The organism is uncultured Sphingomonas sp., assembly GCF_937859915.1.
Lineage (GTDB): Bacteria > Pseudomonadota > Alphaproteobacteria > Sphingomonadales > Sphingomonadaceae > Solisphingomonas.
The window spans coordinates 15,064-70,060 of record NZ_CALMAW010000092.1; the positions used below are offsets into that span (position 1 = coordinate 15,064).

Sequence of the window (54,997 nt, forward strand, 5' to 3'; positions counted from 1 at the left end):
CGGATTGTAGGACAGCCACTCCCAGGCAACCGCATCGGGAATATCGATCCCCGCGCGCCGCCCCGCGGCCTGTGCCTTGGCGACTTCCTGGTTGAGCCGCTGGATGCCGTTGGCATCGTCCGAATGGATCATCGCGCACACGCCCGCCTTCTGCAGCAACGCAAGATTCTCGGGGATGCCGTCATAGCTTTCCATCTTGAAGCCGAACCAGTCCGCCCAGACGGCGGCACAGATGTCGTTCTGCTTGAGATAGTCGGCGATCTTATACGCCTCGACGCCGTGGTGGAAGGCGGCGACATGATAGCCGAACTCCTTCGACATATCGATCACATTGGCCATTTCGTCGGCCCGGTAGCAATGGTTCTGGACGAGGATCTCGCCGTCGAGCACGCCGCGAAGCGTGTCCATCTGGAGGTCGCGGGCGGGGGGATCGCCGCCGTCCTTCTCATATTTGTCCCACTTGCGCTTATACTCGACCGCCTTGGCCCAGGTTTCACGGTCGACAGCGATATTGCCCATTCGGGTCGAGGGTTCGCGCCCCTTCGCGCCGTAGACGCGCTTGGGGTTCTCGCCGCACGCCATTTTGAGCCCATAGGGCGCGCCCGGAAATTTCATGCCCTGCACGGTGCGCGCATAGACGTTCTTGAGCACCACCGAGCGCCCGCCGAACAGATCGGCGGAGCCCGGCAGGATCTGCAGGGTCGTCACGCCGCCATTGGCGAGCGCGCGGGAGAAGCCGGGATCCTGGGGCCAGACGCTATGCTCAGCCCAGACTTCGGCGGTGACCGGCGCGGTCGCCTCATTGCCGTCGGACAGCGCGCGGATGCTCGGCGACGCATAGTCGCCGAGATGACTGTGGATGTCGATGACACCCGGGGTCAACCATTTGCCCGTGCCGTCGATGACCGTGGCACCCGCGGGCGGCGCAATGTCGGCGGCGACCTGGACGATCTTGCCATCGGCGAACAGCACCGAACCATGTTCGATCCGCCCGCCTTCGCCGTCATAGACGGTGACGTTGCGGACCAATGTCGGCACGCCCGGATAGGCGTGATAGGTCGAGGGGAAGGGGTCGTGATTATAGCCCTTGCCCTTCCCCGGCGCAGGCGCCGTCTTTGGTGGCGGGGCCGCAGCGGTACATGCCATCAGCGACAGACAGATCGCGCTCGACATGGCGCTGCGAACGGCGAGCGATACCCCGGATAGCGTCACGTTAGCCCCCAAACACCTAGTTTGCCGCGAGCGTAGAGAGTTGGCGGGGCAGTTCAAGCGCTTCGGCTCGACTTCGCGGGCACGACCCGGCAAAGCGCCGGACCATGACCGAGCGTTTCGCCTTCACCATCGCCGCCACCGACGGCCTTGCGCGCACCGGCACGATCCGGATGCCGCGCGGCACGATCCGCACGCCCGCGTTCATGCCGGTCGGCACCGCGGCAACGGTCAAGGGGCTGAAACCGGCCGATGTCCGCGCGACCGGCGCCGACATCCTGCTCGGCAACACCTATCATCTCATGCTCCGCCCCGGCGCGGAGCGGATGGACCGGCTCGGCGGCCTGCACGCATTCATGCAGTGGGACCGGCCGATCCTCACCGATTCGGGCGGCTATCAGGTAATGTCCTTGTCGGCATTGACCAAGGCGACCGAGGAGGGTGTCGCCTTCGCCAGTCATCTCGACGGGTCACGCCACATGCTGTCGCCCGAGCGCTCGATCGAGATCCAGCGTTTGCTGGGATCGGACATCGTGATGGCGTTTGACGAACTGGTGCCGACCACCGCGACGCGCGAGGTCCAGGCGAAGGCCATGGAACGGTCGATGCGCTGGGCGAGGCGCTCGCGCAATGCCTTCGACGGCGGCGGCGCGCATGCCGAGCGGTCGGCACTGTTCGGCATCCAGCAGGGCGCGCTCGACGAGGGGTTGCGCCGTGCGTCCGCCGATGCGCTGCTCGACATCGGCTTCGACGGCTATGCCGTCGGTGGGCTCGCAGTGGGCGAGGGGCAGGCGGCGATGTTCGCCTGCCTCGACTATGCGCCGGCCCAGCTCGACCAGGGCAAACCGCGCTATCTGATGGGGGTCGGCAAGCCCGACGACATCGTCGGCGCGGTCGAACGCGGCATCGACATGTTCGACTGCGTGCTGCCGACGCGGAGCGGGCGCAACGGCCAAGCGTTCACCTGGGACGGCCCACTCAACATCCGCAACGCCAAGTTCGCTGAGGACGGGACGCCGCTCGATCCCGAGAGCCCGACCGGGGCGTGGTCGAAGGCCTATCTCCACCATCTCGTCCGCTCGGGCGAGATGCTCGGCGCGATGCTGATGACCGAGCATAACCTCTGGTTCTACCAGCAGCTGATGCAGAAGCTGCGCGACGCGATCGCCGAGGGGCGGCTGACCGCGTTCGCGAACGAGTTCCGCGCGCGCTATTTCAAGAAGGGCGTGGCCTGAAAAACCCTTTCCCGCACGCGGGAGCGGGCAAGAAGGCCGTTCATCCCCGCCACAGCCTCGTCCCCCTAGGAGCGGGCCCGGCCACGCGCTAGGAGACGGGCGACGGCGATCTGCGCGACATCTGCGCGACAAGGAGCGAAGCGTTCATGTGTGGCATCATCGGTATTCTCGGCACCGCAGCGGTCGCACCCCGGCTGCTCGACGGCCTGCGGCGACTCGAATATCGCGGCTATGATTCGGCCGGCATCGCCACCGTCCACGACGCCGCGATCGACCGCCGCCGCGCTGCCGGCAAGCTCGACAACCTCGCGCGCGTGCTCGAGGCCGAACCGCTGCCCGGGCACATCGGCATCGCGCACACGCGTTGGGCGACGCACGGCGCGCCGACCGAGGACAATGCCCATCCGCACGCCACCGATGAGGTCGCGGTCGTCCACAATGGCATCATCGAGAATTTCCGACCCTTGCGCGAGGAACTCCAGGCGCGCGGTCGGCAGTTCAAGTCGCAGACCGACACCGAGGTCGTCGCCCACCTGATATCCGAGCAGGTCGAGGCCGGCGTCGGTCCGGTCGAGGCGGTGCGGCTCACCTTGAAGCGGCTCCACGGCGCGTTCGCGTTGGCGATCTTGTTCCGCAGCCACCCCGATCTGCTGATCGGCGCACGGCTCGGTTCGCCGCTGGTGCTCGGCTATGAGGAGAACGAGACATTCCTCGGCTCCGACGCGCTCGCGCTCGCACCGTTGACCCAGAAGATCGCCTATCTCGAAGAGGGCGACTGGTGCGTGATCACGCGCGAGAAGACCCAGATCTACGATCGCGAAGACCAGCCCGTCGAGCGTGCGATCACGATTTCGGGCGCGACCGGCGCGATGATCTCGAAGGGCAATTATCGCCATTTCATGCTGAAGGAGATCTACGAGCAGCCGACCGTCGTCGCGCAGACGCTGCGCGCCTATCTGCGTCGCTTCGAGGGCGAATTGGCCCTGCCGACGGAGGATTTCGATCTCGCATCGGTGAAGCGCGTGACGATCGTTGCGTGCGGCACGAGCTTCTATGCGGGCATGGTGGCCAAATATTGGTTCGAGCAATTTGCGCGCGTGCCCGTCGATATCGATGTCGCCTCGGAATTCCGCTACCGCGAGCCGGTGATGGAGGAGGGCGGCCTCGCGCTCTTCATCAGTCAATCCGGCGAGACCGCCGATACGCTTGCTGCACTCCGCCATGCGCGCGCCGGCGGTCAGAAGATCGCGGTGGTGGTCAACGTGCCGACCTCGACGATGGCGCGCGAGGCCGACCTGCTGCTCTCGACCCATGCAGGCCCCGAAATCGGCGTCGCCTCCACCAAGGCCTTCACCTGCCAGCTTGCCGTGCTCGCCGCCTTCGCCGCTAATCTGGCGCGCGCCAAGGGCCGGATCGATCGCGACGAAGAAAAGCGTATCGTTCGCCACCTGTCCGAGGCGCCCGCCGCGATCAATGGGGCGCTCGCCTATGATGAAGCGATCGAGGCGATGGCCGGGTCGATCGCGAAAGCACGCGACGTGCTCTATCTCGGGCGTGGCCCCGATTTCCCGCTGGCGCTCGAGGGTGCGCTCAAGCTCAAGGAGATCAGCTATATCCATGCCGAGGGCTATGCCGCCGGCGAGATGAAACATGGTCCGATCGCGTTGATCGACGAGCATGTTCCCGTGATCGTGATCGCGCCGTCGGGCCCGCTGTTCGACAAGACGGTGAGCAATATGCAGGAGGTGCAGGCGCGCGGCGGACAGGTGATCCTGATCTCTGACTATGACGGCATCGCCGCCGCCGGGCAGGATTGCGTGGCGACGATCACCATGCCGAAGGTCCATCCGCTGATCGCACCGATGGTCTATGCGATCCCGGTCCAGCTGCTCGCCTATCATGTCGCGGTCGCCAAGGGCACCGACGTCGACCAGCCGCGCAACCTCGCCAAATCCGTGACCGTGGAGTGACGCGCGCATGATCGTCGAGGGCGGCTGCCATTGCGGGACGGTGCGTTTCCAGGCCTCGATCGAGGAGCCGGAGGTCGAGCTGCTGTCGTGCGACTGCTCGATCTGCCGGATGAGCGGCTATCTCCACCTGATCGTCCCCGAAACGCGCTTCAAGCTCACCGAGGGCAAGCGCGACACAACGACCTATCGCTTCGGTACGGGCAAGGCGCGCCACATTTTCTGTACGCAATGCGGGATCAAAAGCTTTTACAAGCCGCGGTCGCATCCCGAGGGGATCAGCATCAACTGGCATTGTCTCGACGAGGACCACGGTCTCACCGCACGGATCGTGCCGTTCGACGGGGTCTGGCCCGACTGAACGACGACGGTGCGGAACGTCCGTTCGCGCGGAATGTTGGCCCCGCAACGATCCGCTTCGAAGGAAATCTACCGTGTCCGACGCATCCGTGAGCAGCACCGATCCGACCAGCATGCTGTTCGCCTCGAACAAGATTGACGGTACCAAGGTCAAGAGCCGCGACGGCGACAATCTCGGCACCGTCTATTCGCTGATGATCAACAAGCGCTCGGGCATGGCGACCTATGCGGTGCTCAGCCTCGGTGGCTTTCTCGGTATCGGCAAAAGCTATTACCCCCTGCCGTTCGAGCTGATTTCCTACGATCATGTCGCCGACGGCTATGTCGTGACGATCGATCGTAGACTGCTCGAGGGCGGTCCCAGCTGGGCGAACAATGCGCCCGATTTCAACCAGGCGTATGCCGATCGCGTATCCAACTATTATGGCGTCGCGCCGGCCGATCTGACGCTCGGCTGAGGTCATCCCAGCGAAAGCCGGAACCGATGGATACCGGCCGCAGGAAGTGAACGATGCGCTGTTAGCTAAGGCACGGCCGCCTATCGATCCCGGCTTTTGCCGGGATCGCGGGGTAGAACGAACCACAAAGCCGCAATCACAGCACCGCCTGGATCAGGTCTAGCGCCAGCGCTTCATTCGCCTCCAGATACCAGTTCGATGGCGCCTTCTCGAGCACCTCCGCCATCGTCACCTTCGAGCCGCGGATGAGGTTTTCGAACCCTTCGTTCTGGATCGCGATCGACGTCTCGATCTCATGCAGCGTCGCCTTGAGCGCGGCGATGCAGGTCGTCAACGGCCCCTCGACATGCAGTGTCTTGTCCATCTTGCGCTCGTGGATCATCAGGCGCGTACCCCGCGTGAGAAACCGGTTCCCGGTCGCGAAGAAGCTCATGAAGGTGGTGCCGGCCGAGTAGATTGCGGCCTTGCCCAGGAACACGAAGCGGCGGTCGGGCGCCATCTCGGATTGGAAGCGGACGTCCTCGCCCATCATCCGCGCAACCTCCGGGTCGCCGCCGAGCGTCGACAGCTCGATGATCGTCAGCGTGTCGACGGCCGCGGTGGCGAATTGCCGCCGGAAGGATTCGTACATCGCATAGTCCACCGGTCCCGACAGCAGGATGGTCGGAGCCTTGAAGCGCTCGGCGGCGAGAGAGTCTTTGTCGTCGGTCATGGTGCGGCCTATCTGGTAAGTCCACGCCAAACCGCCATGATCCGTCCGCGTTCCCACACGGCCGGCGTCTCGGGCGACAACGACACGACGATCGACGATATCGCGTGAACGCATGGCGCATCGCCCTATGCTTATTCAGCAGAGAACGAACAGGGCTCGCCTCCCGTCTTGTCGTCGACGGGGCTATTGCGCCTCCGCGCTTTCGGCTTCTGCTTCGTCCTCGCCGATCAGCACGTCGGTGAAGCGCTTGCGCCACCAGAGCACGTCCTCCTTCTCGACCGAATCCATCAGGATGCGCCAGCGGCGAAGTCGTTCGGCTTTGGGCATGGCAAGCGCGGTCGCGATCGCGTCGGACAGTTCCTCGGCGCTGTAGGGGTTGACCAGCACGGCCTCCTCCATCTGCAGCGCGGCACCGGCGAAGCGCGACAGGATCAGGACGCCAGGGTCCTCGGGATCCTGCGCCGCGATATACTCCTTGGCGACGAGGTTCATGCCGTCACGCAGCGGGGTGACGAGCCCGACCCGCGCCGCGCGGTAGATGCCGGCGAGCACGGGCCTCGGAAACCCCTGGTTGACGTAGCGGATCGGCACCCAGTCGATGTCGGCATAGGCGCCGTTGATCCGGCCCGACAGGCTTTCGAGCTGCGCGCGGATATGCTGGTAGCTGCCGACCTCGCCGCGCGACGGCGGCGCGATCTGGAGGAGGAAGACCTCCTTGCGCTGCTCGGGATGGTCGATCAGGAAGCGTTCATAGCCGAGGAAGCGCTCCTCCAGCCCCTTGGAATAATCGAGCCGGTCGACGCCGACGATCAGGTCGCGACCATCGGCGCTGTCGCGGATGCGGCGATAGGTCAGCCGCGCGGTCGGGCTGGCGGCGGCAGCGACGAATTCCTTGGTGTCGATGCCGATCGGGCAGGCGATGGCGATCACGGTGCGGTCGCCAAGCCGGATCTCGCCATCGTCGCCGAGCACCGCACCCATTTCGTTGACGACATAGTCGCGGAAGGCGTCGAGCCATTCCTCGGTGTGGAAGCCGATCACGTCATAGGCGAACAGGGTGGCGACCAGTTCGGCCGCCTGCGGCAGCGACGACAGCAGCCGGCGCGGCGGCCAGGGAATGTGGAGGAAGAACCCCATCCTGTTCTCGCAGCCACGCTGGCGCAGTTCCTGGCCGAGCGGGATCATGTGATAATCCTGCACCCAGATCACGTCGTCGCCCTCGATCAGCGGACGCACCGTGTCGGCGAAGCGCTCGTTGACGCGCTGATAGCCGTCGGCGAAGCCGCGTTCGAACTCGGCGAGATCGATCCGGTAGTGGAACAGCGGCCACAGCGTGCGGTTGGCGTAGCCGTTATAATATTCGTCGATGTCCTGCTCTTCGAGATCGACCGTCGCGGTGGTGACGCCCTCGTTGCGCTGGAAGTTGATGTTGCCGGTGAACTCGTCGGTGCGTTCGCCCGACCAGCCGAACCAGATGCCCTTGAACTCGCGCAGCGCCGCCTGGAACGCGACCGCAAGGCCGCCCTGCGCGCCGCCCTGCGCGCTCGGCGCGGAGACCCGGTTGGAGATGACGATCAGGCGGCTCATCGGATCGTGGTCATCGGATCGAGGTCCAGGGCTTGGAGAGCATCACGGCGCAATTGATCATGCCGACCAGCGAATAGGTCTGCGGATAGTTGCCCCACAGCTCGTTGGTCGCCGGGTCGATGTCTTCCGACAGCAGGCCCGCCGTCGTACGACGCTTGAGCATCTCTTCGAACAAGGCGCGGGCATCCTCCGTGCGACCGGTCTGGTGCAACGCCTCGATCAGCCAGAAGGTGCAGACGTTGAACGCCGAGCTCGGTTTGCCGAAATCGTCCTCGCTGTCATACCGCAGCATGTCGGTGCCGCGGCGCAAGCCGGTCTCCAGCGCGTAGAGCGTCGCGCGGTAGCGGCGGTCCTGCGGCGACAGGAAGCGCAGGTCGAGCAACTGGATCAGGCTGGCGTCGAGGTCGTCGCCGGAGAAGGTCGCCGACAGGCGCTGGGTGTCGGTCCGCCAGGCCTTGTCGACGATCACCGCGTGCATCTGGTCGGCGCGATCCTGCCAAAAGGCGGCGCGGTCATCGAGCTTGAGCTTGTGCGCGGCGTTGGCGAGGCGGTCGCACGCCGCCCAGCACATCGCCGCCGAATAGGTATGCACCGACTGGCGTGTGCGCAGCTCCCACAGGCCGGCATCGGGCTTGTCGTAGACGTCCCAGGCGAGATCGCCGATCGTCTCGAGCGCGGTGAAATCCTCGACGCTCGCCATGCGGAACAGCCGCTGATCGAAGAAGGCCTGGACGTTGCACAGCACGATCTGGCCATAGGCATCGTGCTGGATCTGCTCATAGGCCGCATTGCCGACGCGCACCGGACCCATGCCGCGATAGCCGGGGAGGTCGGTCGCGACGCTCTCCTCGAGATGCGGTTCGCCAAGCACGCCGTAGAGCGGCTGGACGTGCCCACTCTTGGCGCTCTCGACGATGTTGCGCAGGTAGCCGAGATAGGATTCGAGGACGTCGAGCGCGCCCAGGCGATTGAGCGCCTGGACGGTATAATAGGCGTCGCGAATCCAGCAGTAGCGATAGTCCCAGTTGCGGCCCGAATCGGCATGTTCAGGGATCGACGTGGTGAGCGCGGCGACGATCGCGCCGGTTTCCTCATGCTGGCATAGCTTGAGCGTGATCGCGCAGCGGATCACCACATCTTGCCATTCGAGCGGCGTGGCGAGGCCCCGGACCCACGCCTGCCATTCGATCATCGTATCGTGCAGCATGCGGTTGAGCGCGGGCTCGAGGCTGGTCGAGAAGCTCTCGTCGGGCCCAAGGAAGAAGTGCAGCGGGCGTTCCAGACGGAATGAGCGCTCTTCCTGGATGTAGCCGACCGCCGCATCGGTCGACAGGCGCACCGTCTCGCCGTCGAGCGCATAGCGGATATGGTGCGACCCTGCAGTGGTCGCCACGTCCTTGCTGCCCCAGCCGCGCGTCGGGCGCAGCCGGACGCGGATTCGCGGGCTGCCGGCGACCGGTCGTACGATCCGTGCATAGGCCACGGGGCGATAGGTCCGCTCATTATTGGTGTAGCGCGGGCAGAAGTCGGTGATCTCTACCGCGTTTCCGGCCGCATCCTCGTGACGCGTGACGAGGATCGGGGTGTTGCGGACATAGTCCTGCTCGGTCTTGACGCAGCCTTCGAGGTCGATCGCCCAGAGGCCTGCAGCCGCCGTGTCATCGGACTCGACGCCAGACAGGAGCGACGAGAAGATCGGCTCGCCATCGACTCGCGGAAGGCAACCCCACACCATGTGACCGGCGCGATCGATCAGCGCGGAGACCTGGCAATTGCCGATCGGCCAGAGGTCGAGGTTGGTCGTCATGCCGATACTCCTGCGATGTGGCTCAGCCAGCGATGAACGGCGGCCACGTCGGGAAGCCGGTAGCGGGCAGTGGTTAGGGGTGTGTCACCGATCTGCACACCCCAGCCGTGCAGTGCCGCCGCGGCGACGAAGCCGGCTTCGTCCGTGATGTCGTCACCGAGAAAGATCGGCGTGGTGCCAGCCATGGCGGGGTCGGCCATGAAGCGGCGTACCGCATCGCCCTTGTCGCCGCCCGCGAGGCGCAGTTCTGCGACCATCTTCCCGCGCTGGAGTTCCAGGCCGTGCTCGGCGGCAAGCCGGCTCGCAAAGGCGTCGCAGGCGTCCGCGGCATCGGGGGCGCCCCGGTAATGGAGCGCGGCGCCGAAGGGCTTTTCCTCCGTCACGACGCCGGGGTGCGCGTCCGCGAAGGCCGCGAAGGCGGTCAGTATCAGATCGAGCGCGTCCGGATGGGCGGGCGCCTCGCGGCGGCCGTCGGTCCAGCGCAGTTCGAGGCCGTGGCTTCCCGCGATCGCGAAGGGCGGCGCAGTATCGGCGGCGTGAAGATAGGCTACGATCTCGGCGGCGGTACGGCCGCTGACAATTGCGAGGCGGCCGTCAAGGCCTTCGGCGAGCGCACGTACCAGCGCCCGCAGGCTGTCGTCGACGACCACGCCATCGTGGCGGGCGGCGATCTCGACCAGTGTGCCGTCGAAATCCAGGAACAGGCTGATCCCGGCCGCCGACGGATCGGGCGGCGGCAACAGCGGAGCGGGGGAGGCGTCGTGCATCGCGCCGCGATAGTGCGCCCCGGTGCGATCGGCAACGCGTGGCGGCACGTTCGTTTCGGCGGCTGGCCTTTTTATCCGCTTCGTGCGGCCAGCCGCTCCCGTGATCGGCTTCCCGTCGTTCGGCAAAGCGCCTAGGATCGCTTCAAATCGGGGGTGGGAACATATGGCGACACGGGTAGCCGCAAACGTGGACGGGTCGGCGATCGGGGCGGCGCGCGCACGGCTCGTGATCGCGGCGTCGTCGGTCGGCACCATCTTCGAATGGTATGATTTCTTCATCTACGGCACGCTCGCGCCGATCATCGGGCGCCTGTTCTTCCCTTCGGGCAACGAGACCGCGCAGTTCCTCGCGGCGCTTGCGTCGTTCGGTGTCGGCTTTGGCGTCCGGCCCTTTGGTGCGCTGCTGTTCGGCTATCTCGGCGATCGCCTGGGCCGGAAGTACACCTTCCTCGCCACCGTCGCACTCATGGGGGTCGCGACCGCCGGCGTCGGCCTGGTGCCGAGCTATGCGCAGCTCGGCATCGGCGCGCCGATCATCCTGATCGCGCTGCGCTGCCTGCAGGGGCTGGCGCTGGGCGGCGAATATGGCGGCGCGACCACGTATGTCGCCGAACATGCGCCGCGTGGCAAACGCGGCTTCTACACCAGCTTCATCCAGGCCAGCGTGATCGGCGGCTTCCTGCTCAGCCTGGTCGTCGTGCTGACCGCGCAGTCGATGGTGAGCAAGACGGCGTGGGATCAGTGGGGCTGGCGTATCCCCTTCCTGTTCTCGCTTGTGCTGCTCGCGGTGTCGCTGTGGATGCGGCTCAAGCTGCACGAAAGCCCGGTGTTCAAGGCGATGAAGCTGGCCGGTCGGATCTCGGCAAATCCGCTGACCGAGGCGTTCACGACCAAGGGCAATATCAAGCTGATCATCGTCGCGATGCTCGGCATCGCTGCCGGGCTCACGGTGATCTGGTACACCGCGCAATTCGGTGCGCTCTACTTCCTGCAGAATGCGGAGCGGCTCGACGACACCTGGACACGGGTGCTGATCGGCATTGGCGCTGTGATCAGCCTCGGCTGGTTCATCCTGTTCGGTTCGCTGAGCGATCGGATCGGTCGCAAGCCGTCGATCGTGGCGGGCTATGCGCTGACGCTGATCCTCGTATTCCCGCTGTTCCACCTGATGGCGGCGGGCGCCAATCCGGGCATGGCGGAGGCCGCGCGGCGTTCGCCCGTGATCGTCTACGGTCCGCGATGCGACTACAACCCCTTCGCGACCGCCGGGCAGAAGACCGAATGCGGCCAGATTCTGGATCATCTCGCCAGTAAGGGCGTGACCTACACCAAAGTCCGCACCCCGGGCGTGGCGCTGTCGGTCGGCGGTCGCGCGATCGCCGACCGGACGCCAGCCGGGATCGACAAGGCGCTGGCGGCGGGGGGGTGGTCGATCGAGAAGGTGAAGCCGACGATCCGCGGGTCGATCATGATCGTGATCTCGGTGGTGCTGCTCGGCATGCTGTCGGGAATGACCTACGGCCCGGTCGCAGCCCTCCTCGCCGAGCTGTTTCCCGCGCGTATCCGCTACTCGTCGATGTCGATCCCCTATCATATCGGAACCGGCTATTTCGGCGGGTTCCTGCCGTTTATTAGCCAGTATATCGTCGCGCGTACGGGCAATCCCTTCGCGGGGCTGTGGTACACCTTCGCGGTCGTGGCGATGGCGCTGGTGGTGACGATCTTCTGGGTGCCCGAAACGCTGGGACGCGATCTCGACTAGCGGCGCCCCGCAGTGGTCGTTCGAGATATCGTGACCGCATCGCAATATAAGTTGCTGACCGGCCATTGCCGCCGCTATCAGCGCCGCTGGACATGACCGACAGTTTCCCCGCCTCGATCCTCGCCGCCTTCGCCGCTCTTGGTCGCCCTGTGATCGGGGTGTTCGCGATGATCGGCCGGATCGCGACCTTTGCGGTCACCGCGCTGTTGCGCGCGGTGACGCCGCCCTTCTATCCGGCGCGGTTCGCCGCGCAGCTGATGGAGATCGGCTGGTATTCTCTCCCGGTGGTCGGGCTCACCGCGATCTTTACCGGGTCGGCGCTGGCCCAGCAGATCTACACCGGCGGCTCGCGCTTCGATGCATCCTCGACGGTGCCGGCGATCGTGGTGTTCGGCATGGTGCGCGAACTCGGACCCGTGCTGGTCGGGCTGATGGTGGCGGGGCGCGTCGCTTCGGCGATGGCGGCCGAGCTCGGCACGATGCGCGTCACCGAGCAGCTCGATGCGCTGGCCACGCTACGTACCGACGCCTTCCGCTACCTGATCGTCCCCCGCATGGCCGCCGCCGTGATCGCGCTGCCGGTGATGGTGCTGATCGCCAATTCGATCGGGATCATGGGCGGCTTCCTGCTCGCCATCTACAAGCTTGGCTTCAACGCCGCCTCCTATCTGGCGACGACGCGCAAATTTCTGCAGGCCGACGACATCTGGATGGCGGTGATCAAGGCCGCGGTGTTCGGCTTCATCATCGGACTCATGGGATGCTACAACGGCAGCCGCACGGCAGGCGGCGCCGCCGGAGTCGGCAAGGCGACGACGGACGCGGTCGTCTCGGCGTTCATCCTGATCCTGTTTTCGGACCTGATCATCACGCTCGTGGCGATCCGCTGATGGCCGAGATCGTGCGCGGCGCGCCCAAGATCAAGCTTACCGAAGTCGTCAAACGGTTCGGCGACAACAGCGTACTCGATGGCGTGAACCTGTCCGTCGAGCCCGGCGAGTCGGTGGCGATCATCGGCGGTTCGGGCACAGGCAAGTCGGTCACGCTCAAATGCATATTGGGGCTGCTGCGTCCCGATAGCGGCTCGATCACGGTCGACGGCACCGAGGTCGTGGGGGTCGGCAGCCGCGAGATGAGCCGGATCCGCACGAAATTCGGCATGTTGTTCCAGGGTGGCGCGCTGTTCGATTCGATGCCGGTGTGGCGCAACGTCACCTTCGGTCTGACGCAGGGCCGGATGACCGACGCGGCGCAGATGCGCCGCATTGCCGAGGAGAATCTCGAGCGCGTCGGGCTCAAGCGCGATATCCTCAACCTGCGTCCCAACGAGCTGTCCGGCGGCATGCAAAAGCGCGTCGCCTTGGCCCGCGCGATCGCGCCGCGTCCCGAGATCATCTTCTTCGACGAACCGACGACGGGGCTCGACCCGATTCGCGCCGACATGATCAACGACCTGATCACCAGCCTGGTCGAGGACCTTGGCGTCACCGCGCTGACGATCACCCACGACATGGTGTCGGCGCGCAAGATCGCGAACCGCGTCGCGATGCTCTACAATGGTCGGATCATCTGGCACGGTCCGCGCGATCGGCTCTACGACAGCGGCAACCCCTATGTGGACCAGTTCGTCCAGGGCCGCGCGGACGGACCGATCCGCTAGATATCTTCGTTTTTGCTGCTTTGGATCAACACCCTGGCCGGAACCCGATCCCGCCCAGCGCCGTTCTCTCGTCAACTTACGCACGACAGGCGAACATCATGGCATCGAAGGCACCCTTGGGGCAGCGCACAAGCGCGGGCTCGCAATTTCTGACAGACAGCTTCCAGCGAGGACTTTCGCATTGGAACCGCGAGCGCCTGGTCCCCGGGCTTGGCGAGACCGACTGGCGCCAGGCGCTCGATCGCGATCAGCGCATGCTCCGCCTCGAAGGCGGATTCATCGAGGAGTTGCGCGCCGATATCGCGGCCCGTGCCGCGCTGACGCCGACCGATGCCGATGGCTTCATCGCGTGGTTCGAAGATCTCAAGCAAAGCGGCGACGGCCAGGGCGATCCGTTGTTCGCCTGGCTGTCGGACCAGGCGTCACGCGACGAGATGCGTTGGTATCTCGAGCAGGAAGCCGCGGGCGAGGCGGGGTTCGACGATCTTGTGGCGATGACTCAGGTCAAGCTGCCGACCCGGCCCAAGCTTGAGCTGGCACGCAACTATTGGGACGAGATGGGTCGTGGCAATGTCCGCGGCATGCACGGTCCCATGCTCGACCAGTTGGTCGAGACGCTGGCCCTTCAGCCCGTGGTCGAAAATACTGTGTGGGAGAGCCTTTGCCTTGCCAACGCGATGACGGCGATGGCGACGACGCGTCGCTACGCCTGGCATTCGGTCGGCGCGCTGGGCGTGATCGAGCTCACCGCGCCCGGGCGCTCGGCCGATGTCGCGAAGGGGCTGCGCCGGATCGGACTGTCCGAGCGTGAGCGGCGCTATTTTGACCTCCATGCGGTACTCGACGTCAAGCACAGCGCCGACTGGAATGCCGAGGCGATTCGCCCGGCGGTTGAAGAGGATCCTCGCCGCGCGACCGCGATGGCAGAGGGTGCGCTGATCCGTTTGGCTGCCGGTGCGCGATGCTTCGATCGCTATCGCTCGGAACTGTGGGGCTGAGGCGCCGGCTTCGCTAACGGGCGGTCGGATCGGACAGCCAGCGGGCGAGGGGCTCCCAGAGCAGAGTCCGCGCCCGGCCGCCGACCATCATGCCGACATGACCTTGCGCCAGCGTCAGCCTGCGGCCGATATTCGCGGCGCTGGCGGCGGGTACGATGCGATCGGTCGTCGAGACGATATCGAGCGTCGGACAGGCGAGCGCTGAAGGATCGATGGCACGGCCGGCGACGCGCCAAGTGCCACGCCCGGGCCTGTCTTGTCCAAAAAAGTCGAGCACGAGCTCGCGCCCGGCGGCTGCGGTCAACGCCGCGCCGTCATTCGCCCAATCTTCGAGCGCGACGAAGCGCCGGATATCGGCGGCGGCTTGGTCGCGCGCACCAAAGGCAACGAACTTGCCGACGGTGCGCGCCGGATCGAGCCGCCAGAAGCCGGATTGCAGCACTTCGAGCGGCAGCATGCCCATCGCCTCCGCGGACGGTCTGGCTTGCGCCCATAGGGCCGCGAGACCGCGGCGTGCGTCCTCGGGAAAGCCCGAGAAATGCCAGGGGGCGGCAATCAGCGCGAGCCCGGCCGGCGGTCGTATCGCCGCGGCGGCAACGGCCATCGTGCCGCCCAGGCAATAGCCGACGAGCGCCGCGTCTGAGCCGATCGTCTCGATCAGGGGGACCAGCAGCCGTTCGATATGATCGGCGAGGTCGAGATCGCGCTCGTCGGGCGTGGGCGATCCCCAATCGATGAGCAGCGGGCGGAGCCCTCGCGTCGCCAGCCAACGCATCAGCGAATGATCGGGAAGAAGATCCAGGACGTCAGGCGAATTGATCAGCGATGGGATGACGATCACGGGCCGCCCGCTTCCGCCATAATCGGCCAAGGTCGCACGGCCCGCCGACGCAATTATGGGCATCGCCCGCGGCCGTTCGGGGCGTGCCGCCGTCTGATAGGCGCGCAACCCGGCGAGCGCTGCCGCCATGCGTGCGGGATCCCCCTCGGTTTCGCTGCGCAACATCTCAAGGAACAGCGGCAAGGGACGCGGTCTGTGTTGCGGTGCGGAAGGATTCGATGCTAGCCTATCGGGAACCGGCGGCGCGTCGGAGGGAGAAGGGGGCATCATGGCGAAGTCAGCATCGGGCACCGGCACCGTCATCGTCAAGAAATACGCCAATCGGCGGCTCTACAACACCGAGACGTCGAGCTACATTACGCTGGACCATCTCGCCGCGATGACGCGCGAGGGCCGCGACTTCAAGGTGCTCGACGCACGCACCGATGACGACATCACCCATTCGGTGCTCACCCAGATCATCATGGACGAGGAGAGCAACGGCCAGACGCTGCTGCCGGTCAATTTCCTCCGCCAACTGATCGCGCTTTACGGCGATTCGATGCAGTCGATGGTGCCGCAATATCTCGAGGCCTCGATGGAGGCGTTCCGGCGCAATCAGCTGCAGTTCCGCTCGGCAATGGAAGGTGCCTTCTCGGGCGGCCCGTTCGCAGAGATCGCCAAGCGCAACATGGCGATGTTCGAGGCCGCGGCAACGGCCTTCAAACCCGATCCCGCAGGCGGTGCGGCGGCGGCAACGCCCGCGGCGCCGGCGTCCGTCGACGGCAAGGACGAGATCGCCGCGCTCAAGGCGCAGCTCGCCGGTCTGCAGGACAAGATTGACAAGATGGCCAAATGAAGCGGGGCCGGAATGGTCGTATCGAGCCGCCGGCCTCTCGATTTGGAATTGTGTAGGTCATGACCATGTCGCGGCCCTGTCCTCGATAACCGTTGCTGTCACCGCATACGGCGAGGTCGACCACGCCAACCCCCTGTTGCCGCTTTCCGTCGCGATGGCTCTATGCGCGCCGACCTTCGCAGAACGCTTTGCGACAGGCCGCTCAGACTGCGCGCTGGTGGCAATGAAAGCGGAGAACGAGGTCTTCTTGTCGGGCGAGGCTGTGCCCATCACGGGAACGTCCGCCTCGTCCCCTTGCTGGATCACACACCAGGCAACGGACTATGGGCGAGGCTCGGAGCCCCGCCCATGATTACCTCTGTTCCTAGGGTTTTGGCGACGACGGCGATGGATCGGTCGGCACGCCTTGATCTGGCCGCGGCGCATCGGGGCGCGGCGCAGCGGGCTCGGTGCCCGGGGCAGCGCTTGCCGATGGCGCGGTCGGGTCGGGCTTGACGAATTTGAGCGTCATCCGATCGCTCTCGCCGATCGCGGCATATTTTGCTTTGTCCGTATCTCCGAGCTCATAGGTCGGCGGCAGCGTCCACACGCCTTTCAGATGATCATGGTCGTCTTTGGGATTGGCGTTGACGTCGCTCGCCGCGACGAGCTGGAAGCCTGCCGCCATCGCCAGCCGGATCACGGTCGAGCGCTTGACGTATCCCGTCGTCTTTTCGCGCGCGATGTCCATCTGCTCGGGCAGGCGATGCTCCTCGATGCCGAGAATGCCGCCGGGCTTGAGGGCGCGGTACCAGTCGGCGAAGGTCTGCGGCGCGGTGCCGTCGCCGGGCTGGTCGGGCTCGCCGAGGAGATTGTGGATGTTGCGGAAGGTCAGGATCATGTCGGCAGTGCCGGGCGGCGTGAAATCCGTCAGTTTTCCGGCAGTAAAGGCGACGACCTGCACCTTGCCGAAGCGCGCGGCGTCCCCGCCGAGCAAAGCCTGGAAATTGTCCGTGCTCTTGCCTGGCGGAACGGCACCGACATAATGGCCGTTTGCGGCGAGATAGGGCGCTAAGATTTCGGTGTACCAGCCGCCCGACGGCAGCATCTCGACGACGGTCATGTCGGGCTTGAGCCCGAAGAAGCTCAGCGTCTGGGCCGGGTGTCGATAGGGATCGCGCGCACGGTTCTCGGGCTTGCGCGCCGGATCGGCGACCGCGGCCGCGATGTCGGGCGAGACCTCGATACCGGCGCGCGGCACCGTTGCGGTCTTGAGAGCCGGCGGCTTAGCGACCGGCTTCGCCTCGAGCGGGGCGCAGAGCGTCAGACAGAGAAGCGGCAGGGCAAGCGGGGCACGACGCACGAGGCAGGTCTCCGGATCGGGGAAGCGCCAATGCTGGCCTTCCCGCGATCCGATGACAAGGGGCGTCGGCCTAAAGGCAGGCCTCGAGATAAGGCTGGTCGAAGCCGTATTGCTTGGCCTTCTCCAGCGTATAGGGGCGCAGACCCATCGAACGGTATTCACCCTGGATCTTGCCGTCGGCACTCTCGTCGAGATATTCGAACTTGAACAGCTCCTGCGTCACGATCACGGGACCTTCCATGCCGATCACCTCGGTGACGTTGGTGACGCGGCGCGAGCCGTCGCGTAGACGCTTGACCTGGATGATCATGTCGACCGAATCCGCGATCTGGCGCGAGATCGCCTCTTTCGGGATCTTGATGTCGCCCATCATCACCATGTTCTCCATACGCCCGAGCGCCTCGCGCGGCGAGTTGGAGTGGAGCGTGCACATCGAACCATCGTGACCGGTGTTCATCGCCGCCAGCAGGTCGAAACACTCCTGGCCGCGGATTTCGCCGAGGATGATGCGATCCGGGCGCATACGCAGCGCGTTCTTGACGAGGTCGCGGATGCTTATCTCGCCCTGGCCCTCGAGATTGGGCGGGCGCGTCTCGAGCGGCAGCCAGTGCGGCTGCTGCAGCCGAAGCTCGGCCGCGTCCTCGATCGTCAGCACGCGCTCGCCAGGGTCGATCATCTTGGAAAGCGCATTGAGCATCGTCGTCTTGCCCGAGCCGGTGCCGCCCGAGATGACGATGTTGAAGCGGCAGGCGCCGGCGATCTTAAGCGCGGTCGCCATCTTGGGGCTCATCGAGCCGAAGCCCGCCATCATGTCGAGCGTGATCGGCTTGTCGGAGAATTTACGGATCGAGATCGCGGTGCCGCGCAACGACAGCGGCGGCACGATCACGTTGACGCGGCTACCGTCCTGAAGGCGCGCGTCGGCGAGCGGCGTGGTCTGGTCGACGCGGCGGCCGACCTTGTTGACGATGCGCTGGGCGATCTGGAACAGATGCTGTTCGTCGCGGAACTGGATCGTCGAGAGTTCGAGCCGGCCCTTCTTTTCGATGAAGGTCTGGTCGGGACCGTTGACCATGATATCCGAAATGTCGGGGTCGCTGAGCAGCTCCTCGAGCGGGCCGTAGCCGAGCAGCTCGTCGACCAGCACTTTTTCCAGCGCGAACTGCTCGCGACGGTTGAGGTTGATCTTGAGCTCGGCGAGCACCTCGCCGATGATCGGGCGAAACTCTTCCGCGAGCTCGTCCTTGGTCAGCGTCGCGGCCGCTTCCGGGTCGACGCGCTCAAGCAGGCGGGGGAGGACCTGTTCCTTGATCTTGTGGACCGAGGCTTCGAAACCCTCGGCCTTATGGCTGGCGGCATCGCCAGATGCATCCTGTCGGCTGGTGAGGCGCTGCATCGCGTCGGACGGCATTGCGCCGCCTTCGGTGATCCCGCCGGCCAACGGTATCGTATCGATCGGGGGAAATTGCGCGCCGCCCGTCTCGGGTCCGTGCATGGGTCGCGCAACGCCGAACGCCGGCCGTTGTCCGCCAGCGCCGCCGCCCGTACCATTTCGCTTGCCGAACGCGCTCATCCACCATCTTCCCGCAATCGCACCCGATAGATCGGGCCTTCATGCGGGCGACGTTACGGCGTGGGGCCTACCAAATGCCTAACGCGATCGAAGCAATGTCCGTTAGCCGGTTCAGCGTATCTCTTCGACATGCTCCGCGAGGATCGTCAGTCCCTTGTCGTTGACCTCGGCGAAGCCGCCCTGGACCTTGATCCGCGACGTGACGGTGGTTGGGCTCGAATAGATCGCGATCTCGCCGTCGCGAACCACCGACATCAGCGGCGCGTGGCCCGCAAGCACGCTGAAATCGCCCTCGGTGCCGGGGACGACGACCATGAACGCGTCCTCCGAGCGGACCAGCTTTTCCGGGGTGACGAGTTCGAAATGCATGTCGGCCATCGATGATTCCTACAATTTGACCAGCGCCACGATCAGCGCACCGACCGTTACCTGAGTGCCGATAAACCAGACGAGCATGGACGATCGAAACGCCTCGATTCTCGTTCCCATTGCCTCGATCTTGGTCGAAAGCCGGTGTTCCAAACTTTCGAGATCGGCCTTGGTGGCGGCGCCTTCGGTAACGGCTCGGCCGATCGCCGCGGCGATTGCTTCCGCTTGAGGCCCGGCTAGATCTGCCGCGCGCAGTTCCCGTGCCAAGGAGAGTGTATCGACGCTCATGGCACGGGAATATCAGCGAGGCGGTGAAAAGTCGATTACGCGGCGTCCGCCATCTTCTGCGCCTTCTCGACGGCTTCCTCGATCGCGCCGACCATGTAGAAGGCGCTCTCGGGGAGGTGATCATATTCGCCGTTCACCACCGCCTTGAACGAGCGGACCGTGTCCTCGATCGGCACAAACTTGCCCGAGATGCCGGTGAACACCTCGGCGACGTGGAACGGCTGGGACAGGAAGCGCTGGATCTTGCGGGCACGCGAGACGGTCAGCTTATCCTCTTCGGAGAGCTCGTCCATGCCAAGGATCGCGATGATGTCCTGCAGCGATTTGTACTTCTGCAGCGTCTCCTGGACGGCGCGGGCGACCTCATAATGCTCCTGGCCGACGACCGCGGGCGACAGCGCGCGCGAAGTCGAGTCGAGCGGATCGACCGCCGGGTAGATGCCGAGCTCGGAAATCGCACGCGACAGATTGGTGGTCGCGTCCAAGTGCGCGAAGGACGTGGCCGGCGCCGGATCGGTGAGATCGTCGGCGGGCACGTAGATCGCCTGCACCGAGGTGATCGAGCCCTTGTTGGTCGAGGTGATGCGCTCCTGCAGCTGGCCCATGTCGGTCGACAGCGTCGGCTGATAGCCCACCGCCGACGGGATGCGGCCGAGCAGCGCGGACACTTCGGCACCCGCCTGGGTGAAGCGGAAGATGTTGTCGACGAAGAACAGCACGTCCTGGCCCTCGACGTCGCGGAAATACTCCGCGTTGGCGAGGCCCGAGAGCGCGACGCGCGCGCGGGCGCCCGGCGGCTCGTTCATCTGGCCGAACACCAGCGCGACCTTCGAGCCCTCGGCCTGCGGATTGCCGTCGGCATCCTTGGCGATGACGCCCGCGTCGAGGAACTCGTGATAGAGGTCGTTGCCCTCGCGGGTGCGCTCGCCGACGCCGGCGAACACCGAGGTGCCGCCATGGCCCTTGGCGATGTTGTTGATCAGCTCCTGGATGAGCACGGTCTTGCCGACGCCGGCGCCGCCGAACAGGCCGATCTTGCCGCCCTTGGTGTAGGGCGCGAGCAGGTCGATCACCTTGATGCCGGTGACGAGGATGCTGGTGTCGGTTGACTGGTCGACGAACGGCGGCGCCTCGGCGTGGATCGGCATGCGCAGGTCGGTGTCGACGGGGCCGCGCTCGTCGATCGGCTCGCCGATGACGTTGAGGATGCGGCCGAGCGTCTTGGGGCCGACGGGCACGGTGATCTGCGCGCCGGTGTCCTTGACTTCGTGGCCACGGGTGAGGCCGTCGGTCGAGTCCATCGCGATCGTGCGGACCGTGCTCTCGCCGAGATGCTGGGCGACCTCGAGGATCAGACGCTGGCCGTTGTTGAACGTCTCGAGCGCCGAGAGGATCGCGGGCAGCGGGCCTTCGAAGGTGACGTCGACGACGGCGCCGATGATCTGGCTGATGCGGCCGACATTGTTGGTGGGGTTCGGAGCGGTTGCCATTGTCTGTCCTGCCTTTTGCCTTCTTGTTCCCCGGCGAACGCCGAGGTCCAGTCGTAACCGTTGGAGCTGGGCCCCGGCTTTCGCCGGGGAACTGCCCTTTGTTAAAGCGCTTCCGCGCCGGCGATGATCTCGATGAGTTCGGTGGTGATCGCGGCCTGGCGGCTGCGGTTGTATTGGATGGTCAGCTTGTTGATCATCTCGCCCGCGTTGCGCGTCGCATTGTCCATCGCGGTCATGCGGCTGCCCTGCTCGGAGGCCGCATTCTCCTGGAACGCCCGGAACAGCAGCACCGCGATGTTGCGCGGCAGCAGCGCCTCGAGGATTGTCGCCTCGTCGGGCTCATACTCGACCGCGGCAACGGGACCCTTGTGATCGTCGTTGGAGACGGTGCGCGTGTGCTTGCCGTCCTCGGAGGTTTCGGTGTGCGTGCCGTGGCCGGCGGGCACCTCGACCGGGATCAGCTGCTTCTCGGTCGGGATCTGGACCAGCGCCGACTGGAATTTGGCGTAGAACAGGTGCGCGACGTCGAACTCGCCCGCCTCGAAACGCTGCATGATGTCGCGGGCGACCTCAAGCGCGTCGTCGAACGACACCGTCTTGATGTGCGTCTGGTCGACCTGGTGGATCGTCTGCCCAGGGAAGACGCGGTTGATCACCGCGCGGCCCTTCTTGCCGACCAGGTAGAATTTGAGCGTCTTGCCCTGCGCCTGCAGTTCACGCGCCCGACGCACCGCGGCGCGCACGATGTTCGAGTTGAACGCGCCGGCAAGACCGCGCTCTGAGGTCGCGACCACGATCAGCTGGACGTCGTCCTTGCCGGTGCCGGCGAGCAGCCTGGGGCTTTCCGGCCCGACCGTCACGCCCGAGGCGAGCCGCGACATCACGCCGGCGAGCTGCTCGGCATAGGGACGACCGGCTTCGGCCGCGTCCTGCGCGCGACGCAGCTTCGCCGCGGCGACCATCTTCATCGCCTTGGTGATCTTCTGCGTCGACTTGACCGAGCCGATGCGACCCTTGAGGGCTTTGAGGTTGGCCATCCGGGGTCAGCTCAGCCGAAGGTCTTGGCGAAGGCGTCGAGCGCGGCCTTGAGCTTGCCCTTGGCCTCGTCGCCCAGATCCTTGGTGGTGCGGATCAGCTCGAGCACCTCGGGATGGTTGGTCTTGAGGTCCGAGAGCAGCGCCTGCTCGAAACGCGTGACGTCGCTGACCGGGATCTTGTCGAGATAGCCTTGCGTGCCCGCGAAGATCGAGACGACCTGGTCCTCGAACGGCATCGGCTGGAACTGGCCCTGCTTGAGCAGCTCGGTCAGGCGCGCGCCGCGGTTGAGCAGCTTCTGCGTCGACGCGTCGAGATCCGAGCCGAACTGCGCGAACGCCGCCATCTCGCGATACTGGGCAAGCTCGAGCTTGATCGAGCCTGCGACCTTCTTCATCGCCTTGGTCTGCGCGGCCGAGCCGACGCGCGACACCGAAAGGCCGACGTTGATGGCGGGGCGGATGCCCTGGTAGAACAGGTCGGTCTCGAGGAAGATCTGGCCATCGGTGATCGAGATCACGTTAGTCGGGATGTAGGCGGAGACGTCGCCGGCCTGCGTCTCGATGATCGGCAGCGCGGTCAGCGAGCCGCCGCCATGCGCGTCGGACATCTTGGCGGCGCGCTCGAGCAGGCGGCTGTGCAGATAGAAGACGTCGCCCGGATAGGCTTCGCGGCCCGGCGGGCGGCGCAGCAGCAGCGACATCTGGCGATACGCGACCGCCTGCTTGGAGAGATCGTCATAGACGATCAGACCGTGCATGCCGTTGTCGCGGAAATACTCGCCCATCGCGCAGCCGGTGTAGGGCGCGAGGAACTGCAGCGGGGCCGGCTCGGAGGCGGTCGCGGCGACGACGATGGTATATTCCATCGCGCCATTCTCTTCGAGCTGGCGGACGATCTGCGCGACGGTCGAGCGCTTCTGGCCGATCGCGACGTAGATGCAGTAGAGCTTGGCCTTCTCGTCGGTGCCCGCGTTCGGGCCCTTCTGGTTGATGAAGGCGTCGATCGCGACCGCGGTCTTGCCGGTCTGGCGATCGCCGATGATCAGCTCGCGCTGGCCGCGGCCGACGGGGACGAGCGCGTCGAGCGCCTTGAGCCCGGTCTGCACCGGCTCGTGGACCGAGGTGCGCGGGATGATGCCGGGCGCCTTCACCTCGACGCGCGAGCGCTGGTCGGAGACGATCGGGCCCTTGCCGTCGATCGGGTTGCCGAGGCCGTCGACCACGCGGCCGAGCAGGCCGCGGCCGACCGGCACGTCGACGATCGTGCCGGTGCGCTTGACCGTGTCGCCTTCCTTGATCTGCGCGTCGGACCCGAAGATCACCGCGCCGACATTGTCGGCCTCAAGGTTGAGCGCCATGCCCTGCACGCCGTTGGCGAACTCGATCATCTCGCCGGCCTGGACGTTGTCGAGCCCGAAGATGCGCGCGATGCCGTCGCCGACCGACAGCACCTGGCCGACTTCGGACTCCTGGGCGTCGGTGCCGAAATTGGCGATCTGGTCGCGGATGACCTTCGAGATTTCTGCGGCGCGGATATCCATGTTCAGCCTTTCATCGCGTGCGCGAGCGTGTTCAATTTGGTGCGGATCGATCCGTCGATCTGGCGCGAGCCCATCTTCACGATCAATCCGCCGAGGATCGATTTGTCGACGGTCGCCTCGATGGCAACCTCGCGGCCGAAGCGATGGCGCAGCTTGTCCTTGAGCGCGCCGATCTGCTCGGCATCGAGCGGGTGCGCGGAGACGACCTGTGCGGTGGTCTCACCCCGGTGCGCGGCGTTGAGCGACTTGAAGCCGCGGATCACCGCGGGAAGCTGGACCAGGCGGCGGTTGCTGGCGAGCACGCCGAGCAGGTTGGTCGCGATCTTGCCGAGCCCCAGCGACTCGGCGACCGCGGCGATCGCCTTGCGCAAGTCGGTGCGACCGATCAGCGGGCTCTTGAGCAGCGCGCGCAGATCGGCGCTTTCTGCCAAGGCCGCCGTTATCGTGTCGAGATCGGTCGAGACCTGATCGAGCGCACGGTCGTCGCGCGCGAGTTCGAACAGCGCCAGCGCGTAACGCCCGCTGAGGCTAGCCTGAATACCGCCGGAAATGTCCACGCGCGCCCAATCCCCCGGATGCTATATCGCCCATGCAAAAAGGGGGGCGCCAAAGGGCGTCCCAGCACGGGTTGCGGGCCGGTTAGCAGGCGGGCGGGGTGGATGCAAGACCGGCCGCCGCCGCCCCGCCGCGCGTCGGATCGGCTGCCCGTACAGCGGATGCAGACAACGGCGGCGAGCCGATCCGAACCCCGTCCAACGCCGTCGGACGGACCGGCCTCAGTGTCCGGGCAGCGTGGGCGCGACGACGGGCGGACCGATCGGTCCACCCTGCGCGGCGGCCTGTGCATCGCGCGCCGCCTGCTTCTCGGCCAGCGTCAATATGCCGTCGTGATTGGCATCCATCGCGTCGAACGCCGCGAGCGGGCGAGCGCTTGCCTCGGTCAGGCTGAGCTTGCCGTCGTGGTTGGTATCGACTGCGTTGAAGGCGTTGTTGGCGGCATCGAGCATCTTTTGCGCCTGCTCCTTGGTGGGGGCCGCGGTCGAATCGGGTGGCAGACGGTTGATCACGACGCCCATGCGCGCGGCGAACTCGGCGCGGCTCATGAAGCCGTCATGATTGGTGTCGGCAAGGTTGAAGACCTGCTTCACCTGGGCAAGCATCTGCGCGCGGGTGACGTCGCCATTTGCGGCGGGCGCGATCGGCGCGGCCGTATGAGAGGTTGCAGGCGCCTTCTTGGCGGGGACCGCCGCGTTCAGCGGCGGGGTGATCGTGAGACCGGTCATCGCCATGGCGATAAGGACGGGGTAGCCGGGTCGGATCACACGCATTCTCCACTGTCGGATCAAGGTCGGTTGGCATCCCAACGCTTACAGGAAGCTGTATGGGTCCACGTCAACCGCGACGCGTACGCCGCGTTTCCATTCGAGACCACCCAACCAGCTGCGAATGACGTCCTGTACGTCGAGCGCGCGACGGGCGTGGACGAGCAGCCGCTGGCGGTGGCGGCCGCGCAGCATCGCGAGCGGGGCGGGGGCGGGGCCGAACACCATCATCCCCTCCACCTCGGGCGCGGCATGGCCGATCAGCCGCGCGGTATCGACCGCTTCGTCAAGTTTTTCGGAGCTGACGATGATCGCGGCATAGCGGCCGAACGGCGGCGCGCCGGCCTCGCGACGACTCTCGGTCTCGGCATGATAGAAGCTCTCGGCATCGCCGGTGAGCAGTGCCTGGATCACCGGAGCACCCGGCTCGCGGGTCTGGAGCAGCACGCGGCCCGGCTTGGCGCCTCGGCCGGCACGTCCGGCGACCTGTGCGATCTGCTGGAAGCTGCGCTCGGCGGCGCGCAGGTCGCCCCCGGCGAGGCCAAGATCGGCATCGACCACGCCCACCAGGGTGAGATTGGGAAAATGATAGCCCTTGGTGACCAGTTGCGTGCCGATGACGACGTCGATCTCGCCCGCCTCCATCCGGTTGACGAACTCGGCGGCCTTGGCGGGCGACCAGATCGTGTCCGAGGTGATGATCGCGGTGCGCGCGTCGGGCAGCAGGGCTGCGACCTCGTCGGCGATGCGTTCGACGCCGGGGCCGCAGGCAACGAGGCTGTCCTCCTCATGGCATTCGGGGCAAGCGGCGGGCGGCGGCATGACGTGGCCGCAATGGTGGCAGGCCAGCCGCGCGGTGAGTCGGTGCTCGACCATCCAGGCGGTGCAGTTCGGGCAACGGAAGCGGTGGCCGCAATGCCGGCACAGCGTCAGCGGCGCATAGCCGCGACGGTTGAGGAACAGGAGCGACTGCTCGCCGCGCTCAAGCGTCTCCTGCAGCGCTACGACCAGGGACGGCGCGAGCCAGCGCTGCTTCATCGGCGGATCGAGCGTCAGGTCGACGATCGAGATCGCGGGCATCTGTGCGACGCCGTAGCGGCCGGGCAGCTTGAGTTCGCGATATTTGCCGATCTCGACCATCTGCCGCGTCTCGATCGCGGGCGTGGCGGAGGCGAGCACCACCGGTACCTGCTCGAAATGCCCGCGCATCACCGCGACATCGCGGGCATGGTACATCACGCCCTCTTCCTGCTTGAAGCTGGTCTCATGCGCCTCGTCGACGACGATCAGCCCGAGATCGGCATAGGGCAGGAACAGCGCCGAGCGCGCGCCGACCACGACCTTGGCCTCGCCGCTCGCCACCGCGCGCCAGGCGCGCCGCCGCTGCGACTGGCGCAGGTCGGAATGCCAGGCGACGGGAAGATGACCAAAGCGCGCGGCGAAACGCTTGAGGAACGGCTCGGTGAGCGCGATCTCGGGCAGCAGGACGAGCGTCTGCCTACCAGCTTCGACCGCGGCGGCGATGCCCTCGAAATAGACCTCGGTCTTGCCCGATCCCGTGACGCCGTCGAGCAGCATCGGATCGAATTTCTTCGCCTGCACCGCGGCGACGATCGTCTCGGCGACCGCGCGCTGGACCGCCGACAATTCGGGGGGACCGAAGCGTGGATCGGGCAGGGGGAAGGGATCGTCGACCGCGATCTCGACCGCCTCAATCGCGCCGATCTTGACCAGGCCGCGGATCACCGCGTCGGAAACGTCAGCGATCGCCGCCAGTTCGCGCACCAACCCCTGGCGCTCGCCGATCCGCTCGAGGGCCTGCGCGCGCTGCGGCGTGAGGCGTTCCGGTGCGACGCCGGTCGCGCGATATTCGATCACGGTCCGTCCGCCGTCGAGCGCGCTCGCCGACGACAGCGCCATCCGCAGCACGGCGGCGGGCGGGCTGAGATAATAATTGGCGGTCCACTCGATCAGCCGGCGCAGGGGCGCCGCGATCGGCGGCAGGTCGTAGGCGGCGGCGAGATTGCGCAGCCGGTTGTCGCCGACCTCGGCGTCCGACGGCATGTGCTCCGCCTCCCACACCACGCCGGCGAGTTGGCGCGGGCCGAGCGGTGCGAGTACGATCGATCCCGGCGCCACCGTCATCTCGCGCGGGACGCGATAGTCGAGCGGGCCGAGGGCGCTGTTGAGCAGCAGGACGCGGGCACGGCTCATGCTATTGCCGTTCCCCGGCACACGCCGGCGCGCAGGCCCGCGGCTTGTGGTGGACGCCCCGTTGGATGAAAAGCGAACGGCCTGGGCCGAGGCCTGCGCCGCAGAGCGAAGAGGGTAGGGGACGCATCATGTTCGAGACGGAGCGGCTTCGGATCAGGCGGATCACGCAAGACGATGCCGGCTTCCTGCTGGCAATGCTCACCGATCCGGGGTTCATCGCCAACATAGGCGATCGCGGCGTCCGCACAATCGCCGATGCCGAAGCCTATGTCCGCGATCGGGTGCTCGCGTCATACGCGGCGCATGGATTCGGCATGTTTCGGGTCTCGCTCAAGCAGAATGACGAGGCGGTCGGGCTGTGCGGGCTGGTGCAGCGCGCGGGCCTCGACGGCCCCGATCTCGGCTTCGCCTATCTCGAGCAACACACCGGCCGCGGCTATGGCTATGAGGCGGGGCGCGGGATGATGGCGTGGAGCCGCGCGTCGCTGGAGATCGGGCCGTTGCTGGCGATCACCGCGCCGGAGAACGCGGTGTCGGCGCGGCTGCTCGTGAAGCTCGGATTTCGGGAAACGGGGATGATCGACATCCCCGGCCACGACGGCCCCAGCCGGTTGTTCGTCGAGGCATGATAGCGGCAGCGTTATATTTGGCGACCGTCCTCGCGCCGGCGATAGGTCCGGGCATTGTCGGCGCGGCGGCCGGTTTCGGCCCGGCGATCCGGGACAGTATGGATCGGTGCCAGTCGCCCGCTACCAGCGACGCGATCACCGTCTGCGGCCGCCGGCCGGGCGATGCCGATCGCTATCGCCTGCCGCTGCGCGACGAGGATAGGGGCTTCGACGTGCGCGGCAGCGTCGACAGCGTGTCGCGCGAACGCCAGCGGCTGATCGACGGTGACGGCGCCTCGCAGGATCTGACGCGGGGGTCGTGCAGCACCGTCGGCGCCAGCGGCTGGACCGGCTGTCAGATCAAGACGTGGCGCGAGCATGATCAGCAAAAAGGCTGGTGAGCACGACGCGTCGAAACCGCCATTTCCTTTTAACCATCTTGGGTTACTCTCCCCCGCATGGGCAGCGTGATCAACTTCGAGGACCGGGCGGTGGCGACGCTGCGCGCGCGCGTCGCCGAGGTTGAGGAGGCCAATCAGGACCTGATCGCCTTCGCTCGGGGTCATTCGGGTGCGGTCGCCGCGATCCATGTCGCGGTGCTCGCGGCGATCGAGGCCGAGGGGCTCGATCATCTCATCCATATCGTCACGCAGGACTGGCCCGACATGCTTGGCGTCGACGCGGTCGCGCTGGCGCTGCATGTCGGCGAGACCGGCCTGCGGGCGGACGCCAATGGTCTCCAGTTCGTCGATCGCCGTGTGATCGCGCGGGCGGTGCGCGGCATCGACAGCGTCGTGCTGCGCGGCGTCGAGCGCGGTCATCCGCTGTTCGGGCCGGCCGCCTCGCTGATCCGCGCCGAGGCGCTGATCCGGCTCGACAATCGTGCGCCGCTGCCGTGCGGTCTGATCGCGCTGGGGCAGCGTTCCGAACAGCGTTTCGAGACGCGCCACGGCTCCGAACTCCTCGCCTTCCTCGGCGCGACCCTCGCGCGTATGGTCGGACGGTGGCTGCTCCCCTGACCCTCGACGACCATCCGGCGCGGTTCATCGCCGCCGCCTTTGCCGATCATCTTCGCCGCGACCGGCTGCTGTCCGCGCACACGGTGCGGGCCTATGTCGCGACCGCGCACCGATTGATCGGCTTCGTCGGCGGGTATCGCGGCGGCCCGGTCGATGCGGCGATGCTGGCGACGCTGACCAGTGCGGATCTGCGCGCCTATCTCGCGCGGCGCCGCGCGGACGATGAATTGACCAATGCCTCGGCGGCGCGCGAGCTGTCGGCGGTGCGCAGCTTCCTGCTGTTCGCGGGTGGCGAGGGCACCTCCATACCCCGTATCCACGCGCCGCGCGTCAAACGCGGCGTTCCGCGGCCGATCGGGCCCGCCGACGCGCGGGCGCTCGCCGCCGATGCCGCCGATGCGCGCGACGTGCCGTGGATCGCCGCGCGCGATCTTGCGGTACTGCTGCTGCTCTACGGCGCGGGCTTGCGGGTCGGCGAGGCGATGGCGCTCGATGCCGGGCTGTTGCCGCTCGGCGAGGCGATCATCGTCACCGGCAAGGGCGGTAAGGCGCGCGTGGTGCCGCTGCTTGCCGTCGTGCGCGCGGCGATCGCGGGCTATGCCGCGATCTGCCCCTGGCCTCTGACAAAGGGCGTGGCGCTGTTCCGCGGCGCCAAGGGTGGGCGGCTTGATGCGGCGATCGTCCGGCGTGCGGTCGCCGGCGCGCGCGTGCGCCTGGGCCTGCCCGACCGCACGACGCCGCATGCGCTGCGCCACAGCTTCGCGACGCATCTGCTCGGCCGCGGTGCCGATCTGCGGCAATTGCAGGAGCTGCTGGGCCATGCCAGCCTTTCGTCGACGCAAATCTATACCGCGGTCGATACGGCGCATTTGTTGGACGTGTACCGCGCCGCGCACCCGCGTGCATGAGACTTAGGTCGAAATGTGCCGGGGCATGTTTAAGTTATCGCGGACCCCGCCGTAATCGGGTTCGAGATAGGATCAGGATCGGAGTTCGGGATGGACGGCATCAACAAGACAGGCGCAGCAAGCAGCCTCCCCAGCGTGCAATCGACGCCCGTCGCACCCGCGGCACCGGCGGTTGTGGCAACGCCCGCGAAGGCCGCGCCCGCAAACGACACGTCCGACCTGTTTGCGTTGCTCGCTGACGCCTCGGCGCCGATCGACACCAAGAAGGTCGATGCGATCAAGTCGCTGATCGCGAGCGGCGCCTATCCGATCGACGCGCATGCGGTGGCGGCGAAGATGGTGGCGCTCGACTTTCCCGCGGGCGGCGGTCACGCCGACGCCTGATCGGCGCCGCAAGAAGCCCTCAGCCCCGCGCCGCGGCGCGGGCCTCGATCGCCTCCCAGATGAGCGCAGCAGTATCGGTGCCGTTGAAACGGTCGATCGCGACGATGCCGGTGGGCGAGGTGACGTTGATTTCGGTGAGGTAACCGGCGATCACGTCGATCCCGACGAAGACCAATCCGCGCTTGGCGAGTTCTGGGCCTAGCGCGTCGCAAATCTCGATCTCTCGCGGCGTCAATTCGGTCTCGGCGCCCGATCCGCCGACCGCCAGATTGGACCGGATCTCGCCGGGCTTGGGCAGGCGGTTGACGGCCCCCGCCGCCTTGCCGTCGACCAGCACGATCCGCTTGTCCCCCTTCGAGACGTCGGGAATGAACGCCTGGACCATGAACGGCTCGCGCCACACCTCGCCGAACAATTCGGTCAGCGCCGCCAGATTGGCGTCGCGCCGCGCGACATGGAACACGGCCGAGCCGGCATTGCCGTAGAGCGGCTTGATCACGACCTCGCCATGCTCGTCGTGGAATTGGCGCGTTTCTGCGAGACTGCGCGTGATCAGCGTCGGGGGCATGAAGCGGGCATAATCGAGTACGAACAGCTTTTCGGGCGCGTTGCGAACCGATGCGGGATCGTTGACCACCAGCGTTTCGTGCTGGACGCGCTCAAGCAGGTGTGTCGCGGTGATGTAGGCGAGATCGAAGGGCGGATCCTGCCGCATCAGCACGACGTCGGTGTCCGCGCCGAGATCGAGCGTCTCGATCTCGCCCGCGGTGAAATGCGCGCCATCGACGCGCTGCACGGTCATCCGCCGCGCCGGCGCGAACACCCGGCCGTCGCGATAGGAAAGGTCGCTCGCGGCATAGTGGTAGAGCGTGTGGCCACGGGCTTGCGCCGAGAGCATCAAGGCGAAGGTCGAATCGCCGCCGATCTTGACCAATTCCATGGGGTCCATTTGGACGGCGACGCGCAGGCTCACAGGCTCAATCCCCTTCATTCGTCCCGCGCGACGTCGCGGGACGGCACCGCGACGTCGCTCGGCACGGATGCGGAGGTAGGCGTGGGCATTGAGGATGTCACCCCTGCCAGATATGCTCGAGATGCTGCGGCAACCGGCCCGGCGCGATCAGCACCGCGTCGATGCGGATGTCGTCGCCGGCGACCGCATAGCGCGACATCAGATATTCGGCGGCGGCCGCGACGCGCATCAGCCGTCGGCGATCGAGCGCGAGATCGAGCGCCGCCTGATCCTTGCGGCTTTTCACTTCCACGAAGGCGACGAGCCCAGGCTTGCGCATCACGATGTCGACCTCGCCCGCTGGCGTGCGCACGCGGCGGTCGAGGATCGTCCAGCCCTTGAGGCGGAGGAAGTTGGCGGCGATCGTTTCGGCGAACCGACCGCGCGCTTCCGCCGCCTGGCGCTTCACGCCCTGAGTTCCAAGGCGCGCGTGTAGAGGTCGTGGCGATCGAGGCCGGTGGCGGCGGCGACCTCCTTGGCGGCCTTGGCGATCGGCAGCCGGTCGAGCGCCTCGCGCAGCAACGCGTCGAGATCCTCGACCTGCGGTCTCGCCGCCTCGCCGGGCGGGCCGACCACGACGACGATCTCGCCCTTGGGGGTCTCGGTCGCGTAACGGTCGGCAAGCGCCGACAGCGTGCCCGTCACGCATTCCTCGAAGCGCTTGCTGATCTCGCGTGCCACCGCGCCCTCGCGATCACCCAAGCCGCTCGCCAGCGCCGCCAGCGCCGCGCCCAACCTCGGGCCGCTTTCGTAGAAGATCAGGCTTGCGCGGATCGCCGCGACCTCGGCGATCGCGTCTGCGCGCGCTTTCTCCTTGTTGGGGAGGAAGCCGAGGAACAGGAAGCGGTCGGTCGGCAAGCCCGCCAGCGTCAGCGCCGCTACCGCCGCACAGGGCCCCGGCAACGTCACGATGTTGGCGCCCGCGGCGCGCGCGTCCCGGACGAGCTTGAACCCCGGGTCGGAGATCATCGGCGTTCCCGCGTCCGAGACCAAGGCGATCGCCTCGCTGCCCAATCGCGCGACCAGCCTCGGGCGCACGCGGTCGGCGTTGTGATCATGATAGGGGATCATCGGCCGCTCGGTGCCGATATGGCGGAGCAGCTTGGCGGTGACCCGTGTGTCCTCGGCCGCGATCAGGTCGGCGCGTGCCAATATGTCGGCAGCGCGCGGCGACAGATCGCCGAGATTGCCGATCGGGGTCGCGACGATGTAGAGGCCTGGGGCAAGAATTTCGTGCATAGGGGATGTCATGGCAGAGGGCTTATACGCATCGCAACCGGCGATGCGGCCGAGGGGCATGCGGTGGGGCGGCCTGACCGTCGCGCTGCTGCTCGCGGGCTGCTCCGGCGTGGTGCCGCGCACCCAGGGGCCGGGACCGTTTGCCCCGCCGCCGCGCGGGCCGACCACGGCGCAGCCGGGGCGGCTACCCAATGAGGCGCGCGACCGCGTCGCGGTACTGGTGCCGCTGACCGGCGCGGAAGCCGGGATCGGCCAGTCGATCGCCAATGCCGCCAATATGGCGCTGATCGACTCGGGCGGCGGCGCACTGCGCATCACGACCTATGACACCGCGACGGGTGCCGCTGCCGCGGCGCAGCGGGCGATCGCGGAGGGCAATGGCTTGATCCTCGGACCGCTGCTTTCGCCCGACGTGCGCGCGGTCGCTCCGATCGCCGCGGCCGCGCACGTGCCCGTGCTGTCCTTTTCGAATGACGTCGATATCGCGGGGCGTGGCGTCTATCTGCTCGGCTTCACGCCGACCGAGTCGATCGATCGGGTGATCGATTATGCGCACGGCCGGGGACTGACGCGGATCGCAGCGCTGGTGCCCAATGGCCTTTATGGCCGCCGCGCGTCGAATGCGGTGATCAAGGCGGCGGAGGATGCGCAGTCCACCGTGGTGTCGATGCAGGGCTATGACCGCAGTCCCGCCAGCCTCGCGGTCGCGATCAAGAAGCTCGGCGATCCCAAGGGCTATGATGCGTTGTTGGTCGCCGACAATGGCAAGATCGCGCTGGTGGCAGCGCCGCTGGTGCGCAAGGCGGGATCGAGCGCGCGGCTGCTCGGCACCGAGCTCTGGAATACCGAGCCGGCGCTGGCCGCGGCCCGCCCGATGGCCGGCGCCTGGTTCGCGGCGGTGTCGGACAGTCTCTATGGGCAATTTTCCGCCAAATATCGCGCGCGCTTCGGCAAGGGGCCGTTCCGCCTGGCCAGCCTCGGCTATGATTCGGTGCTGCTCGCGGTGCGGATCTCGGCCGACTGGCGGCCGGGCACGCCGTTCCCGGAAGGGCGGCTGGTCGACAAGGGCGGCTTCTCGGGCGTCGACGGCGCATTTCGCTTCGGCCGAGACGGTATCGCCGAGCGCATGCTCGAGGTGAAGCAGATCGGGGCGGGCGGAATGACGGTGGTGTCGCCGGCGGCGCAGGGGTTCGGAGGCTGATAGCGGGAGAGGTGCGATGGGCTATGTGCAGGGGTTCGTGATTCCGGTGCCGGTGGCCAACCGGGAAGCCTATCGCGATATGGCCGCCAGGACCGCACCTGTGTTTCAAGACTATGGGGCCGAACGGATCGTCGAATGCTGGGGCGACGCGCTGCCCGACGGGCAGGTCACCGATTTCCACAAGGCCGTAAAGGCGGAGGCGACCGAGAATGTCGTCTTTTCGTGGATCGTCTGGCCGGACAAGGCCACCTGCGACGCGGCGCACGACAAGATCTGGTCCGATCCGCGCATGATGACGCCCGACCGCGCTATCCCGTTCGACGGCAAGCGCATGATCTACGGCGGGTTCGTGCCGATCTTCGATACGCAGGTCGTGTAGATTGCTCTCTGGCGTAGCCCCGGGATCTTCGCTCGCCATTTGCGGCCATGCCGCTGTCGGATGCGGGCGAGGGGGCCCGGCTTTCGCGGGGAACGGTTAGCGGACGATCTCGCCCAGGATGCCGTCGAGCAGCAGCATGCCCGGTTCCTCGACGATGAGCCGGTCGCGATCGCGCGCAATGAGTCCATGTTCCGCCAGACGGTCGATCGCGCGCGCATCGACCATTGCGTCGATCGGCAGCCCGAGCCGCGCCGAAAGTGCCGTAAGATCGACGCCTTCGCCGAGCCGCAGCCCCATCAGGAGCGCCTCCATCGCGCGCGTTGCGGGCGCGAGCACTTCCTCGCTTTCGAGACCATGGCCATTGCGCGCGACCGCGGCGAGCCAATTCTCGGGCTTCTTCCGCCGCACGGTGGCGAGGCCGTTACGGCGGCCATGCGCCCCGGGTCCGACGCCGAGATAGTCGCGGTAGCGCCAATAGGTGAGATTGTGTCGGCTTTCCGCACCTGGCCGCGCGTGGTTGGAGATCTCATAGGCGGGGAGGCCTGCAGATGCGGTCGCCGCGCGGGTGAGTTCGAACAGCTGCGCGGCCGTCTCCGTGTCGAGCGTCGGCAATGCCCCCTTGGCCGCCAGCGCGGCGAAGTGCGTGCCGGGCTCGATGGTCAGTTGGTAGAGCGACAGATGCTCGGTACCGAAGGCCAGTGCGCGATCGAGTTCGGTGCGCCACATGGCTTCGCTCTGGTCGGGACGGGCATAGATCAGGTCGATGCTGACCCGCGCGAACGCCGCCTGTGCGGTATCGAGCGCCGCAAGGCTCTCGGCGACGCCATGCGCGCGGCCGAGGAAGCGCAGCGCGTTGTCGTCGAGGGCCTGAAGGCCGAGCGAGACGCGATTGATGCCGACATGTGCAAGCGCCGCGAAATTGGCCGCCTCCACCGAGGAGGGATTGGCCTCGAGCGTGATCTCGATGCCGGGCGCGAAGCCCCAATGGCGTTCAGCCGCGTCGAGCACCGCGGCGACCGTCGCGGGTGCCATCAGCGAGGGTGTGCCGCCACCGAAGAAGATCGAGCCGAGGGGTCGGCCCGGAGTCAGCGGCGCCTCATGGGCGAGGTCGGCGAGCAGGGCGTCCCGCCACGCGGCTTCGTCGATCGCGGCGCGGACATGGCTGTTGAAGTCGCAATACGGACATTTCGAGACGCAGAACGGCCAGTGGACGTAGAGGGCGAGGTTGCCCTCTCCCCCGCGGGCGAGAGATGGGGGCTCAGCCGAACGCTGGGCGGGTGAGGGCATGAACGGCAAGGGATGGCGTGCCCTCACCCGCCCACCGGCTTCGCCGGCGGGCCCCACCCTCTCCCCCGGGGGGGAGAGGGGATTCAAAACACCGCCGCGACGAGCTTGCGGAAGGCGTCCGCCCGGTGGCTCATCGCATGTTTCCTGTCCGGATCCATCTCGCCGAAGCTGAGCTCGTGGTGCCACGGCACGAACATCGCGTCATAGCCGAAGCCGTTGCCGCCGCGGGGCGGCCAGCACAGATGGCCATCGACGCGGCCTTCGACCGTGATGATCTCCCCGTCCGGCCAGCAGAGTGACAGAGCGCAGACGAAATGCGCATCGCGCCCTGAGTCGCGCGGCTTGCTCGCGAGCTTGGCCTCGACCAGGTCCATCGCCTTGGCGAAGTCCTTGGTCTCGCCGGCCCAGCGTGCGGAGAAAATACCGGGATCGCCGTCGAGCGCATCGACGCATAGCCCGCTGTCGTCGGCGAGCGCGGGCCGGCCGGTAAGATCCGCCGAAAAGCGCGCCTTGAGTTCGGCATTGGCGGCGAAGCTGGTGCCGGTCTCTTCGGGCTCGGGCACGTCGAGCGACGCCGCCGACACCGGCTCGATCCCGTAAGGACCAAGCAAAGCCGCAATCTCGACGAGCTTGCCCTTGTTGTGGCTGGCGATCACCAGCTTGCCGGGCGCCAGCTTGCGCGTCACCGACCGGTGGCCGTCAACTGCGCCGCGAAAATCTCGGTGCAGCCGATGCGGGCGAGCCGGAGCAGGCGGAGCAGCGCTTCCTCGTCATAGGTGGCACCCTCCGCGGTCGCCTGGACCTCGGCGATGTTGCCGGTCGAAAGCAGCACGAAATTGCCGTCGGCATGCGCGTTCGAATCCTCGATATAGTCGAGGTCGAGCACCGGCGTGCCCTCGTAGATGCCGCAGGAGATGCCCGCGACCTGTGCGGTGATCGGATCGACCGCGAGCTTGCCGTCGGCGAGCAGCTTGTCGATCGCGATGCGCAGCGCGACCCACGCGCCCGAGATCGACGCGGTGCGCGTGCCGCCGTCGGCCTGGATGACGTCGCAATCGAGCGTGATCTGGCGCTCGCCGAGCAGGCTCATGTCCATCACCGCGCGCAGCGAGCGACCGATGAGGCGCTGGATTTCCTGGGTGCGGCCGGACTGCTTGCCCTTGGCGGCCTCGCGATTGCCGCGGGTGTGCGTCGCGCGCGGCAGCATGCCATATTCGGCGGTGACCCAGCCCTGGCCCTTGCCGCGCAGGAAGGGGGGTACGCGCTCCTCGACCGAGGCGGTGACGAGCACCTTGGTGTCGCCGAAGCTGATGAAACAACTGCCCTCGGCGTGGCGCGTGGCGTTCGGCTCGATGAGGATGGGGCGCATCTGGTCGGGTGCGCGGCCTGAGGGACGCATGGTGGCTCCTGTGATGAGATGCGCCGGGCTGTAGCGGGTGCGACGGGTGAGAGCCAGTGTGCATCCGCCATCGTCGTCATCGATTCGGCGCGTCACGCATCCGTCATTGAGCCGGAGGCGCGTAACCCCTACATCTAGCTGATAATGCCCGTCCCGCCCGTCCTCGAAATGTCCGATCGCGCGCGCAGCGTGTTCCGCGTCGTCGTGGAAAGCTATCTGCGCTCGGGTACGCCGATCGGGTCGCGGACGATCTCGCAGCTGTCCGGGCTGAATCTGTCGCCTGCCTCGATCCGCACCGTGATGCAGGATCTCGAGGAAGCGGGACTGCTCGCCGCGCCGCATATCTCCGCCGGCCGGATGCCGACCGAGAGCGGGCTGCGGCTGTTCGTCGACGGCATGATGCAGACCGACGAGCCCTCCGACGCCGAACGGGCCGCCATCGAGCGCGGGGTCGGGCAGGGCGGAGGTCCGATCGAGGAGGCGCTCGCCACCGCATCTGCCGTGCTGTCCGGACTGTCCGCCTGCGCGGGGCTCGTGCTGGTGCCGAAGCAGGAGCCCATCCTCCGGCAATTCGGCTTCGTGCCGCTGACCCACGACCAGGCGTTGGCGGTGCTGGTCGGCTCGGACGGCAGTGTCGAGAACCGCGTGGTCGCGCTGCCGCCGGGCACGACGCCGTCCGCGCTGATCGAAGCGGCGAACTATATCAGCGCCGAGCTTGCCGGCTTCACGCTCAGCGAGGCGCAGGCGCGGCTCGGCGCCGAGATCGGGCTAGGACGCGCGCAGCTGGATCGTGTCAGCCGCGATCTCGTCGAGCGTGGACTGGCGGTGTGGTCGATCGACGGCGCGGCGCGGCCGGTGTTGATCGTGCGTGGTCAGGCCAATCTGATCGATCCCGCCGCCGCTGAGGATCTCGAGCGGGTCCGTCAGCTGCTCGACGAGCTCGAAGGCAAGGAGGAGATTGCGCGCCTGCTCGACGGCGCGCGCAACGGGTCTGCGACCAAGATCTTCATCGGATCGGAGAACAAGCTGTTTTCATTGTCGGGCTCGTCGATTATCGCGGCGCCCTATCGCGCCCGTGAGGGGCGCGTCGTGGGCGTGGTCGGCGTGATCGGGCCCACGAGGTTGAATTATGCACGCGTCGTACCGATGGTGGATTTCACCGCGCACGCGCTTTCCAGGTTGATGGCATGACTGACGAGACCAACGGCACTACCGACGACACCCTCCGCGCCGAAACGGCCGACGCCGCGCCCGAGGTGGCCGAGCATGACGCGCTCAAGGCGCAACTCGAAGAGGCCAAGAATCAAGTCCTCTACACGCAGGCGGAGATGCAGAATCTGCGTCGTCGCACCGAGAAGGAGGTGTCCGACGCGCGCACCTATGCGACGACCAACTTCGCTCGCGACATGCTCTCGGTGGCGGACAACCTTGCACGGGCGCTCGCCGCAATTCCCCCCGAGCTTCGCGACCAGGACAAGATGAAGCCGCTGATCACCGGGATCGAGATGACCGGCAAGGAACTCGAAACCGTGTTTCAGCGCAATGGCATCGTGCGTATCGAGTCGCTGGGCCAGCCGCTCGATCCCAACAAGCATCAGGCGATCATGGAGATGGAATCGGCCGATCAGGCGCCGGGCACCGTCGTCCATGAGATGCAGTCGGGCTGGATGATCAAGGACCGATTGCTGCGCCCCGCCATGGTCGGCGTCGCGAAGAAGGGCGAAGGCGCGGGCGTCGAGGCGTCGGCCTAAGCGCTTACGGTTGCCGGCGAGACCAGCGGGGAGCATCGATGATCGAGACCGAAGACGCTCCCTTCGCGGCGTTGCTCGCCGCCGAACGCAAGGCGCTCGCATTATTGGACGCGATCGAGGCAGCCGAGCTGATCCAGGCCGGCCGCACCGAGCTCGAGATCGAGCGCGCGATCTTCGCCATCGCCGCGCGCGACTTCGGTGTCACCGAGCATTGGCACGACCGGATCGTGCGCGCCGGCGTCAATACGCTGTGCGTCGCCGGCGAGGCGGCGCCCGATCGCATGATCGAGACGGACGACATCGTCTTTCTCGATCTCGGCCCCGTCTTCGGCCCATGGGAGGCGGACGTCGGTCGCAGCTATGCGGTCGGCAGCGATCCGCTCAAACATGCGCTGTGCGCTGATCTCCCTATCGTATTCGACGCGGTGAAGGCGCGGTTCGACGCGGACCCCGACATGACCGGTGCGGCGCTGTATGCGGCTGCCGAGGCGGAAGCCGAGCAACGGGGCTGGCGCTTCGGCGGCAGGATCGCCGGTCACCTCGTCGGCGAATTCCCCTATGCGCGGCAGCCCGGCGACAAGGAGCTGCGGCGGATCAGCCCGCGCAATCCGCAGCCGATGCGCGCCCCCGATGCCGAGGGGCGGCCGCGCCACTGGATCCTCGAAATCCATCTCGTCTCGCCGGACGGGCGGTTCGGTGGCTTCTACGAGCGGCTCCTCGAAGGCATGCCCTGATTGGTCAGCGGGTCACGACCGTCAGGCTGAAGGTCGCGCGCCGGCGGAAGCCGAGCGTTTCGTACAGCGCAAGCGCGCCGGCATTGTGATCATAGGCATGAAGAAAAGGCGTCTCGCCCTCCGCGAGGATCCGACCCGCCACCTGTCGCATCAGGCCGCCTGCATAGCCGCGTCCGCGATGCGCGGGGTGCGTGCAGACCCCGCTCACCTCGACATAGCCGTCAAGGCGCATCCGTTCGCCGGCCATGGCGACGAGCTGCCCGGCATCACGAACACCGACGAAGCGGCCGAGGCGATGGGTGAGGCGTCGAAACGGGCCGGGCTTGGTGAGATCGGCAAGCGCGCGCATGGCGCCAGCGTCGGCCTCGCCGAGTTCGACGATATCGAAGGCGGGCGGCGTCGCATCGATCGAGGGCGCCCACATCTGCACGCAGACGGCGCTACGGAGAATCTTGAGGTCGCCTAGGTTGGCTGGCGGCTCGTTTTTCTCCACCAGCCATGCCTCTTCACCCGCGTCGACCAGGGTCGCCAGATCCCTCAGAGTATCGGGCAACATATCTGGCGCCGCCGCGAACGGACCGTATTCGGGCGCCAGTCGCACTGCCCGGCCCGCGCGGTCCAACCGATCCGCCCAACCGGCATGCAGTGCATTCCACACCGGCCGATCGAGCGGATGCGGCTCGGTCACTCGCCGAACATGCCCTTGAGCTTGTCGAAGAAGCCGGTCGAGGCAGGCGTTTCGTCACCGGTCTCGGTCTCGCGGAACTCGGCGAGCAATTCCTTCTGGCGCCCCGACAATTTGGTCGGGGTCTCGACCGCGATCTCGACGACGAGGTCGCCGCGGCCGCGCTGATTGAGCACGGTCATGCCCGAGCCGCGGTGACGCAGCTGCTTGCCCGACTGAATGCCGGCGGGAATCTTGACGGTCACCGCCTCGCCATCGATTCCGGGCACTTCGATTTCGCCGCCGAGCGCTGCGGTGGTGAAGCTGATCGGCGCGCGCACCGCCAGCGTCGTTCCCTCGCGCACGAAATAGGCGTGCTGGGTGACATGGAGGAAGATGTACAGGTCGCCCGGGGGCGCGCCGCGGCCGCCGGCCTCGCCTTCGCCCGAGATCCGGATGCGCGTACCCTCGTCGACGCCCGCGGGAATCTTGACCTCGAGCGTCTTCTCCTTGTCGATCCGACCCTCGCCGCGACACGCGGTGCAGGGATCGGTGATCACCTGGCCCGCCCCGTGGCAGGTCGGACACGCCCGCTCGACAACGAAAAAGCCCTGCTGCGCACGCACCTTGCCGTGACCCGCGCACGTCTTGCAGGTCTTGGCGGACGTCCCCGGCTTGGCACCGGTGCCCTCGCACACGGTACAGTTGGCGGCGACATCGATCGTGACGGGTACGGTCTTGCCGTTGAAGGCGTCCTCGAGGCTGATCTCGAGATCGTAGCGCAGGTCCGCACCGCGGCGCTGGCCGCCGCGCTGCTGCCGGCCGCCGCCCATGAAGTCGCCGAACACGCTCTCGAAAATATCGGAGAAGCCTTCGAAGCCCTGGCCTTGTCCGCCACCGCCGCCCTGGCGGAACGCGGCATGGCCATATTGATCATAGGCCGCGCGCTTCTGCGGATCCTTGAGGCAGTCATAGGCCTCGGAGATCGCCTTGAACTTGGTTTCGGCTTCGGGGTTGCCGGGGTTGCGATCGGGATGGTGCACCATCGCGAGCCGGCGATAGGACGATTTGATTGTCGCGCCGTCGGCGGTGCGCTCGCATTCGAGCAATTCGTAGAAATCGATATCGGTCATTGAGTCCTCTTCTCCCCTCTCCCCCTGGGGGAGAGGGAGGGGCCCGCCGGCTTTAGCCGGCGGGAGGGTGAGGGCACGCCACGTATACCGCGGGCCCTCACCCAACTCCGACTAAGTGGCTCCGCCACTAAGTCTCCGTATCCCTCTCGCCCAAGGAGAGAGGGTTTCACCTTACTTCGTGTCGTCGACCTCGGAGAACTCCGCGTCGACCACATCGTCCTGCTTGGGCGCCTCGGCACCCGGCGAGGCGCCTGCGGCCTGCTCCTTCTCATAGATCGCCTGGCCGAGCTTCATCGACACCGTCGCCAGTGCCTGTGCCTTCTCGGTCATCGTCGCGGGCTCGCCACCCTCGACCGCGGTCTTGGCCTCGGCGACCGCCGCCTCGATCTCGGCCTTCAACGACGCGTCGATCTTGTCGCCATGCTCCTCGAGCTGGCGCTCGGTCGAATGGATCAGGCCTTCGGCGTTGTTCTTCGCCTCGGCCGCCTCGCGGCGCTTCTTGTCCTCCTCGGCGAACTTCTCGGCGTCGCGGACCATCTGGTCGATGTCGCCGTCGCTGAGACCGCCGGATGCCTGGATCTTGATCTGCTGCTCCTTGCCGGTGCCGCGATCCTTGGCCGAGACGTTGACGATGCCGTTGGCGTCGATGTCGAACGTGACCTCGATCTGCGGGACGCCGCGGGGTGCCGCGGGGATGCCGATCAGGTCGAAATTGCCGAGCATCTTGTTGTCGGCCGCCATCTCGCGCTCGCCCTGGAAGACGCGGATCGTGACCGCGTTCTGATTGTCCTCGGCGGTCGAATAGGTCTGCGACTTCTTGGTCGGGATCGTCGTGTTGCGATCGATCATCCGGGTGAACACGCCACCCAGCGTCTCGATGCCCAGCGACAGCGGCGTCACGTCGAGCAGCAGCACGTCCTTGACGTCGCCCTGCAGCACGCCGGCCTGCACCGCCGCGCCGATCGCGACGACCTCGTCCGGGTTGACGCCGGTGTGCGGCTCCTTGCCGAAGAAGTCCTTCACCGCCTGGCGGACGCGCGGCATGCGCGTCATGCCGCCGACGAGGACGACCTCGTCGATCGCATCGGCCTTGAGACCGGCGTCGGCGAGCGCCTTCTTCACGGGCTCCATCGTGCGACGGACCAGATCCTCGACCAGCTTCTCGAGATCCGAGCGCGTGATCGTGCGGACGAGATGCTTGGGGCCGTTCTGGTCGGCGGTGATGAACGGCAGGTTCACTTCCGTGGACTGCGCCGAGGACAGCTCGATCTTTGCCTTCTCAGCGGCTTCCTTGAGGCGCTGGAGCGCGAGCTTGTCCTTGGAGAGGTCGATGCCCTCGTCCTTCTTGAAGCCCTCGGCAAGATATTCGACAATCTTGTTGTCGAAATCCTCGCCGCCGAGGAAGGTGTCGCCGTTGGTCGACTTCACCTCGAACACGCCGTCGCCGATCTCGAGCACCGAGATGTCGAACGTGCCGCCGCCAAGGTCATAGACCGCGATCGTCTTGTTGTTGTCCTTCTCGAGCCCGTAGGCGAGCGCGGCCGCGGTCGGCTCGTTGATGATGCGAAGCACCTCAAGGCCCGCGATGCGGCCGGCGTCCTTGGTCGCCTGGCGCTGCGCGTCATTGAAGTAGGCCGGAACCGTGATCACCGCCTGCGTCACCGTCTCGCCGAGATAGGATTCTGCGGTTTCCTTCATCTTTTGCAGCGTGAACGCTGAGACCTGGCTGGGCGAATAGTCCTCGCCGCCGGCCTTGACCCAGGCGTCGCCATTGGCGCCCTTGACGATCTCGTAGGGCACCAGTTCGGTGTCCTTCTTGGTGATCGGATCGTCGAAGCGACGGCCGATCAGGCGCTTCACCGCGAAGATGGTGTTGCTGGGATTGGTGACCGCCTGGCGCTTGGCCGGCTGGCCGATCAGACGCTCGCCATCCTTGGTGAACGCGACGATGGAGGGGGTGGTGCGCGCGCCCTCCGAATTCTCGATCACCTTGGGCTTGCCGCCCTCCATCACAGCAACGCAGCTGTTGGTGGTGCCGAGATCGATGCCGATAACCTTAGCCATTCAAAATCCCCGTAATCTCTCGATAGGTTCGACGAGCCTTCCGCCACCCCTCATCAAGCGAATGGCGAGAGGAATGCTCTGGCGGCGATATAAGAAGGCCCGCGCTTGCTGCAAGCGTGTGTGACGCCTAATCCCAGCGGCGTAACGATCAGGGACAGAAAGTCTATGCGTTTGCGCCTTTTTTCGGGTGCCGTCCCGCTCGTTCTGCTGGTGCTGGGCGGCTGCCATCCGGCCGATCGATTGCGCGCGACGCATGCCTGGGTGCGGCTGGCCGCGGTGCCGGGCAATCCCGCGGCCGCCTATCTGACTGTGCAGGGCGGGCCCGATGCGACACGCTTGGTGTCGGTCGACAGCGAAGCGGCAGGGTCGAGCGAGCTCCACCAAAGCATGAAGACCGGGCCCGGTGGCGCTATGACGGGGATGCAGCGGCTCGACGGACTTGATCTTCCGGCACACGGAACGCTCGTCTTCGCGCCCGGCGGCAATCACGTCATGCTGTTCGGTGTCAGTCCGGCGATCAAGCCCGACGGGCACATGACGCTCGCGCTCCGCTTCGCCAAGGGGCAGCCGCTGCAGGTCGATGCGATCGTGGTCGGGGCAGGGGATGCGGCACCCTATTGATCGCGCGCGTTGCCGCAGCGGGGTGCCTCTGCTAGGCGCGGCGCTTTCCGTCACGCCTACAGGACAACCGCATGATCCCGCGTTACTCGCGCCCCGAAATGGTCGCGATCTGGACCCCGGAGAGCCGCTTCCGTATCTGGTTCGAGATCGAGGCGCACGCGACCCAGGCGCTCGCGGAGCTCGGCGTCGTGCCGGCCGCCGCCGCCGACGCGCTGTGGGCGTGGTGGGCGACCAATCCCGCGATCGACGTCCCGGCGATCGACGCGATCGAGGCGGTTACCAAGCACGACGTCATCGCCTTCCTGACTTGGGTTGCCGAGCAGGTGGCGGCGCATTCGGGCGAGGATTGGGCGCGCTTCATGCACCAGGGCATGACCTCGTCCGACGTGCTCGACACCGCGCTCGCGGTCCAGCTGGCGCGCGCCGCCGACCTGCTGATCGCCGACGTCGACGCGCTGCTCGTCGTAGTCGAGCGCCGCGCCTTCGAGCATAAGCTCACGCCGACGATCGGCCGCAGCCACGGCATCCACGCCGAGCCCGTCACCTTCGGGCTCAAGCTCGCGCAGGCGCATGCCGAGTTCGCGCGGTGCCGCAAACGGCTGGTGGCGGCGCGCGAGGAGATCGCGACCTGCGCCGTCTCGGGCGCGGTCGGCACCTTCGCCAACATCGATCCGCGCGTGGAAGAGTATGTCGCGGAAAAGCTTGGCCTCGCGGTCGAACCCGTCTCGACGCAGGTGATCCCGCGCGACCGTCACGCGATGTTCTTCGCGGTGCTCGGCGTCGTCGCCTCGTCGATCGAGCGGTTGGCGATCGAGGTTCGCCATCTGCAGCGCACCGAGGTGCTCGAGGCGGAGGAATATTTCTCTCCCGGACAGAAGGGCTCGTCGGCGATGCCGCACAAGCGCAATCCGGTGCTGACCGAAAATCTCACCGGCTTGGCGCGGCTCGTCCGCGCCGCAGTAACGCCGGCGATGGAAAATGTCGCGCTATGGCACGAGCGCGACATCTCGCACTCGTCGGTCGAGCGCGGCATCGCGCCGGACGCGACGATCACGCTCGACTTCGCGCTCGCGCGGATGACGGGGGTGATCGACAAGCTGCTCGTCTATCCCGCGCGGATGCAGAAGAATCTCGATCGGATGGGCGGCCTCGTCCACTCGCAACGGGTGCTGCTGGCGCTGACGCAGGCCGGGGTGAGCCGGGAGGATTCCTATCGTCTCGTCCAGCGCAACGCGATGAAGGTGTGGGAGTCGGACGGCGAACTCTCGCTGCTCGAACTGCTCAAGGCCGATCCCGAAGTGACCGCGGCGCTGTCGCCCGCGGAGATCGACGACAAGTTCGATCTGGGATACCATTTCAAGCATGTCGATACGATCTTCGCGCGGGTCTTCGGCCGTCGTGGCTGACGCGCGCGCCGCTCTGCGCCGCGACACCGCGGGCGATCACGAGCGGCTCGATGCGCTGTTCGGGCGTTTCCGGCTCGACGATCCGGTGGATTACCGTGCCTTTCTGACGGCGCATGCGATGGCGCTGCCGTCGGTCGAGGCGGCACTCGATGCGGCGGGATTCGCCGCTCTGCTCGACGATTGGCCGGCGCGGCGGCGCGGGTCGGCGATCGCGGCCGATCTGGCGGCGCTGGGCGACGCGATGCCGCCGCCGCTCGCCGCGCCGCCGCTTGACACGCCTGCCGCCCAATGGGGCGCCGCCTATGTCGTCGAGGGGTCGCGACTAGGCGGAGCATTGCTTGCCCGCGGAGTCGCCGAGACGTCGCCGACATACTATCTCGGCACGCCACAGCCGCCCGGCGCCTGGCGGAATTTCCTCGCGCGGCTCGACGAGCAGCTGCGGAGCCCCGATGAGATCGCTGCGGCCACCGAAGCGGCCCGCGGGACGTTTACACTGTTCGAGCAGGCGGGACGGATCGTGAAGGGCGCAGACGTTCGACCGTAATTCCCTGGAGCAGGCCGGGGTCCAGGCCTCAGCTCACCGTATCGCGGTCGCGACTGCCACAAACTGCGGGCCTGGGCCCCGGCCTTCGCCGGGGAACGGCTGTCCCTATTTCTTGCGCGTGAAATCCACCGAGACGACGTTCGAGCCGTCCTCGGTCGTGGCCACTGGCGCGTCGTTCTCGGCCTCGGCGGGCTCCGGCTCGGCGTCGTCGGCCTGCGCCTGAAACTGCAGTGCGAAGTTGACCGCGGGATCGACGAAGCCGGTCACTGCCGCGAACGGCACGATCAGCTTGGACGGCACCTGGTTGAAGCTCAAGCCCACCTCGAACGCGTCCGGGCGAACCTTGAGTTCCCAAAAGCGGTTCTGGATGACGATCGTCATCTCGTCGGGGAAACGCTGGGTGAGGTGCTTGGGGATGTCGACGCCGGGTGCGCCGGTCTTGAAGGTGATGTAGAAATGATGCTCGCCGGGCAGCCCGCCGCCACGCTCGACCTCGCCGAGCACGCGGCCGACGACTGCGCGCAGGGCCTCCTGCACGATCTCGTCGTAGGGAATCAGGCTGTCTGGCACGCTACTTTCGGTCATGCGACCGTACCTGAACGCGGTCGCCGCAAGGGTCAAGCGCCCGTTGCGTGATCGTCAGACCGCGCTATGAGGGCCGCGCCGTAAGGTCGGCCCCTACAGTCGAGCAGAAGGACAAGCCCCATGCGTCGCGCCGAAGTCCGCCGCGAGACCACCGAGACGCAGATCGCGGTGACGCTCGATCTCGACGGCAGCGGCCGCTATGCGGTCTCAACCGGCATCGGCTTTCTCGACCACATGCTCGAGCAGCTGTCCCGCCACGCGCTGATCGACCTGACCGTCGAGGCGAAGGGCGATCTCCACATCGATCACCACCACACCACCGAGGACAGTGCGCTCGCGATCGGCGAGGCCTTTTCGAAGGCGCTGAGCGACCGCAAGGGCATCCAGCGCTTCGGCGCGGCCTATGCGCCGATGGACGAGACGCTGACCCGCGTCGCGATCGACATTTCGGGGCGGCCCTATCTGGTGTGGCGCACCGCATTCTCGCAGGCCAAGCTCGGCGACTTCGACACCGAATTGTTCGAGCACTGGTTCCAGTCGTTCGCCCAGGCGGCGGGGATCACGCTGCATGTTGAGACGCTGTACGGGCGCAACAACCACCATATCGTCGAGAGCGCGTTCAAGGCGCTGGCGCGGGCGCTGCGCGCCGCGATCGAGATCGATCCGCGCAAGGCGGACCAGGTGCCGAGCACGAAAGGCACGCTGGGCGGGCAATGACGCTTGCGCTGATCGACTACGGCGCCGGCAATCTTCGCTCGGTCGAGAATGCGCTGCTCGCCGCGGGCGCGCGCGACGTCGTCGTGACGGCCGATCCGGAGGCGGTGCGCGCGGCTGATCGCATCGTGCTGCCCGGGGTCGGTGCGTTCGGCGCGTGCATGGGCGCGTTGTCGGCGCTGCCCGGCATGGTCGAGACGCTGAATGGGCGGGTGATCGAACAGGGCACGCCGTTCCTCGGCATCTGCGTCGGCATGCAGCTGATGGCCGACGCCGGCGAGGAGCACGGCACGCATACAGGGCTCGGCTGGATCGGCGGCACGGTGCGGCTGATGCCGGACGCGCCCGATCTCAAGATCCCGCATATGGGCTGGAACGGCGTCATGCCGGCGACGACGCATCCGCTGATCGTCCCCGGCGAAGCCTATTTTCTCCACAGCTTCGCCTTCGACGTCGCCGACCCCGCGACGCTGCTCGCGGCAACCGATCATGGCGGTCCGCTCACCGCGGCGGTCGGGCGCGACACGATGATCGGCGTGCAATTCCATCCCGAGAAGAGCCAGGCCTATGGGCTGGCGTTCCTGTCGCGCTTTCTGGAGTGGAAACCCTGACCGCCCCCCTGATCATCTTCCCCGCGATCGACCTCAAGGGCGGGCAGGTCGTCCGCCTCGCGGAGGGCGATATGGACCGCGCTACCGTCTATGGCGACGACCCGGCGGCCCAGGCCCGCCTGTTCGCTGAGGCGGGCGCGACGCATCTCCATGTCGTCGATCTCGACGGGGCGTTCGCGGGCAAGGCGGTCAATGCGGGCGCGGTCGAGGCTATTCTCAAGGCCTTTCCCGGCAAGGTGCAGGTCGGCGGCGGGATCCGCGATCGCGCCGCGGTGGATCGCTGGCTGGGACTGGGCGTCGACCGCGTCGTGATCGGCACCGCCGCGCTCGACCATCCCGACTTCGTCCGCGAGGCCGCCACCGAACTGCCCGGCCGCATCGTCGTCGCGGTCGACGCGCGCGGTGGCTTCGTCGCGACGCAGGGCTGGGCGGACGTGTCCGAGGTGCTGGTCACCGATCTCGCGCACCGCTTCGCCGATGTCGGGGTCGCGGCGCTGTTGTTCACCGACGTCGGGCGCGATGGGCTGCTCAAGGGCTGCAATGTCGAGGCGACCCAGGCGCTCGCCCATGCGACGCCGATCCCGGTGATCGCCAGCGGCGGCGTCGCAGGGATCGAGGATGTCGAGGCGCTGCTCATCGCGCGCGCCGGAATCGTCGAGGGCGGGATCGAAGGCGTGATCACCGGACGCGCGCTCTATGATGGGCGGCTCGATCTGGCCGAGGCCTTGCGGGTGGCGGCGGCGGGATGACGGGCGTGCCCCCTACACCGTTCGCACTGAGCGAAGTCGAAGTGTGCGTTACGAGCGCAGCGTTTGCAGCATGTCCTTCGACTGCGCTCAGGACGAACGGGTTTCTTGTGGCGGCGCCGAACGCATGACCGTCCGCGTCCGCGTCATCCCCTGCCTCGACGTCGCCGGCGGCCGTGTCGTCAAGGGCGTCAATTTTGTCGACCTCGCCGACGCGGGCGATCCGGTCGAACAGGCGCGCATCTATGATGCCGCACAGGCCGACGAACTCTGCTTTCTCGACATCACCGCGAGCCACGAGGCGCGCGGGACGCTGCTCGACGTCGTCGCACGCACTGCAAAGGTGTGTTTCATGCCGCTCACCGTCGGCGGCGGGGTGCGCACCGCCGACGATGCGCGCGCCCTGCTGCTCGCGGGCGCCGACAAGGTCGCGGTCAATTCGGCGGCGGTGGCGCGGCCCGCGCTGGTCGGTGAGATGGCCGAGCGGTTCGGCGCGCAATGCGTCGTCGGCGCGATCGACGCGCGGCAGGTCGGCCCGGGCCGTTGGGAAGTCTATACGCATGGCGGGCGCAAGCCGACCGGCGTCGATGCGATCGCCCATGCCCGCGATCTGGCGGCACGCGGCGCGGGCGAACTGCTCGTCACCTCGATGGACCGCGACGGTACGCGCGACGGCTATGACCTCGCGCTCACCCGCGCGATTTCGGACGCGGTGTCGGTGCCGGTCATCGCCAGCGGCGGGGTCGGCACGCTCGACCATCTCGTCGAGGGCGTGACGCGGGGTGGCGCCTCGGCGGTGCTTGCCGCCTCGATCTTCCACTTCGGCCAGCACCGCGTTGCCGACGCGCATGCCGCGCTTGCCGCGGCCGGATTGCCGGTCCGCCGCTGACGGAAGGCGGCGCGCGGACGTCATCGCCGAACGGCTTGCCGCGACCGTACGGCGTCACGGTTGACCCGGCGCGCGACCCGACCCTAGGGAGCGGCATGGCTGACACGCTCAACAGGCTCGCCGCCACCATCGCCGCTCGTCGCGCGGCCGATCCTGGCTCGTCTTACGTGGCGTCGCTGTTCGCCAAGGGGCTGCCCAAGATCGCGCAGAAGCTGGGCGAGGAGGCGGTCGAGACGGTGATCGCCGCGCTTGGCGGCGATGCCCACGCGGTGACCGGGGAGGCGGCCGACCTGCTGTTCCACCTGATGGTGCTTCTCGAGGCGACCAACGTTCCGATTGCAACCGTGCTGGCGGAACTCGACCGTCGCGAAGGCCTGTCCGGCCTCGACGAAAAGGCGTCGCGGCCAAAGCCGGTCTTTGCCTCGGCGCCGGTCATCGCGGCCGAGGCGGCGGCACCGGAGGTCGCGGCCACACCGAGCCTGGCACTTGGGCGCAAGACCGGTGAGCGGCGCCGGATCCGGAGGGGCTGATGCCGATCGATGCCACGCTCGCCTATGACGATTCGAACATATTCGCGAAGATCCTGCGCGACGAGATACCGGCCCAGCGCGTCTATGAGGATGATTTCGCGCTCGCCTTCCACGACATCAATCCACAGGCGCCGACGCATATCCTGGTGATTCCCAAGGGACGATATGTGTCGTGGGATGATTTTGCCGCGTCGGCGAGCGCAGACGAGATCGCCGGCTTCGTGCGCGCCGTCGGCACCGTGGCGCGCGACAACGGGCTGGTCGCGCCGGGCTATCGTCTCCTCGCCAATATCGGCACCGACGGGCACCAGGAGGTGCCGCATCTCCACGTCCATCTGTTCGGGGGGCGCCCGCTTGGGCCGATGCTGTCACGCGTCTGACGCATCGCCGCTTGCGCACTGCGGAATTGCGGTTAGGTTCCCCGATCCTGAACGACGGCGCGCTCGAGGCGCAGCCGATCTAGGGGACTGACCGCATGTTATTCGGCCGTGTGAAGCCGCTGGACGCGATCCTCGCGACCGCGGAAAAGAAATCGTTGCACCGCTCGCTGGGCGCCTTCCAGCTCACCATGCTGGGGATCGGCGCCGTCATCGGCACCGGCATCTTCGTGTTGACCTCGGAAGCCGCGCAGAAGGCCGGCCCGGGCATGATGATCAGCTTCATCATTGCGGGCTTCGTCTGCGCCGTGGCGGCGCTGTGCTATTCCGAGCTCGCCTCGATGGTCCCGGTGGCGGGCTCCGCCTATACCTACAGCTATGCCGTGGTCGGCGAGATGCTGGCCTGGATGGTCGGCTGGGCGCTGATCCTCGAATATGCGCTGGGTGCATCGGCGGTCGCAGTCGGCTGGTCGGGGTATTTCACCGGCCTGCTCGCGCATCTGAGCAGCTTCGTGCCGTTCCTGCCCGACATCGTGACCCCGCAGTGGCTCGCGGTCGGCCCGAGCCAGGGCGGCTTCATCAACCTGCCCGCAGTGGTCATCTCGCTGCTCGTCACCTGGCTGCTGATCATCGGCACCAGCGAGAGCGCCAAGGTCACCTCGGTGCTCGTCGCGATCAAGATCGCGGCGCTGACGATGTTCATCGCGATCTCGCTGCCGATGATGCACAAGGCGAACTTCACGCCGTTCATGCCGACCGGCTTCACCGGGGTCGCGGGTGCCGCCGCCTCGATCTTCTTCGCCTATGTCGGCTTCGACGCGGTCTCGACCGCCGCCGAGGAGACCAAGAATCCGCAGCGCAACGTGCCGATCGGGCTGATCGGCAGCCTCGCGGTCTGCACGGTCTTCTATCTGCTGGTCGCCGCCGGCGCGATCGGCTCGCCGCTCGGCGCGCAGCCCGTGGTCGATGCCGCAGGCCATCTGCTCGATCCGGGCACGCCCGAGCTCGCCGCGCGCTGCTCGGCGATCGTCGGCACCGGCGCGATGGAGCCGCTGACCTGCTCGAAGGAGGCGCTCGCGCATATTTTGCGCGTCTTCGGCTGGCCGATCGCGGGCAATCTCATCGCGATCGCCGCGATCGTCGCGCTGCCGTCGGTGGTGCTGATGATGATGTACGGCCAGACCCGCGTGTTCTTCGTGATGGCGCGCGACGGGCTGCTGCCCAAGACCTTCGCCAAGGTTCATCCGCGCTTCCATACGCCGCATGTCGTGACGTTGGTGACCGGTCTGTTCTGCACCGTCTTCTCGGCGTTCGCGCCGGTCGGCCAGCTCGCCAATTATTCGAACTCGGGCACGCTGTTCGCCTTCGCGATGGTGGCGATCGCTGTGCTGGTGCTGCGCGTCAAGGATCCGAGCCGTCACCGTCCGTTCCGGACCCCGCTGATCTGGGTGGTCGCGCCATTGGCGGTGCTGGGCTCGGTCTATCTCTATGCGTCGCTCGACTGGGGGTCGATCCTCGTCCTGCCGGGCTGGGGGGCGATCGGCCTGCTGGTCTATTTCCTGTACAGCCGCTCGCGCAGCTACGTCGGGCGCGGAATCTTCGACGATGGTGAGGCCGAGGAGGCCGCGCGCGTCCTGCACTGATCGGCGAAGGACAGCAAAAAGGGCGGGAGGCGCGCTGCCTCCCGCCCTTTTTCGTGCCGGCGAAGGATCAGCCGAGCGTGGCGGCGACCAGCGCCTTCAGATCCTGCTCGGGCCGGGCGCCATAATGGCCAATGACTTCGGCCGCGGCGACCGCGCCCATACGCAGGCAATCGGCGACCGGGCGGCCGTGGACATGGCCCGCAAGGTAGCCCGCCGAAAAGAGATCGCCGGCGCCGGTCGTGTCGACGACATGGTCGACCGGCTCGGCCGACACCTCGAACCGCTCGCCCTTGGCGATCGCGATCGCGCCTTCCGCACCGCGGGTGACGACCAACAACGGCAGCTTGGCCGCCAGTGCCGCCAGCGCCGCCTCGAAATCGTCGAGACCGGCGAGCGCAATCAGCTCCTCATCATTGGCGAACAGGATGTCGATCTGTCCGTCGTCAATCAGCGCGGTGAAGTCGGCATGATGGCCGAGGATGCAAAACACCGCGGACACGCCGAGCGCGACCTGTCGACCGGCCTTGCGCGCCATGCCGATCGCCGCCTTCATCGCCGCGCGCGGCTCGAGCGGATCCCATAAATAGCCTTCGAGCAACAGCACCTTGGCGGAGGCGATCTGCGCCTCGTCGAGCGCGGTCTCCGGCAGGAACTGCGCGGCGCCCAAGTACGTGTTCATCGTGCGCTGGCCGTCCGGGCTGACGAGGACGAGGCAGCGGCCGGTCGGCACGTCGGCTGCGCGCGGGGGCACCGTGAAAGCGATGCCCTGCGACTGGAGATCGTGGACGAACACTTCGCCAAGCTGATCCGCGGCGACCTGGCCGATGAAGGCGCAGCGCGCGCCCATCATCGCGGCGCCCGCGACGGTGTTTCCGGCCGATCCGCCAGAAATCTCCTTACCCGGGCCCATCTTGCCATAAAGCGTGGTGGCGCGGTCGGCGTCGATCAGTTGCATCGCGCCGCGGGTGAGACCCTCGGCGGCGATGAACTCGTCGGGGGCAGCCGACAGCACGTCGACGAGCGCGTTGCCGATGGCGATGATGTCGAGCGTAGCGGCGGGCGAAGTATCGGTCACGAATGTCTCCTGATGATTGATGGTGCGGTTAGCCGCCGCCCGTCGGCGGCGCAATCGCCGCCGATCGCGTCCGCCGTGGCGCAAGCCGGTTTGCGCAGGCGGCATGGCGTGGCAGAGCACGCGCATGATTCGCCGCCGCTATCTGACCTCGCTCGCGCCCGCGCTGCTGCTTGCCGCCTGTACGACGACCGCGCCGGTCCGGGCGCCGGTCGCGGAAAAGCCCGCCAACCTCCACGAGGCCGGGCTCGAGCGCGTGATCGGCAAGACCGCAACCCAGCTCGTCGCGCTGTTCGGCGAGGCGGATCTCGACGGCCGTGAAGGGCAGGCGCGGCGGTTGCAGTTCGTCGGCCCGGCCTGCGTGCTCGATGCCTATCTGTATCCGGCGAGCGCGGGCGCCGAGCCGGTTGTCACCTATCTCGACGCGAGGCTGCCGGCGGGCGACGATATCGACCGCGCCTCGTGCATCGCCGCGCTGAGCAGGCGGACGGCGGCGCCCTAGCTGTCGAGCGTCGAAAGCGCCGCGCGCCATTCGTCGAGCACCGTTTCGTCGGTCTCGCCAGCAATCCGGTCCGGATCCAGCGCGTCCAGGCGTCGCAACGCCCATACCGCTGCCCCGCGCACGGCCGGGTCCGGATCGTCGAGCAAAGCGGTCAGCGGGGCGACCAGTGTCGGCGCCGCGCTATTGCCCGCCGCGATCGCTGCGTTGCGGACCAAGCGGTCGCGGCCGATGCGTTTAATCGGCGAGCCGGCAAATACCTGGCGGAACGTCGCGTCGTCCAGCGCCAGCAGATCAGCGACATCGGGTGCCGCGAGTTCGGCGCGCGGCGCGAAGGCGAGATGGGCGTGCGCCGCGACGGCGAACTTGTTCCAGGGGCAGACCGACAGGCAGTCGTCGCAGCCATAGACATGGTTGCCGATTCCGGCGCGGAGCTCGCGCGGGATCGGGCCATGATGCTCGATCGTCAGATAGGAGATGCAGCGCCGCGCATCGATCTGATAGGGCTGGGGGAAAGCGTTGGTCGGGCAGATATCCTGGCAGGCGTTGCACGAGCCGCAGCTGTCGCGCGACGGCGGATCCGGGTCGAGCACAAGCTCGGTGAAGATGCAGCCGAGCAGCAACCAGCTGCCATGCTCGCGGCTGACCAGATTGGTGTGCTTGCCCTGCCAGCCGAGCCCCGCCGCCATCGCCAGCGGCTTCTCCATCACCGGCGCGGTATCGACGAACAGCTTGAGCGCGCCGCCGCCCTCGGCGACCATCCACCGCGCCAATGCCTTGAGCGCCTTTTTGACGACGTCGTGATAGTCCTGGCCCTGTGCATAGACCGAGATGCGTGCGGTCTCCGCGCTGTTGCCAAGCCGCAGCGGGTCCTCGGGCGGGGCATAGCTCATGCCGAGCGCAACGACCGACCGAACTTCCGGCCATAGTGCGAGCGGTGAGCGCCGCCAAGCGGCGCGCGCCTCCATCCATTCCATCGTGCCATGCGCCCCGTCGCTCAGCCATTGGGCGAGCCGCGAGCCGGGCAGCGGATCATCGATCGCGCGAGTCACGCCGCAGGCGACGAAGCCGAGGCGGGCCGCCTCAGCCTTGAGGCGATGGGTGAGCGTGTCGGGCATCGCTGCCAGATAGCGATGCTGGGCGCTACGGCAAAGCGCGCTTGGGCGGCCGCCCCGCAAGGACGCCAGACCGCCATGCTCAGATCAAGCCGAGCGCCCGCAGGCTGGCATGGCCTCGCGCGCCGATGATGACGTGGTCGTGCACCGAGATCCCAAGCGGCTGGCCCGCCTCGACGATCTGGCGGGTGAGCGCGATGTCCTGCCGGCTTGGCGCGGGATCGCCGCTGGGATGGTTGTGGACGAGGATGATCGCCGCCGACCCCAGCTCCATCGCACGCTTGATCACTTCGCGGACATGAACGGCCGACTGGTCGATCGAGCCTTCGGAGATGGTTTCGTCGCGGATCAGCACATTCTTGGTGTTGAGATGCAGCACCCGGACGCGTTCGATGCCGATATGCGCCATGTCGGCTTGGAGATAATCGAGCAGCGCCTGCCAGCCGGACAGGATGGGCTGCGTCTGGACCTGCGTGCGCAACAGGC

At 67.0% G+C, this 54,997-nt stretch carries 57 protein-coding genes and 2 pseudogenes (2 of these 59 running past the window's edge); 30 read left to right on the forward strand and 29 right to left on the reverse strand.

Annotated features, from left to right (window positions below; genetic code table 11):
* Positions 1-1,146, reverse strand: a pseudogene (locus Q0326_RS11970) (amidohydrolase) (it extends 208 nt beyond the left edge of the window).
* A 170-nt stretch (positions 1,147-1,316) separates the two neighbouring features.
* On the opposite strand from Q0326_RS11970, the gene tgt reads away from it, so the two are divergent.
* From tgt to Q0326_RS11990, 4 genes are all read left to right on the forward strand, one after another.
* Positions 1,317-2,444 (forward strand): tRNA guanosine(34) transglycosylase Tgt, encoded by a 1,128-nt coding sequence (gene tgt, locus Q0326_RS11975; RefSeq protein ID WP_298690655.1) that lies wholly within the window; start codon positions 1,317-1,319, stop codon positions 2,442-2,444.
* Between the two features lie 146 nt (positions 2,445-2,590).
* Complete coding sequence (gene glmS / locus Q0326_RS11980) at positions 2,591-4,414, forward strand: glutamine--fructose-6-phosphate transaminase (isomerizing) (RefSeq protein ID WP_298690658.1); 1,824 nt, start codon at positions 2,591-2,593, stop codon at positions 4,412-4,414.
* A 7-nt stretch (positions 4,415-4,421) separates the two neighbouring features.
* Complete coding sequence (locus Q0326_RS11985) at positions 4,422-4,772, forward strand: GFA family protein (RefSeq protein WP_298690661.1); 351 nt, start codon at positions 4,422-4,424, stop codon at positions 4,770-4,772.
* Positions 4,773-4,860: 88 nt separating this feature from the next.
* Positions 4,861-5,229 (forward strand): PRC-barrel domain-containing protein, encoded by a 369-nt coding sequence (locus Q0326_RS11990; RefSeq protein WP_298690891.1) that lies wholly within the window; start codon positions 4,861-4,863, stop codon positions 5,227-5,229.
* Between the two features lie 136 nt (positions 5,230-5,365).
* On the opposite strand, the gene Q0326_RS11995 is transcribed toward Q0326_RS11990, so the two are convergent.
* The 4 genes from Q0326_RS11995 to otsB form a co-directional block, all read right to left on the reverse strand.
* A complete protein-coding gene (locus tag Q0326_RS11995) occupies positions 5,366-5,941 on the reverse strand; it encodes a peptidase S14 (protein ID WP_298690664.1) in 576 nt (191 codons plus the stop codon).
* Positions 5,942-6,124: 183 nt separating this feature from the next.
* Positions 6,125-7,528, reverse strand: a complete 1,404-nt coding sequence (locus Q0326_RS12000) for a trehalose-6-phosphate synthase (protein ID WP_298690667.1) — start codon at positions 7,526-7,528, stop codon at positions 6,125-6,127.
* Between the two features lie 10 nt (positions 7,529-7,538).
* A complete protein-coding gene (locus Q0326_RS12005; protein ID WP_298690670.1) occupies positions 7,539-9,335 on the reverse strand; it encodes a glycoside hydrolase family 15 protein in 1,797 nt (598 codons plus the stop codon).
* A complete protein-coding gene (gene otsB / locus Q0326_RS12010; RefSeq protein ID WP_298690673.1) occupies positions 9,332-10,357 on the reverse strand; it encodes a trehalose-phosphatase in 1,026 nt (341 codons plus the stop codon). Before otsB ends, Q0326_RS12005 begins: the two co-directional genes overlap by 4 nt.
* Between otsB and Q0326_RS12015 the strand changes: the two genes are divergently transcribed.
* From Q0326_RS12015 to Q0326_RS12030, 4 genes are all read left to right on the forward strand, one after another.
* The gene (locus tag Q0326_RS12015) at positions 10,266-11,864 is read left to right on the forward strand and encodes an MFS transporter (protein ID WP_298690678.1); all 1,599 of its coding nucleotides are present in this window, start codon (positions 10,266-10,268) and stop codon (positions 11,862-11,864) included. The two genes, otsB and Q0326_RS12015, sit on opposite strands and share 92 nt — an antisense overlap.
* Positions 11,865-11,956: 92 nt before the next feature.
* Positions 11,957-12,754 (forward strand): ABC transporter permease, encoded by a 798-nt coding sequence (locus Q0326_RS12020; RefSeq protein WP_298690682.1) that lies wholly within the window; start codon positions 11,957-11,959, stop codon positions 12,752-12,754.
* Entirely contained in the window at positions 12,754-13,524 is a 771-nt protein-coding gene (locus Q0326_RS12025; protein WP_298690685.1) for an ATP-binding cassette domain-containing protein, read from the forward strand. Before Q0326_RS12020 ends, Q0326_RS12025 begins: the two co-directional genes overlap by 1 nt.
* 98 nt (positions 13,525-13,622) lie before the next feature.
* Complete coding sequence (locus tag Q0326_RS12030; protein WP_298690688.1) at positions 13,623-14,522, forward strand: iron-containing redox enzyme family protein; 900 nt, start codon at positions 13,623-13,625, stop codon at positions 14,520-14,522.
* 13 nt (positions 14,523-14,535) lie between these two features.
* Here Q0326_RS12030 and Q0326_RS12035 read toward each other — a convergent pair whose 3' ends face one another.
* Positions 14,536-15,528, reverse strand: coding sequence for an alpha/beta fold hydrolase (locus Q0326_RS12035; RefSeq protein ID WP_298690893.1), 993 nt, complete (start codon positions 15,526-15,528; stop codon positions 14,536-14,538).
* A gap of 103 nt (positions 15,529-15,631) precedes the next feature.
* On the opposite strand from Q0326_RS12035, the gene phaR reads away from it, so the two are divergent.
* The gene (gene phaR / locus Q0326_RS12040; protein WP_298690692.1) at positions 15,632-16,201 is read left to right on the forward strand and encodes a polyhydroxyalkanoate synthesis repressor PhaR; all 570 of its coding nucleotides are present in this window, start codon (positions 15,632-15,634) and stop codon (positions 16,199-16,201) included.
* Between the two features lie 364 nt (positions 16,202-16,565).
* On the opposite strand, the gene Q0326_RS12045 is transcribed toward phaR, so the two are convergent.
* The 10 genes from Q0326_RS12045 to Q0326_RS12090 form a co-directional block, all read right to left on the reverse strand.
* Positions 16,566-17,543, reverse strand: a complete 978-nt coding sequence (locus Q0326_RS12045) for a methyltransferase (RefSeq protein ID WP_363304060.1) — start codon at positions 17,541-17,543, stop codon at positions 16,566-16,568.
* Positions 17,544-17,613: 70 nt separating this feature from the next.
* Complete coding sequence (locus Q0326_RS12050; RefSeq protein ID WP_298690695.1) at positions 17,614-19,116, reverse strand: CpaF family protein; 1,503 nt, start codon at positions 19,114-19,116, stop codon at positions 17,614-17,616.
* A 111-nt stretch (positions 19,117-19,227) separates the two neighbouring features.
* Entirely contained in the window at positions 19,228-19,494 is a 267-nt protein-coding gene (locus Q0326_RS12055) for an ATP synthase F1 subunit epsilon (protein WP_298690698.1), read from the reverse strand.
* A 9-nt stretch (positions 19,495-19,503) separates the two neighbouring features.
* Positions 19,504-19,773, reverse strand: a complete 270-nt coding sequence (locus Q0326_RS12060; protein WP_298690702.1) for a hypothetical protein — start codon at positions 19,771-19,773, stop codon at positions 19,504-19,506.
* A 35-nt stretch (positions 19,774-19,808) separates the two neighbouring features.
* Positions 19,809-21,263: a F0F1 ATP synthase subunit beta gene (atpD, locus tag Q0326_RS12065; protein ID WP_298690704.1), complete on the reverse strand. Its 1,455-nt coding sequence runs from the start codon at positions 21,261-21,263 to the stop codon at positions 19,809-19,811.
* A gap of 101 nt (positions 21,264-21,364) precedes the next feature.
* Positions 21,365-22,300 (reverse strand): F0F1 ATP synthase subunit gamma, encoded by a 936-nt coding sequence (locus Q0326_RS12070; protein WP_298690708.1) that lies wholly within the window; start codon positions 22,298-22,300, stop codon positions 21,365-21,367.
* An 11-nt stretch (positions 22,301-22,311) separates the two neighbouring features.
* Positions 22,312-23,841, reverse strand: a complete 1,530-nt coding sequence (gene atpA / locus Q0326_RS12075) for a F0F1 ATP synthase subunit alpha (protein ID WP_298690711.1) — start codon at positions 23,839-23,841, stop codon at positions 22,312-22,314.
* 2 nt (positions 23,842-23,843) lie between these two features.
* Positions 23,844-24,398, reverse strand: coding sequence for a F0F1 ATP synthase subunit delta (locus Q0326_RS12080; protein WP_298690714.1), 555 nt, complete (start codon positions 24,396-24,398; stop codon positions 23,844-23,846).
* A 219-nt stretch (positions 24,399-24,617) separates the two neighbouring features.
* The gene (locus Q0326_RS12085; protein WP_298690718.1) at positions 24,618-25,124 is read right to left on the reverse strand and encodes an EF-hand domain-containing protein; all 507 of its coding nucleotides are present in this window, start codon (positions 25,122-25,124) and stop codon (positions 24,618-24,620) included.
* A gap of 84 nt (positions 25,125-25,208) precedes the next feature.
* Positions 25,209-27,377 carry a primosomal protein N' gene (locus Q0326_RS12090; protein WP_298690721.1) on the reverse strand — a complete coding sequence of 723 codons (2,169 nt, stop codon included), beginning with the start codon at positions 27,375-27,377 and terminating at the stop codon, positions 25,209-25,211.
* A gap of 128 nt (positions 27,378-27,505) precedes the next feature.
* On the opposite strand from Q0326_RS12090, the gene Q0326_RS12095 reads away from it, so the two are divergent.
* The 5 genes from Q0326_RS12095 to flgM all read left to right on the forward strand — a co-directional run bounded on the left by Q0326_RS12095 (position 27,506) and on the right by flgM (position 30,296).
* On the forward strand, positions 27,506-28,006 hold the full coding sequence (locus Q0326_RS12095) for a GNAT family N-acetyltransferase (protein ID WP_298690724.1): 501 nt from the start codon (positions 27,506-27,508) through the stop codon (positions 28,004-28,006).
* Positions 28,007-28,023: 17 nt separating this feature from the next.
* Positions 28,024-28,386, forward strand: a complete 363-nt coding sequence (locus Q0326_RS12100) for a hypothetical protein (RefSeq protein ID WP_298690727.1) — start codon at positions 28,024-28,026, stop codon at positions 28,384-28,386.
* A gap of 57 nt (positions 28,387-28,443) precedes the next feature.
* Positions 28,444-29,004, forward strand: a complete 561-nt coding sequence (locus Q0326_RS12105; protein ID WP_298690730.1) for a DUF484 family protein — start codon at positions 28,444-28,446, stop codon at positions 29,002-29,004.
* Positions 28,989-29,912 carry a tyrosine recombinase XerC gene (locus Q0326_RS12110; protein WP_298690732.1) on the forward strand — a complete coding sequence of 308 codons (924 nt, stop codon included), beginning with the start codon at positions 28,989-28,991 and terminating at the stop codon, positions 29,910-29,912. The genes Q0326_RS12105 and Q0326_RS12110 overlap by 16 nt, the downstream gene beginning before the upstream one ends.
* Before the next feature lie 135 nt (positions 29,913-30,047).
* Complete coding sequence (flgM, locus tag Q0326_RS12115; protein WP_298690735.1) at positions 30,048-30,296, forward strand: flagellar biosynthesis anti-sigma factor FlgM; 249 nt, start codon at positions 30,048-30,050, stop codon at positions 30,294-30,296.
* Positions 30,297-30,315: 19 nt separating this feature from the next.
* Here the strand turns inward: flgM and gshB are convergent, their stop codons facing one another.
* The 3 genes from gshB to rsmI all read right to left on the reverse strand — a co-directional run bounded on the left by gshB (position 30,316) and on the right by rsmI (position 32,547).
* Entirely contained in the window at positions 30,316-31,287 is a 972-nt protein-coding gene (gene gshB / locus Q0326_RS12120; protein WP_298690738.1) for a glutathione synthase, read from the reverse strand.
* 79 nt (positions 31,288-31,366) lie between these two features.
* Positions 31,367-31,717, reverse strand: a complete 351-nt coding sequence (locus Q0326_RS12125) for a YraN family protein (RefSeq protein ID WP_298690741.1) — start codon at positions 31,715-31,717, stop codon at positions 31,367-31,369.
* Positions 31,714-32,547, reverse strand: a complete 834-nt coding sequence (gene rsmI, locus Q0326_RS12130) for a 16S rRNA (cytidine(1402)-2'-O)-methyltransferase (RefSeq protein ID WP_298690744.1) — start codon at positions 32,545-32,547, stop codon at positions 31,714-31,716. Before rsmI ends, Q0326_RS12125 begins: the two co-directional genes overlap by 4 nt.
* Before the next feature lie 58 nt (positions 32,548-32,605).
* Between rsmI and Q0326_RS12135 the strand changes: the two genes are divergently transcribed.
* Together Q0326_RS12135 and Q0326_RS12140 are read left to right on the forward strand one after the other, a co-directional pair.
* Positions 32,606-33,748, forward strand: coding sequence for a penicillin-binding protein activator (locus Q0326_RS12135; protein ID WP_298690747.1), 1,143 nt, complete (start codon positions 32,606-32,608; stop codon positions 33,746-33,748).
* A 16-nt stretch (positions 33,749-33,764) separates the two neighbouring features.
* Positions 33,765-34,127 carry a DUF1428 domain-containing protein gene (locus Q0326_RS12140; RefSeq protein WP_298690750.1) on the forward strand — a complete coding sequence of 121 codons (363 nt, stop codon included), beginning with the start codon at positions 33,765-33,767 and terminating at the stop codon, positions 34,125-34,127.
* A gap of 96 nt (positions 34,128-34,223) precedes the next feature.
* On the opposite strand, the gene hemW is transcribed toward Q0326_RS12140, so the two are convergent.
* Genes hemW through rph form a run of 3 tightly spaced genes read right to left on the reverse strand, consistent with a single transcriptional unit; the run spans position 34,224 to position 36,813 of the window.
* A complete protein-coding gene (gene hemW, locus Q0326_RS12145; RefSeq protein ID WP_298690753.1) occupies positions 34,224-35,441 on the reverse strand; it encodes a radical SAM family heme chaperone HemW in 1,218 nt (405 codons plus the stop codon).
* Positions 35,442-35,497: 56 nt separating this feature from the next.
* The gene (gene rdgB / locus Q0326_RS12150) at positions 35,498-36,100 is read right to left on the reverse strand and encodes an RdgB/HAM1 family non-canonical purine NTP pyrophosphatase (protein ID WP_298690757.1); all 603 of its coding nucleotides are present in this window, start codon (positions 36,098-36,100) and stop codon (positions 35,498-35,500) included.
* Positions 36,097-36,813 carry a ribonuclease PH gene (gene rph, locus Q0326_RS12155; RefSeq protein ID WP_298690760.1) on the reverse strand — a complete coding sequence of 239 codons (717 nt, stop codon included), beginning with the start codon at positions 36,811-36,813 and terminating at the stop codon, positions 36,097-36,099. Before rph ends, rdgB begins: the two co-directional genes overlap by 4 nt.
* Before the next feature lie 144 nt (positions 36,814-36,957).
* On the opposite strand from rph, the gene hrcA reads away from it, so the two are divergent.
* From hrcA to Q0326_RS12170, 3 genes are read left to right on the forward strand one after another with little or no spacing between them, the layout of a single operon-like run.
* Complete coding sequence (gene hrcA, locus Q0326_RS12160; protein WP_298690763.1) at positions 36,958-38,004, forward strand: heat-inducible transcriptional repressor HrcA; 1,047 nt, start codon at positions 36,958-36,960, stop codon at positions 38,002-38,004.
* On the forward strand, positions 38,001-38,564 hold the full coding sequence (gene grpE / locus Q0326_RS12165) for a nucleotide exchange factor GrpE (protein ID WP_298690766.1): 564 nt from the start codon (positions 38,001-38,003) through the stop codon (positions 38,562-38,564). The genes hrcA and grpE overlap by 4 nt, the downstream gene beginning before the upstream one ends.
* Positions 38,565-38,602: 38 nt before the next feature.
* The gene (locus tag Q0326_RS12170; protein WP_298690769.1) at positions 38,603-39,298 is read left to right on the forward strand and encodes a M24 family metallopeptidase; all 696 of its coding nucleotides are present in this window, start codon (positions 38,603-38,605) and stop codon (positions 39,296-39,298) included.
* A 4-nt stretch (positions 39,299-39,302) separates the two neighbouring features.
* Here the strand turns inward: Q0326_RS12170 and Q0326_RS12175 are convergent, their stop codons facing one another.
* From Q0326_RS12175 to dnaK, 3 genes are all read right to left on the reverse strand, one after another.
* Positions 39,303-39,986 carry a GNAT family N-acetyltransferase gene (locus Q0326_RS12175; protein ID WP_298690772.1) on the reverse strand — a complete coding sequence of 228 codons (684 nt, stop codon included), beginning with the start codon at positions 39,984-39,986 and terminating at the stop codon, positions 39,303-39,305.
* Positions 39,983-41,095 carry a molecular chaperone DnaJ gene (gene dnaJ / locus Q0326_RS12180; RefSeq protein WP_298690775.1) on the reverse strand — a complete coding sequence of 371 codons (1,113 nt, stop codon included), beginning with the start codon at positions 41,093-41,095 and terminating at the stop codon, positions 39,983-39,985. Before dnaJ ends, Q0326_RS12175 begins: the two co-directional genes overlap by 4 nt.
* Positions 41,096-41,266: 171 nt before the next feature.
* Positions 41,267-43,159, reverse strand: a complete 1,893-nt coding sequence (gene dnaK, locus Q0326_RS12185) for a molecular chaperone DnaK (protein ID WP_298690778.1) — start codon at positions 43,157-43,159, stop codon at positions 41,267-41,269.
* 165 nt (positions 43,160-43,324) lie between these two features.
* Here dnaK and Q0326_RS12190 point away from each other — a divergent pair, with 165 nt between their 5' ends.
* The 3 genes from Q0326_RS12190 (at position 43,325) to Q0326_RS12200 (ending at position 45,730) form a co-directional block, all read left to right on the forward strand.
* A complete protein-coding gene (locus Q0326_RS12190) occupies positions 43,325-43,780 on the forward strand; it encodes a copper chaperone PCu(A)C (RefSeq protein ID WP_298690781.1) in 456 nt (151 codons plus the stop codon).
* A 71-nt stretch (positions 43,781-43,851) separates the two neighbouring features.
* Positions 43,852-45,186 carry an adenylosuccinate lyase gene (gene purB, locus Q0326_RS12195; protein ID WP_298690784.1) on the forward strand — a complete coding sequence of 445 codons (1,335 nt, stop codon included), beginning with the start codon at positions 43,852-43,854 and terminating at the stop codon, positions 45,184-45,186.
* Positions 45,179-45,730: a biliverdin-producing heme oxygenase gene (locus Q0326_RS12200; RefSeq protein ID WP_298690787.1), complete on the forward strand. Its 552-nt coding sequence runs from the start codon at positions 45,179-45,181 to the stop codon at positions 45,728-45,730. Before purB ends, Q0326_RS12200 begins: the two co-directional genes overlap by 8 nt.
* A 105-nt stretch (positions 45,731-45,835) precedes the next feature.
* On the opposite strand, the gene Q0326_RS12205 is transcribed toward Q0326_RS12200, so the two are convergent.
* Positions 45,836-46,315 (reverse strand): ClpXP protease specificity-enhancing factor SspB, encoded by a 480-nt coding sequence (locus tag Q0326_RS12205; RefSeq protein ID WP_298690790.1) that lies wholly within the window; start codon positions 46,313-46,315, stop codon positions 45,836-45,838.
* Positions 46,316-46,435: 120 nt separating this feature from the next.
* On the opposite strand from Q0326_RS12205, the gene hisB reads away from it, so the two are divergent.
* The 7 genes and pseudogenes from hisB (at position 46,436) to Q0326_RS12240 (ending at position 51,825) form a co-directional block, all read left to right on the forward strand.
* A complete protein-coding gene (gene hisB, locus Q0326_RS12210) occupies positions 46,436-47,032 on the forward strand; it encodes an imidazoleglycerol-phosphate dehydratase HisB (protein WP_298690794.1) in 597 nt (198 codons plus the stop codon).
* On the forward strand, positions 47,029-47,640 hold the full coding sequence (hisH, locus tag Q0326_RS12215; RefSeq protein WP_298690797.1) for an imidazole glycerol phosphate synthase subunit HisH: 612 nt from the start codon (positions 47,029-47,031) through the stop codon (positions 47,638-47,640). Before hisB ends, hisH begins: the two co-directional genes overlap by 4 nt.
* The gene (hisA, locus tag Q0326_RS12220; protein WP_298690897.1) at positions 47,637-48,389 is read left to right on the forward strand and encodes a 1-(5-phosphoribosyl)-5-[(5-phosphoribosylamino)methylideneamino]imidazole-4-carboxamide isomerase; all 753 of its coding nucleotides are present in this window, start codon (positions 47,637-47,639) and stop codon (positions 48,387-48,389) included. Before hisH ends, hisA begins: the two co-directional genes overlap by 4 nt.
* Positions 48,390-48,513: 124 nt before the next feature.
* Positions 48,514-49,275, forward strand: a complete 762-nt coding sequence (hisF, locus tag Q0326_RS12225) for an imidazole glycerol phosphate synthase subunit HisF (protein WP_298690802.1) — start codon at positions 48,514-48,516, stop codon at positions 49,273-49,275.
* A 95-nt stretch (positions 49,276-49,370) separates the two neighbouring features.
* A pseudogene (locus Q0326_RS12230) lies at positions 49,371-49,685 on the forward strand (phosphoribosyl-ATP diphosphatase); the annotation flags it as partial.
* 119 nt (positions 49,686-49,804) lie between these two features.
* Positions 49,805-50,185, forward strand: a complete 381-nt coding sequence (locus Q0326_RS12235; protein WP_298690805.1) for a histidine triad nucleotide-binding protein — start codon at positions 49,805-49,807, stop codon at positions 50,183-50,185.
* Positions 50,186-50,280: 95 nt separating this feature from the next.
* A complete protein-coding gene (locus tag Q0326_RS12240; protein WP_298690808.1) occupies positions 50,281-51,825 on the forward strand; it encodes an amino acid permease in 1,545 nt (514 codons plus the stop codon).
* 67 nt (positions 51,826-51,892) lie between these two features.
* Here the strand turns inward: Q0326_RS12240 and Q0326_RS12245 are convergent, their stop codons facing one another.
* The gene (locus Q0326_RS12245) at positions 51,893-52,900 is read right to left on the reverse strand and encodes an adenosine kinase (RefSeq protein WP_298690811.1); all 1,008 of its coding nucleotides are present in this window, start codon (positions 52,898-52,900) and stop codon (positions 51,893-51,895) included.
* A gap of 124 nt (positions 52,901-53,024) precedes the next feature.
* Between Q0326_RS12245 and Q0326_RS12250 the strand changes: the two genes are divergently transcribed.
* Entirely contained in the window at positions 53,025-53,399 is a 375-nt protein-coding gene (locus Q0326_RS12250; RefSeq protein ID WP_298690814.1) for a hypothetical protein, read from the forward strand.
* Here Q0326_RS12250 and queG read toward each other — a convergent pair.
* Complete coding sequence (gene queG / locus Q0326_RS12255) at positions 53,396-54,514, reverse strand: tRNA epoxyqueuosine(34) reductase QueG (protein ID WP_298690817.1); 1,119 nt, start codon at positions 54,512-54,514, stop codon at positions 53,396-53,398. The genes Q0326_RS12250 and queG overlap by 4 nt on opposite strands.
* A gap of 79 nt (positions 54,515-54,593) precedes the next feature.
* A protein-coding gene (gene radC / locus Q0326_RS12260) for a DNA repair protein RadC (protein WP_298690820.1) crosses the window boundary here: on the reverse strand, positions 54,594-54,997 show its 3' portion. 283 nt of this gene lie beyond the right edge of the window; 404 of the gene's 687 nt are visible here — the last part of the coding sequence; its start codon lies beyond the right edge, outside the window — the gene reads right to left on this strand; its stop codon occupies positions 54,594-54,596.

Coding starts and splice junctions, on each gene's coding strand:
- dnaK (WP_298690778.1), bottom strand. CDS start 43,159: ATGGCTAAGGTTATCGGCATCGATCTCGGCACCACCAACAGCTGCGTT.
- queG (WP_298690817.1), bottom strand. CDS start 54,514: ATGCCCGACACGCTCACCCATCGCCTCAAGGCTGAGGCGGCCCGCCTC.
- dnaJ (WP_298690775.1), bottom strand. CDS start 41,095: ATGACCGATATCGATTTCTACGAATTGCTCGAATGCGAGCGCACCGCC.
- purB (WP_298690784.1), top strand. CDS start 43,852: ATGATCCCGCGTTACTCGCGCCCCGAAATGGTCGCGATCTGGACCCCG.
- glmS (WP_298690658.1), top strand. CDS start 2,591: ATGTGTGGCATCATCGGTATTCTCGGCACCGCAGCGGTCGCACCCCGG.
- tgt (WP_298690655.1), top strand. CDS start 1,317: ATGACCGAGCGTTTCGCCTTCACCATCGCCGCCACCGACGGCCTTGCG.
- Q0326_RS12060 (WP_298690702.1), bottom strand. CDS start 19,773: ATGAGCGTCGATACACTCTCCTTGGCACGGGAACTGCGCGCGGCAGAT.
- phaR (WP_298690692.1), top strand. CDS start 15,632: ATGGCGAAGTCAGCATCGGGCACCGGCACCGTCATCGTCAAGAAATAC.
- hisF (WP_298690802.1), top strand. CDS start 48,514: ATGACCGTCCGCGTCCGCGTCATCCCCTGCCTCGACGTCGCCGGCGGC.
- gshB (WP_298690738.1), bottom strand. CDS start 31,287: ATGAAGGGGATTGAGCCTGTGAGCCTGCGCGTCGCCGTCCAAATGGAC.
- grpE (WP_298690766.1), top strand. CDS start 38,001: ATGACTGACGAGACCAACGGCACTACCGACGACACCCTCCGCGCCGAA.
- Q0326_RS12055 (WP_298690698.1), bottom strand. CDS start 19,494: ATGGCCGACATGCATTTCGAACTCGTCACCCCGGAAAAGCTGGTCCGC.
- rsmI (WP_298690744.1), bottom strand. CDS start 32,547: ATGCACGAAATTCTTGCCCCAGGCCTCTACATCGTCGCGACCCCGATC.
- Q0326_RS12250 (WP_298690814.1), top strand. CDS start 53,025: ATGATTCGCCGCCGCTATCTGACCTCGCTCGCGCCCGCGCTGCTGCTT.
- Q0326_RS12170 (WP_298690769.1), top strand. CDS start 38,603: ATGATCGAGACCGAAGACGCTCCCTTCGCGGCGTTGCTCGCCGCCGAA.
- Q0326_RS12035 (WP_298690893.1), bottom strand. CDS start 15,528: ATGTTGCGCAGCGAAACCGAGGGGGATCCCGCACGCATGGCGGCAGCG.
- Q0326_RS12030 (WP_298690688.1), top strand. CDS start 13,623: ATGGCATCGAAGGCACCCTTGGGGCAGCGCACAAGCGCGGGCTCGCAA.
- Q0326_RS12135 (WP_298690747.1), top strand. CDS start 32,606: ATGCGGTGGGGCGGCCTGACCGTCGCGCTGCTGCTCGCGGGCTGCTCC.
- Q0326_RS11985 (WP_298690661.1), top strand. CDS start 4,422: ATGATCGTCGAGGGCGGCTGCCATTGCGGGACGGTGCGTTTCCAGGCC.
- Q0326_RS12025 (WP_298690685.1), top strand. CDS start 12,754: ATGGCCGAGATCGTGCGCGGCGCGCCCAAGATCAAGCTTACCGAAGTC.
- Q0326_RS12240 (WP_298690808.1), top strand. CDS start 50,281: ATGTTATTCGGCCGTGTGAAGCCGCTGGACGCGATCCTCGCGACCGCG.
- Q0326_RS12020 (WP_298690682.1), top strand. CDS start 11,957: ATGACCGACAGTTTCCCCGCCTCGATCCTCGCCGCCTTCGCCGCTCTT.
- Q0326_RS12190 (WP_298690781.1), top strand. CDS start 43,325: ATGCGTTTGCGCCTTTTTTCGGGTGCCGTCCCGCTCGTTCTGCTGGTG.
- Q0326_RS12140 (WP_298690750.1), top strand. CDS start 33,765: ATGGGCTATGTGCAGGGGTTCGTGATTCCGGTGCCGGTGGCCAACCGG.
- hisH (WP_298690797.1), top strand. CDS start 47,029: ATGACGCTTGCGCTGATCGACTACGGCGCCGGCAATCTTCGCTCGGTC.
- Q0326_RS11995 (WP_298690664.1), bottom strand. CDS start 5,941: ATGACCGACGACAAAGACTCTCTCGCCGCCGAGCGCTTCAAGGCTCCG.
- Q0326_RS12095 (WP_298690724.1), top strand. CDS start 27,506: ATGTTCGAGACGGAGCGGCTTCGGATCAGGCGGATCACGCAAGACGAT.
- Q0326_RS12090 (WP_298690721.1), bottom strand. CDS start 27,377: ATGAGCCGTGCCCGCGTCCTGCTGCTCAACAGCGCCCTCGGCCCGCTC.
- atpD (WP_298690704.1), bottom strand. CDS start 21,263: ATGGCAACCGCTCCGAACCCCACCAACAATGTCGGCCGCATCAGCCAG.
- otsB (WP_298690673.1), bottom strand. CDS start 10,357: ATGGTGCCGACCGACGACGCCGCGATCACGAGCCGTGCGCGCGCCGCC.
- Q0326_RS12005 (WP_298690670.1), bottom strand. CDS start 9,335: ATGACGACCAACCTCGACCTCTGGCCGATCGGCAATTGCCAGGTCTCC.
- Q0326_RS12085 (WP_298690718.1), bottom strand. CDS start 25,124: ATGACCGGTCTCACGATCACCCCGCCGCTGAACGCGGCGGTCCCCGCC.
- Q0326_RS12235 (WP_298690805.1), top strand. CDS start 49,805: ATGCCGATCGATGCCACGCTCGCCTATGACGATTCGAACATATTCGCG.
- Q0326_RS12050 (WP_298690695.1), bottom strand. CDS start 19,116: ATGAGCGCGTTCGGCAAGCGAAATGGTACGGGCGGCGGCGCTGGCGGA.
- Q0326_RS12205 (WP_298690790.1), bottom strand. CDS start 46,315: ATGACCGAAAGTAGCGTGCCAGACAGCCTGATTCCCTACGACGAGATC.
- rph (WP_298690760.1), bottom strand. CDS start 36,813: ATGCGTCCCTCAGGCCGCGCACCCGACCAGATGCGCCCCATCCTCATC.
- atpA (WP_298690711.1), bottom strand. CDS start 23,841: ATGGATATCCGCGCCGCAGAAATCTCGAAGGTCATCCGCGACCAGATC.
- Q0326_RS12000 (WP_298690667.1), bottom strand. CDS start 7,528: ATGAGCCGCCTGATCGTCATCTCCAACCGGGTCTCCGCGCCGAGCGCG.
- Q0326_RS12070 (WP_298690708.1), bottom strand. CDS start 22,300: ATGGCCAACCTCAAAGCCCTCAAGGGTCGCATCGGCTCGGTCAAGTCG.
- hrcA (WP_298690763.1), top strand. CDS start 36,958: ATGCCCGTCCCGCCCGTCCTCGAAATGTCCGATCGCGCGCGCAGCGTG.
- Q0326_RS12105 (WP_298690730.1), top strand. CDS start 28,444: ATGGGCAGCGTGATCAACTTCGAGGACCGGGCGGTGGCGACGCTGCGC.
- Q0326_RS12015 (WP_298690678.1), top strand. CDS start 10,266: ATGGCGACACGGGTAGCCGCAAACGTGGACGGGTCGGCGATCGGGGCG.
- hisB (WP_298690794.1), top strand. CDS start 46,436: ATGCGTCGCGCCGAAGTCCGCCGCGAGACCACCGAGACGCAGATCGCG.